Source organism: Pseudomonas sp. FP1742, from assembly GCF_030687145.1.
Taxonomy (GTDB): Bacteria; Pseudomonadota; Gammaproteobacteria; order Pseudomonadales; family Pseudomonadaceae; genus Aquipseudomonas; species Aquipseudomonas frederiksbergensis_D.
This window is the reverse complement of the sequence record NZ_CP117460.1, coordinates 4,078,492-4,133,226: the sequence shown is the minus strand read 5'-3', so window position 1 is coordinate 4,133,226 and position 54,735 is coordinate 4,078,492. Positions and strand designations below refer to the sequence as shown.

The window sequence follows — 54,735 nt, the reverse complement described above, 5'->3', positions numbered from 1 at the left end:
AGCGTTTCCAGCGGCTGCGGAAGCACGGGGGTCCGAAAACGCAGGGCGATCTGAGTCAGGACAACCAGAAACACCAACAGCCCAAAGGATTTGTGCCACGGGTAATAGAGCTCGTACTTGCTCGCCACTTCGTCATTCAGACCGGTCATATGCCAGCCTGCCCAGAGGAGGCCTGCGATGAGTGCGGCGCGCACCCAGTGCAAGATTCGCAGGGACGTCGGATACCGATCGGTTGTTTGTTGATCTATCGGGTTCATCGCAGTCTCTCCATTGATTATCAACGGCATCAGGGATGCACTTTTGAACGGTAACCCTCGCGGCACAGGGGCCGGAGGGTTATTCGGTCAGGACAGGGATCGTGCTCAGGAAGGTAGCAGCACGGTGATGACTTTCTCCTCGGTGTAGGCCACCGCGCCGGCAAACCCGCCTTCACGGCCGATACCGCTGGTCTTTACGCCGCCCCAAGGCAGGTTGGCGTCCAGCGGGCTCCAGCAGTTGATACCCACGGCACCGGCCTTCACCGCAGCGGCTACGCGGTGCGCTCGCACCAGGTCGGTCGTCCAGACCGTGGCCGCCAGGCCGTAGGAGGAGTCGTTGGCCAGTGCGATAGCTTCCTCTTCGCTGTCGAACGTGATCAGCGTGCCGACGGGCCCGAAGATTTCGTCTTGGGCGATCGCCATGGCGTTGTTCGCGTTGGTGAAGATCGTCGGCCGGACAAACCAGCCCCGTTCAGGCGTCGATACCCCGCCGGCCAGTAGCGAGGCGCCTTGGTCGATACCCAGTTGGATGTATCGGTTAACGCGATCGAATTGTGCTTTCTTGGCCACCGGTCCCATCTGTACACCGGGCTGGCGAGGGTCGCCCACGTTGACTGCCTCTGCGGCATCGGCCAGCGCTGCGCCGAAGCGATCCGCAATGCTGCGGTGCACCAGGATGCGCGAGCCGGCCGCACAGACCTGGCCCTGGTTGGCGAACAGGCCGAGCGCACACCCGCGCAGCGCGTCTTCGAAAGAGGCATCGTCGAAGACAATCTGGGGGCTCTTGCCGCCCAACTCCAATGCCACGCGCTTGAACAGCACACCGGCGGTGCGCTGGATTTCGCGTCCGGCCTCGGGGCTGCCGGTGAAGCTGATCTTGGCAACGAGCGGGTGTTCGCACAAGGCGCGACCCACCTCATTGCCGTAGCCGGTGACCACGTTGATCACGCCGTCAGGAAAGCCCGCTTCCTGAGCCAGCACCGCCAGGTGCAGGGCAGACTGCGGCGTCTCTTCCGAAGGTTTGATGACCACGGTGCAGCCTGCCGCCAGCAAAGCGGCGAGCTTCCAGACGGTGATCATCAACGGCGAATTCCAGGGAACGATGGCGCCGACCACACCCACTGGCTCACGCACCGTGTACGAAAGGGTCTTGGTGCCGAAGTAGCCACCGGTGGGAATGGTGCGCCCCTCAAGCTGGTTGGCCCAGCCGGCGGCGGCACGCAGGTTGGCGATCGCGTTGGGCAAGTCCATCCGGCGCGGTTCGATGGGTGAGCGACCGATGGCGTTGGCATCCATGTCGGCCAGCAGTTCGGTGTCGCGCTCAACCAGGTCAGCGAGTTTCGATAGCAATTGACCGCGCTGGGCGCCGTCGAGCTGGCTCCAGGCGCCACCCTCAAGTTGGCGATGCGCGGCCGCCACTGCGCGGTCCACGTCCTCAGTCGTGCCCTGTGCGGAGCTGCCGTAAACCTGTTCTGTCACGGGGTTGACGAGGTTTATACGACGGCCGTCGGAGGCTTCGAAGGACGCACCTCCGATGAAGTGATTCAAGTGCTCAGTCATTTTGGGATCCATGAGTGATGTGGAGTGGTCGGGTCACGCCTCAAGGGAGGCCAAGGCATCGCCGAAGATGTCCAGTGCCTTGAAGAACAGCGAGCGCGAGATCGTCAGCGACGGCATGACTCGCATCACGTTGCTGTAGCGACCGCAGGGAATCATCAGCACGCCGTGGTTCAGCAGGTAGCCCATGAGCTGGCCGATTTTTTCGGGCGCCAGGGGAGCCTTGGTGGCAGGGTCTTCAACCAGTTCGATACCGATCATCAGGCCGCGGCCGCGGACTTCAGCGACGAACGGGCTGTTGAAGCCACGGATACGTTCCTGCGCCTCCAACCCCAGCGTGTGCGCACGGTTGAGCAGATCGAGCTCCGGGTCCTGCAGGATGCTGATGTTGGTCAGCGCCACTGCCGCGGACAACGAGTTGGCGGCAAAGGTGTTGGGCATCGATCCGTCAGGAATCGCGGCCGCCAGGTCCGAACGCATGATCAGGCCCGCCATTGGCAGGTCGCTGCCGATGCCTTTGCCGAATGTGAGCATGTCCGGCTTCACGCCCGAGTGCTCGACCGCCCACATCTTGCCGGTGCGCCCTGCGCCGGATTGCACTTCATCGACGATCAGCAGCGTGCCGCTACGGTCGCATGCTTTGCGCAACAGCTGCAGGAATTCTGGTGAAGGAGGCACGTAGCCGCCTTCGCCCTGCACCGGCTCCACGATAACGGCAGCCACGTCATCGGCGGCGGTGTAGGGGGTGTTCAACAGGTAGTCCACGTACTCGCCGGCGATCTGCTCGGCGCTTTTGTGAGTGGTGTCGAAAGGGAAACGGTAGGCGTAAGGGTAGGGGGCGTGAATCACCCCGCCCATCTGGGCTCCGTAACCCTTGCGGTAGGCCGTACCTGTCGTCAGGGAACCCGAGGCGTTCCACACGCCGTGGTAGCCTCCATGAAAGGCGATGATCTGGTGCCGCCCGGTAATGCGCTTGGCGAACTTGATGGCTGCTTCAAGCGCATCGCTGCCGCTTTGCGTGAAGAAGGTGATGCAGTCGCCACGCAAGCCGTCGGGCGCGATCTCGGAGAGCTTGGCCGCCAGTTCGGTGCGCCGGGTGCTGTTGACTTCCAGGGCATGCATCAGCACTTCGGACTGTTCGCGGATCGCCTGCACCACCTTCGGGTGGCAGCGGCCTACGCTGCTGACGCCCACGCCGGCGGACAGGTCGATGTAAATGTTGCCATCGGGGTCCTTGAAGGTAGCGCCGAAGGCACGGTCCATCGCCACGGGCATGCGTCCGCCGCCGCGCGCCATCGACTCGGTACGCGCCGACAACGCCAGGGCCTCGCTGGTTTTGGGGCCGGGAAGTGCGCTGGAGGTAATTCGCGGGGCATCCGCGAAGTGGAGGGATTCAAGTTTGGCTTCACTCATGACGTTCTCTCTGGATATCGATTTAAGTGTGCTGATCATCTCCGTGGCGTGTCTGTGGCCGGTAGCCCGAATTGGCATATGAGTGGACCGTCCTGAGCGCACTGTCCAATGAATTTAAAATTCCATAAAGAATTGTGCAAAATTCTCACTATGTGCGAATATCGCATAGGAAGGCGATCTAAAAACAAGAATATTGCTGAGGCTTTCGACATCATGAAAAATCAGACTATCAGCCGTTTCAGAGACGTCCATGTCCATGCGGCCACCGTCCAGGAGTGGAGCCAGGACTACAGTCAGCTAACGGCAGGCTCGACTGAGAGTTCGCTGATGCAGTTGTCGACGGCGGGTGTCCACGTCTTTCTCGAGCAGATCAACCAGCGTGTCGTGCAGCACGGCGTGGCTCCCCGAGGCAAGATGTGCTTTGCCGTGCCGATCACCACCCCGGGTTCGATACGGATGCAGGGACGGGAGGCGGACGATAGCAGCCTGTTCTTTCTTCACGGTGGCGAGGAGTTCATGTTCCATATGCCGATGGGCATGGAGCTGCTGTCCATCACCTTCGAACGTGAATTGTTCGAGCAGGCGTTGGCGCAAACGGCTTCGGCGAAGGAGGTCAGCCTGTTGCTGCGTCAGCCGGTGATCAGGGTTTCCACGCCGCGCTTTGCAGACGCTCGTCGCCGATTGCTGGCGATGTTCTCCCAGGCCCTGGTGTACGAAGAACTCGACAGCACGCGAGATCGGGAGCGGGAGCTGGCGCTGGAACAGGCGATGCTCGGCGAATTGCTGCAACTCATGACCGACCCGGCTTGCGACAAGCAACAACGCTCCGCAAGCTCCACGCGTAGCTTCATTGTCGAGAAATGCCACCGTCTGGCGACCGCGGAGATGATCGACGTGCCCAGCGTGATCGAGTTGTGCCAGCGACTTCAGGTCAGTCGGCGTACCGTGCAGAACAGCTTTCGCTCGGTTGCCGAGACGACGCCGCTGAATTACTTGCGCTCTGTGAGGCTCAACGGTGTACGCCGGACCTTGATGTCCACCCGCGCGTCGCATCTCTCGATCGGCGACGCCGCTGCCCAATGGGGCTTCTTTCACCTCAGCCATTTTGCGGCGGAGTACCAGGAGCTGTTCGCAGAGTTGCCGTCCCATACCCCCCGCGCTGCCATCACCGGTTGCGCTCATGCCTGAACACCCGCCCGCTGAAAGCAGTGTGGGGGTGACCGTTGGCTTCACAAGGATGTAGAGAAAGATGAATAGCCTGCGCCGTCTGCTCATGGTCTTCGACCTGTTTCGCCCGGAACAACCGGTCATCGATGTGGACATCATTTGCCGGGAGCTCGGCTACACGTCCGCCACCGCCTATCGTTATCTGCGCGAACTTGGCGACGCGGGCTTTTTGAAGCGATTGCCGCGCGGTTACGCGCTCGGCCCGCGAATCGTCACGCTGGAGCATCTGATGACGAACTACGATCCGTTGTTGGCATGCAGCCGGGACCTGGTCGACAACCTGGTCGTCGACACCGGCCTGGACGCGCTGGTCAGCGAGTGGCATGGCGACTCCGTGGTCAACGTGCTGATCCATCGTGGCTCCGATGCTGGACCGGTCGGTAGCGGCAGGGGGCGGTCGATCGATCTTTTCCACAGCGCGACCTCCCGGGTCGTACTGGCTTATCTGCTACCGCGCCAAATCCGACGTGTTTACGACACGCACGTGAACCCATCCGAATTGCAGCATCTGGGGCTGGAGTGGAAACCGTTCATCAAGAGCCTGCTCGCCATCCGCAAACAGGGCTACTGCATCAGCGAAAGCGAGCTGCACCCGGGACGCAGTGGCGTCGCGGCGCCGATCTTCGACGAAAAGCAGCGCGTCCTCGGGAGCATGACCCTGGTGGGGCGCAGTGAGCGGTTCGGTGCGTTTCAGCAAGGCTATCTGTGCGACCTGGTGACCGGCGCGGCGTCGGAACTGACGGCGCGTCTCGCTTCGCAGTGAGGTCAGGCTGGCGGATGGCGCTGTTCAGGTGATGGGGTAACAGGTTACCGATTTGGGATACCGGGACGTTCACGGTGAGGCATAGGATCGAATCCAGCGTGCGACAGCAACGACAAGCTATATCGGTGACGGTGAACGGCTTGCTGCACCGATCCTACAGCGACTGCCTCATACAATAAGGTCAAGAACATGAGCGTATCTATCCCGATCAACGGTTCGACGGAGTTGAAGCGTGGTGCCCTGGGTATTGGTTTCATCATCTTTTTCGTGGTGTCGGCGGCGAGCCCTTTAAGTGTGATCGCCGGTGGTTTCCCGATTGGCATCATGCTGGGTAACGGTGCCGGCACGCCGGCGTTGCTGATCCTGGCGTTGCTGGTGCTGCTCGCGTTCTCGGTGGGTTACACCACCATGTCCCGGCACCTGACCAATGCCGGCGGTTTTTATGCGTTCACCTCCCGTGGTTTGGGTGGCCTGGCAGGCGGGGCGGCCGGGGTGTTGGCGATGTTTGCCTATAACATTCTTCAGGTCGGGTTATATGGCATGTTCGGCGGGGTGGTCAGTGGCACCATGGAAAGCATGTTCGCACTGGTGCTGCCGTGGTGGTGTTACTCGCTGATGGCGATGGCAAGCATTGCGATTCTGGGGTATCGCAAGATCGACCTGTCGGCGCGGCTACTGTCGGTGATGGTGATCGCCGAGTACCTGGCGATCCTGATCCTGGATTTTTCCATCCTCAAATCCGGCGGCGACAGCGGCATCAACCTTGATGCGTTTGATCGCAGTCATGTGTTCAGCGGCACACCGTCAATCGGCTTGCTGTTCTGCTTCGCGGCATTTATCGGCTTCGAGGCGACGACTATTTACGGCGAAGAGGCCAAGAACCCGCAGCGTACTATCCCGATTGCCACCTACTGCTCGGTGTTGCTGATCGGCGGGTTCTACGCGCTGTCGGTATGGTCGATGGTGGTGGGCGTGGGGGCGGACAAGATCGTGCCGATGCTGCAGGCCTTGCAGGACCCGACGACGTTTATCTACGGCATGTCCGACCACTTTGTCGGCCCCTGGCTGACTCAGATTATCCGGGTGCTGTTCATGGTCAGTATCTATGCCGGCCTGCTGGCGTTTCATAACGCCGCGGCCCGTTACTTCTACGCGATTGGGCGTGACGGCCTGTTGCCGCACCGCTTGGGTACTACCCATCGCGTGCACCAGAGTCCTCATATGGGGTCGGCGTTGCAGAGCCTTATCTCGGCGGTGGTGGTACTGATTTTCGCCGCCATGGATGCCGATCCGATCCTGCAGCTGTTTGCCTGGCTGTCCAACTTGGCCACGCTGTGCGTGATTTTGTTGATGGCGCTCACTTCCGCAGCGGTAATCTTCTTTTTCCGGCGTCACCCCGAACTCAAGGTGGGGATCTGGCGTGGGCGGATTTTCCCCGGTTTCTCTTGCGTTGCCCTATTGGCGGTTCTGGTACTCGCGGTGGTGCATTTCGATGTACTGACGGGCGCCAGCCTGGCCTTGTCATACAGTCTCTGCGCGATCATTCCCGCGGCCCTGCTGGGTGGCGTGTTCCTGGCGGCTCGACTTCGCAAGGCGTCGCCGCAGCGGTACCAGGCATTGGGTAGCCACAGGCTTTAAGGCCCCACGCAGAACCGTTCAACCAAATCTGCGCGTTGCTTACCAAGGATGGTCTGCGACCTCGCGCGGTTGCGCCTGACTGCTCAACTTGACCAGCAGCGATGCGATCAACAGCAGGACTGCCGACGCTGCCAGCACGGCAACAAAGCCTGCATCGAACGCCGCACGGGCGAATGCGCTCAGCATCGCGCGGCCTTCGGGTGACAACGTCTCGGCGACGACCAGCGCGTCGTCGAGACTCTCGAAGGTCGCGGGGTTCAGGGTCAGCCATGACGGAATCATCAGGCCCGCCGAATACGCATAAATCGCCGACAACAGACTGCCCGCCAGCGTCACACCCACAGCACCGCCCAGTTCAAAGGACACTTCTTCGATGGAGGCGGCCATGCCGGCTTTATCGGCGGGCACGCTGAGCATGATGGTGCTGGACGAAACGGTCAGTGCAGCGCCAATCGTCAAGCCCAATAGGGCAAGGCTGGCGACTTGCAGGTAAACCGCAGCGTTGTACAGCAAGAGATAGCTCAGCATCGCGGCTGACGACAGCAGCAACGTCCAGAACAGTATCTGCCGGTTTCCCAGGCGCGGCAGGTAGTAACCGGCAAGCGGCCCTGCGACGAAGGAGCCCAGTGGCAGAGGAAGGATGAACAATGCCGCCTCCAGCGGCGACATGCCGAGCACCAGTTGCAGGCGCTGGCTGAACACCAGTTCCATGCCGATCAACGCAGCGGCCGACACGACTGCTGAAATGACGGCATTTCTGAAGCCCGGTGCAGTGAACAGCGCCAGATCGAGCATCGGCTGTGCGGCACGGCGTTGGCGTCGAATGAACAGTGTCAGAAATAGCGCACCCAGCACGACCGCCACCAGCATGCCGTCGAAGGAGGGCGCCCGTTTACCGAGTTCCTTGACGGCATACGCCAGGCTGATCAGCCCGATCATGACTTGCAGCGAACCCTGCCAGTCCCATCGCTTCTGAGCATCCCTCGGGTGATTCGGGATCAACACCGCGCCGAGGACCAGTGCTACCAGCACAATAGGCACGTTGATCAGAAACACCGAGCCCCACCAGAAATGCTCCAGCAGCAGGCCGCCTACTACCGGGCCGAACGCAGCGCCCCCTGAAGCAACCGATGCCCAGATGCCGAATGCCATGGCCTGCTCGCGCGGGTCGGTGAACGTCACCCGCACGATGGCCAGCGTAGCCGGCATCATCATCGCCGCGCCGACAGCCAGAAAGCCGCGGGCACCGATCAATACGCTGGCCGATGGCGAGAAGGCCGCGATCAGCGAGAACAGGCCAAACACACTCAGCCCGCCGATAAACAGGCGTTTGTGCCCGAGGCGGTCACCGAGTGTGCCCATGCCCAACAGCAGACCGGCAGCGATCAATGCATAGATGTTGATGATCCAGAGCTTTTGCGAGGCCGAGGCATCGAGCTCACGGGTCAGTGTCGGCAGGGCGGTGTACAACACCGTCATATCAATGACGATCAGCAGCAATGCGCTGGAAATAATGGCCAGGATCAGCCAACGACGTGGGGGAATCATGGGGGGGCTCGATGAACGATGGTCGAAAGCCGGCAACTGTAACTCAGTCAAGACGTCAGCACCGGCAGGTAGCCTGCCGTGCCCCTTTACACTCGAAAATGGCCGACAAGCTGCTGTTGATGGTTGGCCATTTCATGGAGTGAGTCACTGGCCGTTGAGGCATCGCTCATCCGTTTGGTCAGTGTTTCGCTGATGCTGCGAATGCCACTGACCCGATGGCTGATATCTTCCACGACCGTGCTTTGCTCCAGGGCTGCGCTGGCGATCTGCTGATTCATCTGCTCGATCACATCCACGGCCTGGGAAATATTCTCCAGCGCCGCACGGGTCTGTTGCACCTGGATTACGCTGTTGCCGGCTTGCTCGCGGCTCAGCTGGGTACTGTGCACCACTTCCTGGCTCAACTGCTGCAGCATCTCTATCACTGTGCGGACCTGTTCGACCGAGCTCTGGGTGTTGCTGGCCAGGTGCCTGACTTCATCGGCCACCACCGCGAAGCCGCGCCCCTGTTCGCCCGCTCTGGCCGCTTCGATGGCCGCATTCAACGCCAGCAAGTTGGTCTGCTGCGCGATGGTGCTGATGACGTCCAGCACCTGGCCGATCTGGGTGCTGCTATTGGCGAGGGCATGCACTTGCTTAAGGGTGGTGTCCAGACGCTGATCGAGGCTTTCGATGCTGCTCTCGGCGATGGAGAACACCGCTTGACCCGATCGGCTCGCGCTTTCGGCGGCTGTCGCTGCGTCGGCGGCACCGTGGGAATGGCGCGCCACTTCCTGGGCACTGGCACTCATTTCGTGCAGCGCGGTCGCGGCCAGCTCCACTTCGCGGTACTGGCGTTGCATCCCTGCGCTGACTTCCCGGGCAATCCCCGAGGAGGTATTGGCGCTGTTGCGGGTATCCAGGGAGGCGGTTTGAATGTCGCGAATAATCGGCTGCAACTTGTCCAGAAAACGGTTGAACCCATTGGCCAATTGGCCCAATTCGTCGCGCCGCCCGACGGGCAGGCGTTGGGTGAGGTCACCATCACCATCGACGATGGCATCAAGCAGACCCGCCACCTTCAGCAGCGGGCGTGTCACCCCGTAGGCGGCCAGCCAGATCAGCAACATGCCGAGGCAACTGGCCAATACCCCCAGGCAAAGGTTGAGCCAGTTGGCCTGGCGGCTTTTGTCGTCCAGTTCGCTTTGCATTTGCCGGGCGGGTGCCTGCACCAGGGCTTGGGGAACCTTGATCTCCAGTTGCCAGAGTGGATTGCCTGCCACGGGTTGCAGAGCCTGGCGTATATCAAGGGTGGACCCGGAGACTTCGCCGCTGCGTCCTGCCACCTGGCCGGTGGGCGACACGATGGCCACTTCGCTGTTGCCCTGATACAGGTCCTGGCCGAGGTCGGCAGCCAGCTTTTGCAGCGTGTCGAGGCCGATGTCCATGCCGACCACGCCGAGGATCTTGCCGTTGGCGATCAGAGGGACAGAAATGCTGCTCATCAGGACTTTCTGGCCTTCCACCTCACTGGTGTAGGGTTCCACCACGCACGTGCGCCTTTGCGCTTGAGGGCAGGTGTACCAGACGTTTGTCGGTTCGCTGCCGGGTGGCGCAGTGTCGGTGAAGATTTGCGCTTCGGTGAGCACATCCTGGACCAGTTGTCCCGGCTGGCTCTGCGACCAATACAGCGCAAAGCGGCCTTTTTCGTTGCTCGCCAGTGCACGTTGCCCGACGAAATTGGCGTCTGCGCCCGCCAACGCGTCAGGCAGAAGGATGACGTACAGGCCGAGCACTTTTTCGCGGTTGAGCAGTGTCTGACGGGTCACGCTGATCAGCGCTTCGCGCAATTGCCCAGCCGTGAGGCGTCCATTGAGCGTTTGATCGCGCAGTTGCAGAACCTGTTGCGCGAACCCTTCGCCATACAGCGCCGTTTCGTTGAAAAAGCGTTCGACCTGTTGGCCATGGGCAACGGCCTGGGCTTGCAAGCGCTCCACGGCGGCTTGCCCGAGCAGGTGACTGCTCTGCTCCTTCAGCAATTTTGCACTTTGTTGGTTCTGGTACACCGAGGCGCCTACCAGCGCGCCGACGACAGCCAGCAGGCACAGTCCGCTCAGGAGTGTGATCCGCCATTGAATGGTTAGGTGAGCTAAGCGCATGACTGAGATTTCCTGCAGAGGGCTTTGGCTGCGATGGGCTGAGGTCCAGGCCCTCGCTTTTTATTATCGGTGCCGACATCTGGGTATAGAGCGGGTGACGCTAGCATGCGGGAGGGAACGGCCAGCCGGTTATCCCGAATCGGCAAGGACTGCCGGATTGCGGGTGTCGCATTGACCTGTTTTGGGGCGGCGCCTCGGATGCTACCGATTTGGGATAGCGAGCGGTTCAGGGGCGGGCATAGGATCGAGTTCAGCGCGCAACTAAAACAAAACGCTAATTGGTGCCGATGGAATTCAATCGGGCCACCCCAACAGCGACTGCCTCATACAATAAGGTCAACAACATGAGTGTACCTATCTCGATCAACAGCTCCACGGAGCTTAAGCGTGGCGCCCTGGGCGTCGGGTTCATCATCTTCTTCGTGGTGTCGGCGGCGAGCCCGTTAAGTGTGATCGCCGGTGGCTTCCCGATTGGCATCATGCTGGGTAACGGTGCCGGTACGCCGGCATTGCTGATCCTGGCGTTGCTGGTGCTGCTCGCGTTCTCGGTGGGTTACACCACCATGTCCCGGCACCTGACCAATGCCGGCGGTTTTTATGCGTTCACCTCCCGTGGTTTGGGTGGCCTGGCAGGCGGGGCGGCCGGGGTGTTGGCGATGTTTGCCTATAACATTCTTCAGGTCGGGTTGTATGGCATGTTCGGTGGGGTGGTCAGTGGCACCATGGAAAGTGTCTTCGGCCTGGTGTTGCCGTGGTGGTCCTACTCGCTGATGGCGATGGCGAGCATTGCGATTCTGGGGTATCGCAAGATCGACCTGTCGGCGCGGGTGTTGTCGGTGGTGGTGATCGCCGAGTACCTGGCGATCCTGATCCTGGATTTTGCCATCCTCAAATCCGGCGGCGACAGCGGCATCAACCTTGATGCGTTCGACCGCACCCATGTGCTCGGCGGTACCCCGTCCATCGGCCTGCTGTTTTGCTTTGCGGCATTCATCGGCTTTGAGGCCACCACCATTTACGGTGAAGAAGCCATAAACCCTAAACGTACCATTCCGATTGCCACCTACAGTTCGGTGCTGCTGATCGGCGGGTTCTACGCGCTGTCGGTGTGGTCGATGGTGGTGGGCGTGGGCGCGGACAAGATCGTGCCGATGCTGCAGGCCTTGCAGGATCCCACGACGTTTATCTACGGCATGTCCGATCACTTTGTCGGCCCCTGGCTGACTCAGATTATCCGGGTGCTGTTCATGGTGAGTATCTATGCCGGCCTCCTGGCCTTTCATAACGCCGCGGCGCGTTATTTTTACGCGATCGGCCGTGACGGCCTGTTGCACAGTCTGTTGGGCACCACTCACCGCGTGCATCAGAGCCCCCATATGGGCTCAGTGTTGCAGAGCCTGATTGCCGCGGTGGTGGTACTGATTTTCGCTGCATTGGATGCGGACCCGATCCTGCAACTGTTCGCCTGGTTCTCCAACCTCGCCACCCTCTGCGTCATTTTACTGATGGCGCTGACGTCGGTAGCGGTCTGCGTCTACTTTCAGCGTCATCCCGAGCTTAACGTCGGGATATGGCGCGGGCGCATCCTGCCGGTTTTCTCCTCCCTGGCATTGGTGCTCGTGCTGGGACTGGCGGTGGTGCATTTCGACGTGCTGACCGGGGCCAGCCAGCTGTTGTCCTACGGACTCTGCGCCATCATTCCCGCGGCCCTGATCATCGGCGTCATGCTCGCCGCGCGCTTGCGAAAGATCTCCCCGCAACGGTTTCTCGCCTTGGGCAGCCACAAGCTTTAAGGCCGCACTCGTTACAGCTCGACTAACCAGACAATTCCAGCCTGCCGTTGCCCGGCATGGCTCGTCAGTGTGTGAAAGGAAGGTTTCAAATGCACAACTACAAGATGCTCATCAATGGCGTTCAGGTCGCCGGTGAACAGGGCCAGTTTGACGTGATCAACCCGGCTACCGGTGCTGCATTCGCCCAATGCCCCGCCGGCTCGCTGGCGCAACTCGACCAGGCGGTCGACGCCGCACAGGCAGCATTCAAAAGCTGGCGGCACAGCACCCACGCAGACCGTTGCGAGCGCCTGTTGGCGGTTGCGGCGGATATCGAGCGGGAGGCGGAGTCACTGGCCCGACTGATTGTGCTGGAACAAGGTAAACCACTGGAACTGGCGTTTTCCGAAGTCATGGGGTCCGCCGCCTGGACCCGCTATGCGGCCGGGCAGGAGATTGCCGTGGAGCTGGTGGAGGAAACCCCCACCCAGCGGATCGAGTTGCATCGCAAGCCTTTGGGTGTGGTGGCGTCGATTACACCGTGGAACTGGCCGTTCATGATCGCCGTCTGGCACATCATGCCGGCGCTGCGAGCCGGTAACTGTGTGATCAGCAAACCGTCGAGCCTGACCCCGCTGAGCACCTTGCGCCTGGTGGAGATCATCGCCCGCCATGTGCCTCACGGCGTGATCAATTGCCTGACGGGCGAGCAAGGTTTCGGCAGCGCAATCACTTCGCACGCTGGCATCCAGAAGATTGTGTTCACCGGCTCGACCGCCACCGGACAAAGCGTCATGCGCGGCGCCGCCAACAACCTCAAGCGCCTGACGCTGGAGCTGGGTGGTAATGACGCGGCAATCGTCCTGCCCGGTACGCCGGTTGAGGCGGTGGTCGAGGAGATTTTCCAGGCGGCGTTTCTCAACATGGGCCAGACCTGCGCGGCCCTCAAGCGCCTGTATATCCACGAATCGCAGTACCAGGCCTTCGCTGATGCGCTGACCCTGATTGCGACACGCCAAGTGGTGGGCGATGGCCTGGAAGCTGGCGTCACCTTTGGGCCGGTGCAAAACCTTGAGCAATTGGAGCTTGTCGACGCGCTGGTCGCTGACGCGCGAGCACAAGGCGCGCGCGTGCTGTGTGGCGGCGCGCGTCTGGATCGCCCCGGTTTCTTTTATCCGCCGACCCTGGTCGCGGACGTGACAGATGGCCAGCGCCTGGTCGACGAAGAACAGTTCGGTCCCGTGTTGCCTTTGATCGCGTACCGGGATGTCGAGGATGTACTGCGGCGCGCCAATGCCGGCGACATGGGGCTGGGCGGATCGGTCTGGGGGCCGGATGTCGAGCAGGCCCAGGCACTGGCCAGCCGCCTGGAAAGCGGCGTTGCCTGGGTCAATTGCCACGCGCAGATTCAGCCGAACACGCCGTTTGGCGGCAGCAAGATGTCCGGGTTTGGCGTCGAGTTCGGCCTTGAGGGGCTGCTGGAGTTCACTGGCCAGCAACTGCTGTTTGTCCGCCCCTTTAAAAGCGCACCACAAGGAGCTTGAGCCATGCGCAATCCGTCACGTCATCCCGTGTTTGGTAGCACGCTTGTGTGCACATTGGTTCTATGCGCCATCAATCAGGCCCAGGCCTATGAGTTGTACAGTGATGAGGGCCGTCACCTGAACGCAGACATGACCGCCGTGTTCGGCCAGTTCAACAGTCGCAAGAACTACGACGGCACACCCGGTGGATCTACCTGGCGCGAAGGCTTCATCAAATACGGCTTGAATGGCGACCAGTCCCTGGCGGGCAATGGCACTGCATATGGGGCGTTCGCCCTGGTCAGCTCCGCCACCTGGAGCGATGGCGATCCAGGCGGCAATTCCCTGGGGACCGAGCGCACAACAAAGATCGAAGACGCCTACCTGGGCTGGCGCTCCGGCGACCTATTCCCTGCATTAGGCAAGGACGGGGTTGATATTTCCGGCGGGCGCCAGGTGGTCAAGCTGGGCCGAGGGTTCCTGATCAACGATGACGGACTGAACCTGGGCAAGGGCCCGGCCGATGGCAAGATGAACCGTGGGGGCGCTTATTACCTGGCTGCACGGCATGCGTTCGATCAAACCGCGCTGTTGCGCCTGGGTGGGCAAGATGGCCTGCACGGCAGTCTGGTGTGGCTCAAATCCGACAACCGTGTCCAGGCCGAAACCGAACTGGCCGCCGGCACCCTGGATTACACCACCCAACCGGGTACGATCGGGTTGACCTGGGTACACGGCATCGACGTGAGCGATCAATGGGCCACCGACGTTCAACGCCAGCGCAAAGGCATGAACGTCTACAGCGTTCGCGGTGAAGGCGATGCGGGCATCGAGAACGTCAGCCTGGCGTTCGAATACGCCTGGCAGGACAAGGACGCCGGGCCTGAGAAAGCCTGGTACGGCGAAGCGGGCTACACCTTCGCCGATACCGCCTGGGCGCCCAAGGTGACCTATCGCTATACCCGCTATTCACAGAAGTGGGATCCGCTGTTCACTGGCTTGAGCATGGGCTACGGCACCTGGTTCCAGGGCGAAGTCGCCGGCAACTACGCCGGGCCGTTCAACAGCAATACCAGCATTCAGCACGTCGGACTGAAGGCAACGCCGCTGGAAAACCTGACCTTGGGCGCGTTGTACTTCGATTTCGACACGGTGCGTAAAAACAACGCGCTGAACCTCAATGCCCGTGAGCTGGATATCTACGCCGAATGGGCAGCCAACCCGCACTTGATCATTACCCCGCTGATTGGCCTCTACAAACCCGATCAGGACTCAACCACGGGTGGTAATCAAGTCGGCGGCAATGGCACCAACCTGTACAGCCAATTGACGGTGGCTGTTCCGTTCTGACCGCACATCCGCCGCGTCCACGGCAATGGACCGGCGGCTTATCCATAGGCTAGGGCGTGGTGGTGTTCGACTGATTGCGCATGTTTTCGGCGATGCGCCGAGTGGTATCCATGACCATTTCTATCACTGTTTCCTGGCGCAGCAGCTTGAAGCTCTGCGTGCTGCCGACGGCGGACAGGCTGCCAACTACTTCGTCGATGTCCGTCTGGATGATCGGCGCGGCGATGCCGGTCAAGCCCAGGTTGAGTTCATCATGGGTGAGGCAGTAACCGTCCTTGCGAATCTTTTTCGCGGCCTTGGAGAAGCTCGGCCAGTCATAAGGGCAGTCCGGGTCGTTGGCCATATGCTCGTCGAACAAGCGTTGCAAACGGCGACCTTTCTGAAAGGCGATCAACACCTTGGATTGCGCGCCGCGAAAGAACGGCAGCGGTTGCCCGCGCCCGAACGCGAAGTGGTAGGTGTCGGTGGGTTCGGCGATGTAGGTGTTGATGATGCGACCGTCATAAAAAACGCTCGCAAACACGGCCAGACCGGTTTGCGCGGACAGTTCGTGCATCAACTCGCGCCCGGCAACGAGGATAGGGTCGTACTGACGCATCATCCAGTCCAGTTCGATGACTCGCGGCCCCAAGCCATAACTGCCGGCGTCCACGCGGGTCAGCAGGCCGGCGTCGCACAAATCCTTGACGTAGCGGTACACGGTCGCGCGTGACAGGCCCATGCGCTCGGCAATGGTGTCGGGGTCAATCTTCAATGTCTGTGGACCGAACAGGTCCAGGACACTCAGCAATTTGCTCAGGCTGCTCATTTTGTTCCTAAAGACGGGGGGAGGGCGCGTGCTTCGTCCCGGCGTAGACCAGGCATCCCGCAGGAGCGCCAAGCGCTGGCGCAACACTACCTCAGTGAGAGAAAAACGCAATCTCGGAAGCCTTTCTTGTTTGATTTAAATCGCATTAATCTCATTAACTGAGAAAAATACAATTTAAATGCTTGTTAATTGAATTTTACCGTGCGATAAATCTCACCACTGCAAATGCTCAAGCAAGAGGGCTGAAAATGAATGGTGCGCAACTGATAGTGAATGCGGCAGCGGCAAGCGGTATCGAATACTGCTTCGCCAACCCCGGAACCACCGAAATTCCATTGGTGGCGGCCATGGCCAGCGCACCTGCACTGAAGCCGGTGTTGTCGTTGTTCGAAGGGGTGTGCACGGGGGCGGCGGATGGGTATGGCCGGATTGCCGGCAAGCCGGCGATGACCCTGACGCACCTGGGCCCCGGGTTTGCCAATGGCATCGCCAACCTGCACAACGCGCGTCGTGCCAATACCCCTATCGTCAATGTGATCGGTGATCACGCGTCATGGCATGTCAACTACGATCCGCCGCTGGCCAGTGACATCCAGGCCTTGGCCGGGACTGTCTCCGGTTGGGTGCGCACCTCGCGCACGGCGTCGGGTATCGGCGAAGATTTGCAGGAAGCGGTGCGGTCGGCCTGGCAGGCCAAAGGGCAGATCGCCAGCCTGATTTTGCCGATGGACCTGCAAGCCAGCGCGGTGACGCACAACGGTGTGTTCGCTCCGATGCGGGCGCCGGTTCGCCGGTTTGCCGGTGACCGGGTCGAGACGGTGGCACAGGCCCTGCGTGACGGGCAGCGCCTGGTGTTTATTGTCGGGGATGAGGGGCTGTCGGTCGCGGGCCTGGAAGCAGCGGGGCGCCTGGCCCAACTGCCTGGCGTGCGCCTGTTTGCCGAGACCTTTCCACGGCTCAGCTACCGTGGTGGTGGTTTGCCGGATCTGGATCGCCTGCCGTACTTCCCGGAAGTGGCCATTGAAATCCTCGAGCAGTACGACCAGGTCGTGTGTGCCGGGGTGCCGGAGCCCATCAGTTATTTCGGCTACGAAGGTATCCCGTCGCGCCTCGCCGAGCGTGAGCGTCTGCTGACGCTGGCCGATGTCGGTGACGATGTAGCCGGCGCGCTGACGGCGCTGGCCGATGCCCTCAATGCACCGGCCTACGTGCCGACACCGATGGGCATCGAACTGCCGCCAGGCCATGCCGAGCTCACACCTCAGTCCATCGGCCAGGTTTTAGCCGCATCGCTGCCGGACGACAGCATTGTCTCCGTGGAAGGCGGCACCTGCGGCTATCCGTTTTTCACCGCCTCCGCTGGTGCCGCTCGGCACCGGGTGTTGACCAATACCGGTGGCGCGATCGGCCAGGGCATTCCGGTGGGGTTCGGCGCCGCCTTGGCGGAGCGGGGCAATCGCGTGTTCTGCCTGCAATCCGACGGCAGTGCCCAGTACACCATCCAAACCCTGTGGAGCATCGCCCGTGAGCAGGTGCCGGTGGTGATCCTGATTGCCGCCAACCATCGCTACGCCATTTTGCAGAACGAACTGCGCCGCTTCGGCGTGACCGAAATGGGGCCGGAAGCGCTGCGCCTGACGGTGCTCGATAGCCCGCGGATTGACTGGAAAGCGCTGGCCAAGGGCTACGGCGTGCCGGCCTGCACGGTGCACACCAATGCCGAACTGCAACAGGCGCTGGCCAATGCCAATGCCGACGGTGGTCCTTGCCTGATCGAAATGGCGCTGTGAAGGAGTCGATGATGAAACAGTTCGAAGTGCTACCTGCTGTGCAACATTTTCTGTCCCAGCCTGGCCGCCTGTTTATCGGTGGCAGTTGGCAGGACGCCGCCGCTGGCCGACGGTTTGCCGTGGAAAACCCGGCGACTGAAGAAACCCTGACGGAAGTGGCCCAAGGCGACGCGCGCGATGTGGATGCGGCCGTAGCGGCAGCCCGCGCAGCGTTCAGCGGCGCCTGGGCGCTGCAGTCTCCCGCCCAGCGCGGTCTGCTGCTGTTTCGACTGGCGGACCTGCTGGATCAGCACCGCGAGGAGCTGGCGCAGTTGATCACGCTGGAGAACGGCAAACCCATCTCGGCCGCTCGAGGGGAAGCGGCCAACGCGGCGACCATTATTCGCTACTTCGCTGGCTGGCCGACCAAGATCGAAGGCAGCACGCTGCCTGTATCGCCGGCCAGCGGTGCGCCGATGCTCAACTACACCTTGCGTGAACCGGTGGGTGTGTGTGCGCTGATCGTGCCGTGGAACTTCCCGTTGAACATGTGCGTGTGGAAGCTTGGCCCAGCGTTGGCGACAGGCTGTGTCGCGGTGCTCAAGCCCGCCGAGCAAACGCCGCTGGTCGCGATTCGGCTGGTGCAGTTGATCGAGGCCGCCGGTTTTCCACCGGGGGTGGTCAACCTGATCACCGGCCTTGGCGCTGAAACGGGCGCGCCGTTGGCGCAACATCCCGACGTGGACAAGATCGCCTTCACCGGCTCGACCCAGGTCGGCCGGCTGATTGCTCAGGCGGCCACCAGCAACATGAAAAAGGTCTCGCTGGAACTGGGCGGCAAGTCGCCGAACATCATCTTGCCGGACGCCGATATCGTGCGCGCCGCCAAAGGTGCCGCCGACGGCATCTTCTACAACCAGGGCCAGGTGTGCACGGCTGCCTCACGTTTATACGTACACGCCAGTGTGCTCGATCAGGTGCTCGAAGAACTTGAGCGGCATGCCACCGCCCACGTGCTCGGTAATGGTTTGGACCCGGCCACCAGCATGGGCCCACTCGTGTCGGGCCGCCAATTGAGCACGGTCAAAGGCTACCTGCAACGTGGTCAGGAGGAGGGCGCCGAACTGATCTGCGGTGGCGGCCGTCCCGCCCACCTGGAGCGCGGCCACTTCATTGCGCCCAGCGTGTTCCTTGATCGCGCCGAACGTGCCTGTGTCGCCCGCGAAGAGATTTTCGGTCCGGTGCTGACCGTCATGAGCTGGACCGAAATCGACGACCTGGTACTGCGGGCCAACGATTCGCCTTATGGCCTCGCGGCAGGCCTGTGGACCCGCGACCTGCGCTCGGCGCACCGCGTGGCGGCCCAGCTCAAGGCGGGCTCGGTGTGGATCAACTGCTGGAACGTGGTCGACGCGGCTTCGCCGTTCGGCGGGTACAAGCAATCCGGCTGGGGCCGGGAAATGGGTAAAAACGTGATCGATGCCTACACCGAGACCAAGAGCGTCTTCGTCGATCTGGCCTGAACTGAATAATCACAAGAGGAAATGCTATGGATCTGGAATTGAAAGGCCGCGTGGCCATCGTCACCGGCGGCGGTATGGGTATCGGCAAGGAAGTCGCACGTTTTCTGTCCGAAGAGGGCTGCAAGGTAGTGATCTGCGCACGCCGCATGGAGTTTCTCCAACAGGCTGCCGAAGAGATCACGGCTCAGACCGGCAACGAAGTACTGCCGCTGTACTGTGACACCAATCAGATGTCGGCCGTGTCTGACATGGTCGAAGCCGCGCACAAACACTTCGGCCGCATCGACATCCTGGTCAACGGTGCCGCAGCGCCGTCCGGAGTGGTGCGCAATGACATCGAACATGCCGGCGACGACGAGTTGCTGTCGGATCTCAACACCAAGGTGATCGGCTACTTCCGTTGCGCCAAGGCCGTGACCCCGCACATGAAGGCCGGAGGCTTCGGTCGCATCATCAACATCGGCGGCCTCACCGGACGCAGCAGCAAAGTCCTCTCGGGGATGCGCAACCTGGCGGTCGCCCACATGACCAAAACCCTCTCCGACCAGTTGGGCCCTTCGGGCATCACGGTCAACCTGATTCACCCCGGCGTGGTCGACACCCCGCACATCCAGGAGCTGTACGAGCGCGAAGCGGTCAAGCAAGGCAAGACCTCGGAACAGGTTGAGCAGGCCTACATCGACGCGACGCCGATTCGCCGCACCCTGGCACCGATTGAAATGGGCTGGCTGATTGGTTTCCTGGCGTCGCCAAAGGCTGGCGCGGTGACTGGAGAATCCATCGGCATCGACGGCGGTTTGACCCGCGGTATCTACATCTGAGGAGTACCAACGATGAGTAACGGAACCCTGTTAGTGGCCACGGTAGGGCAGGCGGTGATCCGCAGCGCCGACGAGGGTCGGACCTGGCATCGCCTGGGCCTGGGCCAGGATCTGGAGTTCGACGCGATCACTCGATCCTTGAGCGTGCACCCCGGCGAGCCTGAGGTGATCTACGCCGGCACGGACGTAGGTTTGTGTGTCAGCCGCGACACCGGCGGCCATTGGCAGCGGGTCGATTCGCCGTTCAACGGGCAGACGGTCTGGAAAGTCGCCGTCGATCCGCAGGACGCGCAACGGATCTTCGTCGGCACCGGTGCACCTTCGCGCGCCGTACTGTGGCGGACCCTGGACGGTGGTCTCAGTTGGGACCGTGCGCCGGTGGAGATTCCGGAGTTCTGCGACGGAGTCAGCCGCCCACGGCTGCTGGCTTTCGCCTATGACCCGACCGACCGCAACCAGCTATGGTTCGGCCTTGAAGAGGGTGGGTTATTCCACTCCCGTGACGGTGGCGACAGCTGGACGCGCGTCGATGATCGGCTGCTGTGGGACTACAACTCGGATGTCCACAACATTCTGGTACTGCCCAATCATGGTCAGAAAGTCATCGTGGTGGTCTGCGTCAACGCCGTCTACCGCAGCCTGGATGAGGGGCTGACCTGGACCGGCATTATCGGTCGAGAAGCGTTCGGCCTGTACTACATGCGCGCCATGAACGCGCCGTTGGGCACGCAAAGCGACCTGTACCTGAGTATTTCCGATGGCACGCCAGGTACCACCAGCAAGATCCTGGTATCCCGTGATGCCGCGCTCAGCTGGGAAGTGCTGCCCCTGCCGCAACAACCCAATTCCTGCGTCTGGGCCATTGCCTTCAATCCGGAGAACCCGGGGCAGATTGTTGCGGGAACCAAGTATGGGCACTTGTTCACCTCCGGGAATGGCGGTGATGGCTGGCAGAAACAGTGGCGCGAATTCAGTGAGATAGCTGACGTGCTCTGGACTCCCGCAGTGGCGCAGATCAAGGCAGGGCATCAATCCGTGGTCAAAAAAAGCTGAGGTATCACGCGATGAAAGTCGAAATCCTTCGTACTCACTTATCGCTCTCGGTAAGTGATCCTGATGTGTCGGCACGCTGGTACGCCGACATCCTGGGCATGCATGAAAGTGCCCGGGGCGAAAGCTGGGTCATGATGGCGTTTGGCACCAAACATCACGACATCGCCTTGCTTCGTGCAGAGCCCGGCGCCCATCAGGGCGGGTTGGGGTTGCAACACTATGGATTGGAAATCGCCGGGGACATGACCACCTTGCGCCAGCTCTACGGCATGTTGCTGGGCAAGGGCGTCGAGGTGGTGAAGATCACCGATCACGAAATCGGCCATGGTGTGTATTTCAACGACCCTGACGGTAATCGCATGGAATTTTTCCTTGAGACCGAACACGACGATGCGCGCGGCAAGGCCCGGTTCAAGGCCGCTGGCGCGCCAAGCCGACATTTCAATCTAGACCCACTAGACCCACTTTGAGGCAACCCAGATGAAAACCGCGAATTTTGCTTCGTATCACATCCGCAAGTGGTACAGCTTTGTCGAAGAAACCCTGGCCAACGAAAGTGGCCAGTTGGCCGATGGCGAGCCGCTGTTCAAATATGCCGTTGCCGCCGTGATCGCCAACCCCTATGCCGGTCGCTACAGCGAGTCGCTGACAGAGCTGGTAGAACCGTCGCCGCTGTTGGGCGAAGAGTTCGGTCGTCGCATTCAGGCGCTGGCCGGCTCGCGGGATATTGTCAGCTACGGTAAAGCTTGCATGGTGGGCAGCCAGGGCGAATACGAACACGGCAATGCGTTCCTGACCAACCCGGCTGCCGATCCGGTGCGCCTGGCGCTGGGCGGGGGCAAATCCTGGGTGCCGTCCACCGGCAAGCGGGGCGGCCCGGGTTCAACCATTGATGTGCCGTTGGCCCACAAGGATGCACTGTATGTACGCTCCCATTACGACAGCATGTCCCTGATGTTTGGCGACGGCCCCGCGCCGGATGAGGTGATCGTGATCTGGGCCTTCGCCACGCGCGGGCGCTTGCATGCGCGGCTGGGCGGTCTGCAGGCGGCAGACGTCAAAGGTATTGATGGGCTGCACTGATTTCAGACGCATGGCTTTAGCGGCGTCGGATTAAAAACACAACAAGAAAGCGGTGAATAGCGATGAAGCAGGAGAAGACCCAAGTTGTCATTGTCGGCGGCGGCCCTAACGGGATCACGGCCGCGCACTATATGGGGATGTACGGTATCGACTGCGTCGTCCTTGAACTTGCCGATGGTGTACTGCCTTACCCGCGCGCAGTGGGCATGGATGATGAAGCACTGCGTGTGCTGCAGGGGATCGGCATCGCCGATCTCGCCGTGCGCGACATGATCTGCGATGTACCGCTGCGCTATTACAATGCTCGCGGTGTGTGTTTCGCCGAGGTCAAGCCGAGTACCGCCCATTACGGCTGGCCAATGCGTAATATTTTCATGCAGCAGTTGCTGGAAGGCACGTTGCGCGAAACCCTGGGACAGCGTGCCAGCGTTGTGTTGCGCCAAGGCCACGAAATGCTCGAGCTCGAGCAGGACGGGCAGGGCGTGACGTTGCAGGTGCGCGATGCTCAAGGCGAGATTTATCAGCTGCGGGCTGACTATGTCATCGGCGCCGATGGCGGACGCTCCACTGTGCGTAAAAAGCTCGGTATCGAGCTGTCGGGGCTGACACATGCGCGCAAATGGGTGGTGGTCGATACGGCCAATGACACCCTCGATGCACCCTACACTGCACTGCATGCCGACCCGGAACGGCCCTTCGTGTGCATCTATCTCCCATATCAGCAACGCCGCTGGGAGTTCATGCTCCTGGAGGGCGAAGATGAAGCGAGGATGTGTGAGGAAAGCACCATTCGCGACTTGATCCGTGGGCATATCGGCAACGCGGTCGATCAGTTGAACATCATCCGCATCCGCGCCTATACCCACCACTCCCGGGTCGCGGTGCGGTTTGTCGAAGGGCGTGTGGCGCTGGTGGGCGATGCCGCGCATATTTCTCCACCCTGGGCCGGGCAGGGACTCAATTCCGGGTTGAGGGACGTGGCCAACGTCGCCTGGAAACTGGCGGCGATCATCCAGGGCCGTGCCTCGCACTCGATCCTCGCCAGCTACGACCAGGAGCGCCGTGGGCATGCCACCGAGCTAGTGGCCCTGGCCGACAACATGGGCGCGGTACTGGGAATGACCAACCCGCTGATGGCCGGCGTTCGTGATTGGTTGTTCCAGGCGGTGAACAGTGTCGACAACCTGCGCTCGCACCTGCTGGAGTTCAAATTCAAACCCAAGGCCACCATCACCAAGGGCCTGGTCTATCACGAGCGTGCCGAGTTGCGCGAGGACGATCTGGTCGGCCAGCTGTTTGTTCAGCCGTACATCGAAGACGCCCAGGGCCAGCGTCGTCGCCTGGATGAGGTGCTTGGCAATTCCTATGCGGTGCTGGGTTATCGGGTGAATCCGCGCGAGCAACTCAGCGAGGAAATGGCCGCTTATTGGGCGTGCTGGGACACGCGTTTTATTCAGGTCAATCGCTCGCGCAGTGGCATCGGACGTGGCCAGCCGTTGACGGCCTCGGACGCCATCAGTGTGGAGGACGCGGATAATCGCCTGGGTGAATGGTTCTCCAAGGTGCGTGACTGCATCGTAGTGGTGCGTCCGGACCGGTTTGTCGCCGCCATTACCACACCAGAGAGGCTTGAAGGTGTGCTGCGCAAACTGGCGGAGCAACTGTCATGAACAGCGGCAACGCGCTACTTAACCGGCTACATCAGGCAACGCGCACGGTGCAAGCCATTGCGCCACTGGCCCCCGAGGCGATAGATCGGCTTGCGGGTTATGCGCTGCAACGCGAAGCCCTGGATCACCAACAAGCCGCGGGCGAGCGACTGAGCGGGTGGAAGGTCGCCTTCGCCGGCAGCGCCGCGCAAAAACGCTTTGGCCTTGACGAGCCGGTGTATGGCGGCCTGATGGATACCATGATCGTCGAGCCGGGTACGGCGGTGGCGTTCTCTCGGTTGATCCAGCCCAAGCTGGAGATCGAATTGGCGTTTGTACTGGGGCGTACCCTGGCGCCGGGGGACTACCGTGACGAGGATATTCTGGCCGCCATCGGCGACGTAGCGCCCGCGTTCGAGATCGCCGACTGCCGTTGGCAGGGCTGGGATTTCGGAGTGGGCGCCTTTCTTGCCGACAACGCGGCGGCGGGGCTTTATTGTCTCGGACCGCGCATCCCTTTCGATCCGGTACACCACGTCAACGTAGCGTATCGCCTGGAGTGTGACGGCGCGCTTTGCGGTAGTGGTGATACCCGCGATCGGGAGGACAGCCCGCTGGCCAATCTGTGCTGGCTGATTCGGCGTCTGTTGGCCGACGGTCAACGTGTGGAGGCTGGGCAGGTCGTGCTGTCCGGAGCGTTGTTGCCGCCGATGAATATCCAGCCCGCCACGTACTGCCTGCACATGCTTGGCATGGAACTGGCTTTGATTTTCACGGCGGACGCCGCCCCGGTGTGAACGATAGCTGCTGTCACGGATGACTGAGTCCCTTTCAGGCCGATAAACAAACGGGGCCACCGAGGAACGACGACCATGCTTGCTGAAGTTCGAACCTTCAATGACCCTCAACAACACGCTGGCTCCATCCAGGGCTGGCAGCAAGTGTATGACCAACTCGGCCGTGGCTGCCTGACCAGTGAGCTGCGGCAGTTGTCCTCTGACCGCTTTCAAATCTTCCAGGAAGTGCTGGACAAACGCGTGGTACAGCGCGGCTATGCGCCTAAAGGTCGGCTGTGCGCGGCCATGTCGTTAGGCTGCGCGCCGGTGGTGCAGGGGCAACAGGTGGGCACTCACAGCGTGGTACTGTTGCGTGACGGCGAGGAGTTTGTGTTGCACGCCCCTGAAGGCATGCACTTCTTCGCGCTCAATATCGACGCGGTACGCTTCGCCAAACTGGCGGCCTTCGAATTGTCTGACGATCAGCTCAAGCGCCTGAAGACCACGTCCCAACTCAGCGTGGATGACGCGTTACTGTTGCGAATACGTCAGCGTATCCACCCGCTGTTTCATCACCTTTTGGAACAGACGGACGCTATCAACTCAACCGCCGAGAAAATGCTGGAGGAAGAACTGCTCGGCGCGTTCCTCGATTTGTTCAGCCATGCCACCGATGAGGTACGTTGTCGTCGCGGTAACTTCGCCGTGAGTGCTTACCTGGTCAAGCGTTGCCAAGAGCTGATCGATGCCAGTGGTGATACACCACTGAGCATTCTCGACCTGTGCGAACACCTGCGGGTGAGTCGCCGGACCCTGCAGAACAGTTTTCAGGCAGTGACCGGAATGCGTCCGGTCGAATACCTGCGCAATCTACGCCTCAACGCGGTGCGTCGGCGCTTGATCACAACCTCTGCCTGCACTCACAACATCAGTGAGATCGCGATGGCGATGGGCTTTTTTCATCTGAGCCACTTTGCCGCGCATTACCGGCAATTGTTTGGCGAGTCACCGTCTGAAACGCTCAGGGCAATGCGCTAAAGACCTCATGTGCGGCTGACGCTTTCCTCCCACCCGATTTCCTTTTCCAGGCTGATATTCAAGCGCTCATGAATTGTTGGTTTCGCTGCGCGAAGCTGGCAACTCGGCTCGCTGGATATGCCTTGCCGTGTTCGAAACACAGGGAGTTACCCAGGTGGGATGAAGGCGCGCGTTTGTTTTTGAAAGGGAGGGTCAGGCGTAGTTGATCCGGTCGGTGTAGGCGTTCTGGGTCATTTTGCGTTGATAGTCGCAAGGCGTTGTACTGACCAGTTTCTTGAAGTCGCGCAGGAAGTGCGATTGATCGGAAAAGCCCAGGTCGAGGGCCAGCTCCGAAAACGATACATCGTGTTGGGTATTGAGGGTGTCCAGAGCTGCCTGGCAGCGGATGATTCGGCAAAAGGTCTTGGGTGACATGCCGGTGTCCTGGCTGAACTGTCGGTGCAGCGTGCGACTGGTGTACCCGCTGAGTTCCTCCAGTTGCTGAATACGAATATCACCGCGGTGGCGCAGCGCCTGCTGAATGACCATGGCCGTGAGTGCTGAGGTTCTACCCATCAGGCGTGGGGCGAGGTAGTCGTTGAACAGTCGCATCTGATCGCCCAGCAGCGGTGCTTGAACGATATTTTCGAAGATGCGCTGGGCGAACCCCGAGACCTCCAGCAGGTCGAGTTCCCGTTCGGTCAATTCTTCGGCCAGCACATTGATAAATCCGGGAATGACGCCCGGTGAAAAGCGCACGCCGAAGTAGTGATGGTTCTGGTGTAACTCGACCGCTTGGGCAGCCAGCGGCGTGCCACAGATCCGGGCGGTAGGGCGTGTTGCATCACAGTCGAAAACAATATCCACGCAACCGTCCGGCACGGCCAGCAGGTTGGCTGACTGAGCCACATCGAAGGCATAGAAATGCGAGATCGCCGGGTGTTCGGAGGGCATGACCGAATACCGTGAAGAGTTGAGCACGAACCAGGGCTGTTCGTTCGCAGTGTGGTGCCTGGGAGGCGGTGCGCACTGTTTGATCATGGTTGCACCTTCGATGAGCAGCGATACGGAAGTTTTCACGCATTAATCACGCCAACTATTGTGCGCCGGCCAATCGGGCATGTCCGAAATTTACAATACCGCCGAAAAACGCGCCCTGATACTCGAGGTCGACAGCGTGGAGCTGCGCCTACCGCAGCGATATCACCTTCAGCCCGAGAACAACTATGTCTACAACTACAAAAATCGACTTCATCTACCTCTCCGAGCAGGACATGATCCGCGCGGGCGTGACTGACATGCTGGCATGCGTGAACACCATGGAGGAGATGTTCGGCCTGCTCTATGCCGGTGACTATCGCATGGCCGGTCCGAACAATGACTCCCATGGCGCGATGGTGATCTTCCCGCAGGATTCACCCTTCCCGAACATGCCCAAGCCCACGGCTGACCGACGCATGATGGCCATGCCTGCCTACCTGGGCGGCAGCTTTTGCACCGCAGGCGTGAAGTGGTACGGCTCCAATATCGCCAACCGCGAAAAAGGCCTGCCGCGCTCGATTCTGATGTTTACCTTGAACGACCCCGACACCGGCGCGCCGCTGGCCCATATGTCGGCCAACCTGCTGTCCGCGTACCGCACCGGTGCGGTTCCCGGCGTGGGCGCGCGCCATTTGGCACGCAAGGACTCGAAAGTCGTCGGCCTGCTCGGCCCGGGTGTGATGGGCAAGACCACGCTGGCGGCATTCATCGCGGTATGCCCACATATCGACACACTGAAGATCAAAGGTCGTGGCCAGAAGAGCCTCGATAACTTTATCGCCTGGGTCAAGGAAACCTATCCGCAGATAACCACGATCGAAGTGGTCGACACCCTTGAAGCGGTGGTCCGCGACTCCGACCTTGTTACTTATTGTAGCTCCGGTGAGACGGGCGATCCCACGACCTACCCAATTGTGAAGCGCGAATGGGTCAAGCCAGGTGCCTTCCTGGCGATGCCTGCCTGCTGCTCCCTTGACGACGGGATGGAACAGCGTGACGTACGCAAGGTGCTGGACAACACCGGTCTCTACCAAGCCTGGTTTGAAGAACTGCCCAAGCCTGCGCATCACTGCGTGCCGGTGATTGGCGTGCGTTTCATGGACATGATTGCCGAAGGCAAGATGCGACTCGATGAAGTTGAGGACATCGGCAAGATCATTGCCGGGGCTGCGCAAGGCCGTAGGAACGATGAAGAAATCATCATCATGTCGGTGGGCGGCATGCCCGTGGAAGACGTGGCCTGGGGCACGGTGGTGTACCGCAACGCCATCGAAAAAGGCATCGGCGTCACCTTGAACCTTTGGGAAACCCCGGTTCTGCGTTAAGCCATCCATTCCTTATTCTGAAGAGGCATTCCACATGACAAACATCATCAAGCTCAAGACAGGTTCCCCGTTTGAAGACCAGGCCAGCTATTCGCGCCTGGTGGTCGTGGACAACTGGATCTACGTATCCAACACCGCAGGCCGCAACCCGCAGACCAAAGTGATTCCGGAAGATATCCTCGAGCAGACGCACCAGGTGTTTGCCAACATCGAGGCGGCCCTGGCGGCGGTCGATGCGAGCCTGGCGGACGTGGTGTGTTCGCGGGTGTTCATCCAGGACCCCAAGGATGTACCGGCCGTGATGGCCCTGATCGGCGAAAAGTTTCGCGGCGTTGACCCGGCCAGCACCGTCACCTGTCCGCCCTTGGGGTCGACGGTCTACAAGGTTGAGCTGGAAGTGACGGCGTATCGCAATGCGTCGAAGGCGCACGTTGAAGTTATTCGCCTGTCGCAGTAACCGTCACGCGGCCGTGCGCAGGTGCGGCCTACTTCATTCGCTTACCGAGTCTTGATCATGGCACCCACAATAGCGCCCGTGAAAACGTCTACCGTGTTTCCCTCCGCAACCTCTGTCGTCATCATTGGCGGCGGGATTATCGGTCTGACCGCTGCTTTGACATTGGCCGAACGCAATATCTCGGTGGTCGTGCTGGAAAAAGGCCATATCGCTGGTGAGCAGTCGTCACGCAACCTGGGCTGGGTACGCAAGACCAGCCGCCACGCGGCTGATATTCCCCTGGCCCTCGCCGCGGACCGTTTGTGGGCGAAGATGCCTGAGCGGGTAGGGGCGGATGTCGGGTATCGCCAGGAGGGCATCATGTTCGTGGGCCGAACCCCATCGCAGATGGCGATGCATGAGGGATGGCTCAAGTCGGTGGAGCATTTGTCACTGGACTCACGGCTGCTCAGCAAACGTGAAATTGGCGAGCTGGTGCCAGGCGGCGTGGGTGACTGGGCCGGCGGCATCTTCACGCCATCCGATGCGCGTGCCGAACCGACGCTGGCAAGCAGCGCCATCGCCAAGGCAGCCCTGGACATGGGGGTGGTGATTATCGAGCAGTGCGCGGTCCGGACGCTGCAGATGTCCGCCGGTGTGGTCAGTGGCGTGGTCACGGAGAGAGGTGAGATTCGCTGTGATCATGTGCTGCTCGCAGGGGGGATGTGGTCACGGCGCTTTCTGGGCAACCTCGGTGTGTCGTTGCCGACCTTGCCCTTGACCTGTTCGGTGCTACGTACTCGCTCAATGGAAGGGCCGACGGAAATTGCTGTCGGCGCACCTGACTTTTCGTTTCGCAAGCACAAGGACGGCGGCTTCATCATTACCCAGCGCGGCAAACTGGATGCCTTCCTGACACTCGATCACCTGTTGCTCGCCAAGCAATATATGCCGCAGTTCCGTGCGCAACGCAGCGTCTTGAACGTGTCGTTGGGCAAACCTTTTTTCAATGACCTGGCGCTTGCCCGGCGTTGGAAACCCGACAGCGTCAGCCCATTTGAACGCGTCAGGATGCAGGACCCGGCCGCCAACCCGCGGCTCAATAACGATGCAATGAACAACCTCATTGCGGCCTGGCCGGTGTTTGAACAGGCGCGGATCGCCCAGGCCTGGGCAGGCACTATTGATGTCACACCCGATTCGAATCCTGTCATTGGGCCGGTCGCGCAGATTCCGGGGCTGACCGTGGCCACCGGCTTCTCTGGGCACGGTTTCGGCACGTCGCCGGCGGCAGGTCACCTCGCAGCGGATCTTGTCAGCGGTCATGCGCCGATCATTGATCCAAGCCCCTATCGGTTTGATCGTTTCCAGATCGGTCGAAGCCACGCATAAAGGAACCCACCGATGCCTCCTGACAGCTGTTTCTTTACCAACCGTTCGGGCTTGCGCCTGCACTTTTTGCGCTGGGGTGAGTCGACCGGCGTGCCCTTGGTGCTATTGCATGGCTTGCGGGCCTACGCACAAACCTGGGAATCGCTGGTGCAATCTCTGGGAGCGGGCTACTGCATCTATGCCTTGGACCAGCGCGGTCGAGGACTGAGTGATTGGGCCTCGCCCGACAGTTACCACACGCAGTCGTATGTCGAGGACCTTGAAGACCTTGTAGCCCATGTTGGCTTGTCGCGTTTTGTATTGCTGGGGCACTCATTAGGGGGCGCCAACGCCCTTGAATTTGCGCGGCAAAATCCGCGACGGTTGATTGGCTTGATGATTGAGGACATCGGTCCCGGCTCTTCAAGCCAGGGCGATGGTGCCGCACGCATTCGTCGCGAGATGAGCCAGACGCCTTTGCAGTTCGAGAGTTGGGAGGCGGCCCGCGCATTCTGGCAGGCTTCGCGTTCGGGCTTGTCGGAGCAGGGCCTGGCGTCAAGGCTCGCTCATTCGATGAAAGAGAGCGAGGGCGTGATTACCTGGCGCCACGATCAACAGGGTATTGCCCAGGCGCGCCTGAGTATCGAGCCGACAGACCTGTGGCCTGCGGTGCGCGCGCTGGATTGCCCGACCCTGTTCATTCGCGGCGGCCGCTCGGACTTTCTGCCGCCCTCGACGCTGCAGGCGATGAGCGCCAGCAATCCGCACGTCCGGACGGCGGAGGTCGCAGGCGCCAGTCACTATGTACATGACGATCAAGGCGAAGTGTTCAACGCGCTGGTCGCAGGCTTTCTCAAAAGCCTTGAGCTCCCGGGTCAATGAAACCCACGGCACGTCTGATCGCACTGCTGGCATCGCTGACGGCCTTTGTACCGGTTTTCCATCGATACCCTGCCGCGGATCGGAATGCGGAGGGCGTTCGACTCAGTGGTTCTTCAGCATACTGCTAGGGCAACGTGTCGCGCTCGGCGAAGATGCTTGCCATTTCCGCCATGTTCTCGGTTCCCCAGGTGCACAGCGGGATGATCGCGTCAGCCAGGCTGCGACCGAGCGGGGTCAGCGCGTAATCCACGCGCGGCGGCACTTCCTTGTAGTCGTTCCGTGCCAGCACGCGGTCGGCTTCCAGATCCTTCAATTGCTGGATCAGTACCTTGTCGCTCACGCCCGGGATCAAACGTTTGAGTTCGCCGTAGCGCTTCGTGCCGTCGCGCAGGAAAAACAGGACCAGTGGTTTCCACTTGCCCGAGATGATGCGCAGCGTGGCGTTGAGCCCGCAGCCGGGGTCGCAGGTTTCAGAAGGTGTGGTCATATTGGGTACTTACCTAAAAGTGCATACTTGTCGTTAGGTTATTAGAACCGCATAGTCGTTCTCAAGCAAGCAGCTCCCTGCTTCCATACAACGCTTAGGAAGGATGCACGACATGACCAGACTGAATGGAAAGACCGCTGTGATCACCGGTGGCGCTACGGGCATCGGCCTCGCCGCGGCAAAACGCTTCATCGAGGAGGGCGCCTTCGTCTTCATCTTTGGCCGCCGGCAGGAAGCGCTTGACGCCGCTGTCGCCGAACTTGGGCCCAATGCCCGTGCGGTCAAGGGCTCGGTCTCCGATGAGGCCGACCTCGACCGACTCTACGCGGCGGTGAAGGCCGAGCGCGGAACCCTCGACATCGTTTTCGCCAATGCCGGGGCGGGAGGCCCGCTTCCGCTCGGCAAGCTCACTGCCGAGCACATTGACGAAACCTTCGAAACCAATGTGAAGGGCACGATCTTCACGGTCCAGAAGGCGTTGCCACTGATGGGCCAGGGCGGTTCGATCATCCTGACCGGATCGAGCGCCGGCACCACGGGCGCCCCGGCATTCAGCGTCTACAGCGCGAGCAAGGCGGCAGTGCGCAACCTCGCGCGGACCTGGGCGGAGGACCTGAAGGGCACCGGCATCCGGGTAAACGTACTGTCGCCCGGGCCGACGGCGACCGAACTCGCGAAGGCCGCGCTAGGCGAGGAGGGCATGAAGGTCTTCGCCTCGATGAATCCGCTCCAGCGCATGGCCGATCCGGCGGAGATCGGAGCGGTGGCTGCCTTTCTTGCGTCGCAGGACAGCAGCTTCATGACCGCCAGCGAGGTCGCCGTCGACGGCGGCCTGGCGCAAATCTGACTCGCCACGCCCGGCCCGCTATTTGGCGCCGCCGGGCGTGGTAAACCTGAGGAGAATATATGAGCTACGCAATTATCGGCTTCGGCAATATCGGCCAGGCCCTGGCCAAGGCGTTTGCCCGCAACGGCATCGAAGTAGCCGTTGCAACCACGCGCGCCCCGGAAAGCTTTGCATCCGTCGCAGCAGCGATCGGACCTCAGATCATTCCCAAAAACCTGGCGGACGCGGTCAAGGCGGACATCGTCTTTTTGGCTGTCCGTTTCGAGTCGCACCCGGATGTCGCTAAGGCGTTGCCGAGCTGGAAGGGGAAGACCATCATCGATGTGACCAATGCCTACGGCGTGTCCCCTGAAGAACTGGGAGGAGAGCCATCTTCCAGAGTCGTCGCGCAGGCCTTTACTGGTGGACGACTGGTCAAGGGCTTCAACCATTTGGGCGCTGCCGTCCTTGGCCAGGATCCGGCCGTACAGGGTGGCAGGAGAGTCGTGTTCCTGGCGAGCGACGATGACGGCGCCGCAGCGGATGTTGGTGCGCTTGCAGAAAATCTCGGTTTCTCGCCGATCAAACTGGGCGGGCTTTCGGAAGGTGGACTGCTTGTGCAAGCGCGCGGAAATACCTGGGGTCAACTGATCTTCAAGGACTTGGTCAAGTTCGGCTGATGAATCGCGATCGTAAATGTTGATGCGGTCCTGGCCACAACTTATACGAACTCCCACGGGCAAGAAGATAGATGTCCCGTCATGCGATGTTTTCCACCTTGAGGGCGGGAAGGTCAAATCTTTCCATTGCTACAACGAGGCTTCTGCGATGCAGCAACAACTCGGCCTCGTCCCCGGCTGAATGACGGACACTACGCGATCCTCTGTAAGAGCAATGGAGAAGTCTTTATGAGCAATCAAGAGAATATCCAGATTGTGAAGGACTTTTTTGCAGCAATGGGTGGCGGCGATAGGCAAGGTCTGCTGGCGTTGTCTGCCGAAGATATCGAGTGGATCATTCCGGGAGAGGGTTGGCCGCTGGCCGGCACGCACCGCGGGCACGCGGGATTGGCAAACGTGCTTCAGAAGGCTTGCGCAGAGATGGAAGTTTCCTCCCCGCAGCCCCCCGAGTTCGTAGCGCAGGGAAACCGGGTTCTGGTCGTCGGCTTTGCTACGGGGAAAGTCAAAGCCACGAACAGGACGTTTGAGGACCATTTTGTCTTCGCCATCACTGTTCGCAATGGCAAGCTGACGAACATCCGGGAGTATATCGATACGCAAGCACTGACCCGGGCCTGCGAAATGGACGCGGGCTCCAGGCCCTGACCCAAAGCAGACATCATGTGTCTAGCAAATCCGGAGCAATTCACTTGCAGCGGCCGAGCGAGATTATCGAGTTGCTGCCGCATAGATGGGCGTCCGTTTAATCACGCAAGGTCTTTGGGCGGACGCTTACTGTCTGGGACCTGGCCACAAGAGTTTAAAAAATGCGTAAGTGATGGGCGTGAAACTGGAAGCAGGCTGCAGCTTCCGTTTCCCGGATGCTGACAGTTCAGTTTGAAGAGTTGTTCAACTGCTGAAGCTCAAGTTGCTTGGCAGCACTGGCTTCGAGGTTGGCACGCTCTTCATCCAGATACCGATAAATGCTTTGGAGGTTGGCGATTTTCTGTTTGATTTCTGCCATCTTCTTTTCAATTAGCTTAGCGCCGTCAGCACAATCGATCAGCTTGTTCCGCTGCGCATCCAGAATCTCGCCTATTTCCCCCAGGGAAAAACCCATGCTTTGCGCGCGCTGGATAAAGTCCAGATCCTGCAGAGTTTGCGCTGTGTAAACGCGATAGTTGTTCGTTTGCCGCAGCGATGAGATCAGGCCGATTTGCTCGTAGTAACGCAGCGTATGGCGGCTGGCGCCGCTGCGGGCCTCGAGTTCGCCGATTTTCATGAAAACACCGCTTGACTATAGAGTTGGGTCGATAGTTTACGCTTGATTTCTCACCTTAAACAAGGAACAGGGAAATGAGCGTGGAGTGCTTTGTCACGGGGGGTACCGGCTTCGTCGGTCAACATTTGGTGGCGTACCTGAGCGCAAAAGGTCACACCATTCGGGTGTTGATGCGTCGCCCAGAGCGACTAGCTGCACTGCGGGAGCAAGTCGATAATTTGGGAGGGTGCGCAACCCGGGTATTTGCCGTAGCTGGCGATCTGGAACGGGACAACCTCGGGCTGAGTCTTGCTGATAGAGAAGTGCTAAGGCACGCCAGAGTCGTATTCCACCTGGGCGCCCACTTCGCATGGGGGCTTTCAGTGGAGCATTCTCGTGCGGTGAATGTGGAAGGGGCAAAGCGCGTGGCGCTGTTGGCGGCTGAGCAAAAAAGCCGGTTAGTGATGATCGGCGGCTACATGCTGAAAAATCATGAACATCTGCAACGCATCGGAATTGATCCTCGTTATCCGGAGCTGACGAATTGGCCTGCCGTCTACCAACAGGTCGGTGGTTACGAGGGGAGCAAGCTGGAGGCGCATTTTGCGACCCTGGAGGTCATGTCCGCCAAGGGCGGGGAGATTACCGTTGTCCACCCCGCGACGGTCTGTGGCCACAGCCGCACGGGGCATATCCTTGACGGTCAGCCGCTGGTGGAGCTGATATGCAACCTTGTGCAGGGAAAGCTGACTGCAGTGCCCGGTACCGCCGAGCACTGGCTGCCACTGGTCACCGTGGATTATCTGGTTGAGCTGGTGGCGGTTTGTGCTTTTGATCCTGCCATGGTGGGCCAGGAACTGCTGGCGCTTGATGACCAAACGCCTAACTTGCGAGAACTCCTGGTACAGGTGGCACAACCTTTGGGCTTAAAGTCTCCCAAGCATTACATTTCACTCCGACTGCTGAAGTTGCTACTGAGTATTCCTCCCGTCGCGCGGTTTTTGAATACAAAACCCGAAGCCTTGGACTTTATCCAGACCACTCGTTTTGATACTGCGGCGGTCGAGCAATTTGCCAACAGGCATGGAATAGCCAAACCGGATATACGTCAGTCTTTGCAGCACACTGCAACGTTCGTCAACTCATATTGCATAGCCAAAGGCTAGGCTCTCTGACTTCTCCCTTGGGGGCGACAAAGTCGTTATGCCACAATAAATACTGGGGTTGGCGGGATCTTCGTACCCTCAAACTTTGCGCCGTCGATGTAGGGCGGCATTCTATCGAACGACAATTCAGCGACAGGGATCGTCATCAATGCAATCTACTTTCAGCAAAGGCGTCATATTTGCACTCTCCGCTGCAGCACTGAACGCAACGATCGGTGTACTCAGCAAAGTACTCATGATTAATGGTTTCACCGCCAGCAGTGTCGCTGTCATCAAGACCGTACTGGGTTGCGTGCTTCTCTCGATCTTACTGTTTTTCCTCAAGCGCCCGGCGACGTCGACCAAATGGACTCAGGCGGCTATCTGCGCATTCCTTGGCATCTTTGTGCTGTTCCATTTCGAAACATCCTCCTACCGGCACTACGCTGCGGCAGGTGTGGTGGTGGTGCTGATGGCCAGTGCCTCAATTTCCTCGATCATTCTGGGGCGCATTTTCCTCAAGGATGCCATCACCGCGAACGCTACCGTTGGCGCCGCACTGGCTATCGCTGGGATCTCGGTGATCTTCGGCGGCGACTTGCAGCAGGGCTTTACCCTGCAAGGTGCCGCGCTCGCCTCCATGGCCGGCTGCGGCTATGGGGCCTTTTCGGTTGCCATGAAGCGGATGGGTGTGTCGGGGGGGCTGCACTTCACCCGGCAATTGTTGTTCTTTGGCAGCCTGTACCTGCTGATGCCAGCTGCGGCCGATGGTTTCGCGATCGGCGAGCTGTCGCCACTGGCGATCGCCGCACTGCTGGCGCTGGCCGCGCTGCCGACAATCCTGGGCTTCTTCTGCACCACCAAGGCCATCGAGTATCTCAAGCCATCCCAAGTGCAAGCGCTGGAGCTGACCGAGCCGTTGTTCGCCGCGCTGCTGGCGTTTGTGGCGCTCAATGAAGTACCGCGCGAAAGCCTGTACGCGGGAGCGGCACTGATCATCGCCGGCCTGTGTTTCTCCAATGAACTGATCCGCTTGGGCAGCAAAGCATCCGTCCCTTCGACCGAGTGAGCTATTTTCGGATCCCCGCAGAAGAGACCGAGTCGTCTTTGTTTGTTTTCAGCTACCCGTTACCACACAGCAATATGGGAATCGGCCCGCGGCTCGGTGCCGCCGCACAACACACCGGTGTCCGGTCATTATGGTGGTAGGCCTGACGATGAAAGAGCTCGGCTTCAGCATTGCCTGGTCATTCGCAACGGCTGGCTTCATTGGCGTGCTCGGTGTTGAGCAGGCCCGTCAGCTCGGCAAGCGCTGGGCTGAAGGAAAGGCAGGCGAGATCTAGTTCGCAACACATTTTGCTAGTAGCCAATTTGTGTCGCTATTGCACGGACACCATGCGAGAAAGTGGGCGGTTCCCCGGATGGGTGGTTGATCTGTCAGCTTGTTGATACAAATAGAAATATGTATCATTTAGTTTCATATCAAGGGTGCGAGGGAGTGCATTGCCCACATAAAAATAAGGTCTAGGTAATGCTCAAAATGCTACTCGTGTTTGGTCATCTGATTGCCACCTGTATTGCTCTGGGGAGGGTGTTACAGGCTGACCAAAAGCTATGGAGCTGGCGCAAGGACGTGCTGGGCCAGGTGCAGCGTGAATATCTCGAAGAAACTCAAAAAATCGTCACACTCGCTCTATTGGCTCTTTGGGGGAGTGGCTTGCTGCTGGTGCTCCAGGGTTACCTCTATGAGGGGAGCGCGTATCTGCTCAATCAAAAGCTCTGGGCCAAGGTAAGTGTTGTCGCGCTGCTTAGCCTTAACGGCGTTTTGTTGCATCGGATCGGTTTCCCGCTGCTGCAAAAGGCTCCCTTTGTCTTGTTACACAACTCCGCCCGCACTCGCCTTGCCCTATTGGGCGCGCTCTCTATGAGCGGCTGGTTATTTGCCGCTTTCCTGGGGGTAGCTCGAGCGTGGAATAACGTGCTGCCTTACTTGCATGTGATGGGTGCTTTTGTCGTGTTCTCGTTACTTGGTTGTGTTGTGGCGCTGATAGTCGCAAGCACAGCGGGTGCTATGAATGATGAATGGTCACGTACTGGCAGCAAGTGAATCTAGGCTGTCACTGTATGCGCTGTGACAAGGCCGCCTGGCGGCGGAGCAGGTAATCCGCACACGGTTTCAAGGGCGAAGAATCGTAGTGCGGATGGGTGAACTCTTAACGCATGGGTATTACCTATGTGACGACTGGCATACATCAAGCGATCAGTCAGCGCCCCCTTGAGCTTTCCCCACGCCAGGCCGTCGGTTCGCCCCGTACCACCTTGAGCGTGGGTCAGCGCTGTGGTGAGTCCTGACAGGGAAGTGCCCGACTTGACCCTGCGCATGCTCAACGAATTGTCGCCATCACCGACGACGGCGACCTAGGACTGATCGCACTGGCGGTTTGTCAGGCGTATGTGCGTGAAAACTCTCGCTGAAAGGGTATCTAAGTTAGTTGCTGTTTGTTCTATGTTTTACAGCCAAGGTGCCGGTAGGCACCTTGGCTGCTATTTACGAGAGAGGATAAATAGTCTCGCCCTGATCCGTGACTCCGTTATTGTCGACTTTAATATTGCTACTGGCCTGAACGTAATACGGGTTTTGGGCTCCATTTTTTTGTAAAGAGAGAACAAAGCCGCGACTGTCAGACCGATCCCAGCTTTCCTGATTGCCGCTAGCTATTGAAAAAAAACTCGTATCCCCATCTTTGCCCCAATGATTGATTGCAACTTCAATGGTGTGGGATGAGTTGTTTGTAACATTAATGCCCATATCTATATTCCTTTTTAGACTGAGAATTATCTGAACCGAAAACCTACTGCTTTCCAGGATTGCAATGCAGCAGGGGGTGATCAGAGAAGGTGTTGCGCGTTCGAGTCTAGTCACTCCTTAATTACTGATATGTGGTGCACATACATTTCTGACGATCGGTCGGATTCTTCGACCCAGTCGCGCCCAAAGCCGGGTACCAGTGAAGAGCGCCTGCCCGACTTGCCCCGGCGCATGCTCAACGAATTGTCGTCATCACCGACGACGGCGACCAAGGACTGATCGCGTTGGCTGCGTGCCAGGCAGGCTTACATCAGGGATGTTTCTCGTTGAGAGACTGACGGTAACGCTCGTTGCGCTCCCTGAGCAGGTTGTCCCGCTGAGCCTCAATCATTCGCAAGCTGTAGATCGTTCGATCTCTCTCTGATGTTTCGGTGTTCAGTCTGCCGACGTCTTCGAGTGCCTTTTTGAGTTCGCGGCTCAGATTCGCCTTTTCGCTGCTCAGCTGACTGTTCATTTGCACCAGGCCGAAGATGTCCTCTCGGGCTTTGCGTAGCTGCAAGGTCAATTCCTGGACTTCGTTTTCCAGCATGCGTGAATAGTGTTTGATGGTTTCCAGTTCGGTCGGGCATCCAAGCCAGTCGCTGGTGTCTTCGATGTCGAGGGGATCCACGGAGGGTGCCTTTGCTTTGTGCTGTTTGGATGTACAGTAATCGAGGCGTGAAGGTCGGGCGAGGGTAGAGCGATGAACTGTAGGATTTTGGGGGACATATGGTTGGCAGGACGCCATAGGAGGGGAGAAAAGCGGAAAGTTTTGTAACGGTTACCAAATAGTTTTGTAACACCTTCAAAAAACAGGGACGCCGCTCAAACCCCAGAAACGACAAAGCCCTGAATAATCAGGGCTTTGTCGTACATAAGATGGCGGAGGCGATGGGATTCGAACTCATGGACCTGGACTAGCTAGGAGTGCGTGATTTGATGACTCGATTGCAAACACTCAAGTTAATTCAGATAGCCATTGCCCTTCCAGCCTATGCCGTGCCTGCAAGCGTGACGGTATTCTTTACTCTTTGGTTTGTCATCACTTTGCCGATCAGTTTGATCACCTCACAGTCCACGACGAACTGGGAAAAGATTCTGTTATGGCTTGTACTGTCGTTGTTCTCCCAGTGGACATGCTGGAGCATTTTTGCTGACGCGCTGGAAGACATTCCCTCTGTGCGGCATCTGCCGCTGCTTTTGCTTGGGGTATTGTTGACATTGCTACTGGGCGTGAGTGCCTGGACGCTGTTCCACATAGGCCTCATCTGGCTTATCTGCGGGTCGCAAGGAATTGCGGCCTGTGTGCTGTTGACGATCAATTGGGTGAGAAAAAAACGTCACGCAGACTGCATGCGCTGTGACTGAGTTCACCATGATTTACGCCCTTTTCGGGGAACTTTGGAACAGACGTCCGCTATTGGCCGAGGGAGTGTAAAAACGTTGTTGAGCGCGACAGGTACTCAATACTGGACTGGAAATCGCGCTTCTACGCGAAATCCACATCTGCTGACGTGCCGATAAATTTCAGATTTAACGTAGACGCGCACACTTCAATTTTGGCAAAGCGTTTTTACACACTCTGGGCCGAAAGTAGTCTGTTGCGACAGTCCGCTTTGGGTCGATTGCTGCCTGTGACGAAAAGCTGCTTCGACCATGGACCGAAATAGCGGTATCACTTGTTCGCTAGATAGGCGCTTGAGCGGCGCGCGAAGTCCGGTCACGCAAGACCATCAATTCAAACTCGTCATTCAAGACAATTAGTGTTGGTAGTAAAGTTCTCGAGCCTCTTCTCTCAGACGCATCGATTTTTCGTGATTGGTTTCGCTACCCTTATTCTTGATCACCGTCACGCCAGGGATTTTCGGTTTCAGACTGTCGAGATACCCCTCCTGAGCCCTTAAGCGTCGCTTGATACGACCATCCCTTGTATCTTCATCGGCGGAATCTTGGACTACGGTCGGCGAGTTATGAGGCGAATCCGGATCCACGCTTTGGGTTTTCCGTTGCCCAGGAGATGGTTTGATGGGCTCCCCCATGTTGTTGATTTTCAGCTCTTGTAATTCTGCGCTCCCGTTCGCGGTTCCGCATCCGGAGTTCGAGAAAACCACACGACCATCCGGGGTCGTGCATTTGTACACATCCGCAGCTTGGACGATGGTGGTATAAAGGGCCGCGAGTGCCAAGTGCGAAGTCCATTTCATGATGCACCCCCAAGAAGGCTGGACGACACTGCAAACTGCTGTGACGCTTCCCATTTCTGAGCTTAATCGTAAAAAGTACAGTGACATTGATGATAGCCGCAATGGTCAAGGTTGCTGCCGGGCGCGCGCACTATTATCGGAAAGGGAGAGACGGGCTTTCGAAGACTGACCGCCCCTCGGCTGGTAGCTGCCCGTCAGGGAGGGTTGCAATATGGCCGATGGTTGCCCGTTGCAAAGGTCTGCAATCGATCCCGCTTTAGTAGTTCAGTTGAATCACCTTTTAGATCCCCGCCGCATCGTTGATAGCCGCCTCATATGCATGCTTCTCAAATGTGAAGGGGCCAACGCCTTCTATGATTAAAGGCTCTTCATAACCGTTCTCGTAAGCAAAGGAATCCCACGTAAAGCAGTCATCGTTTTGGCGAACATGTACTGAGTAGGAACCACACCCAATGTCGCCACACTCGGGGCAGATGTAGAGGAGGATACGACCACTTTCTGTTTCAGCGTGTTCGCATAAAAGCAGGCGAGAGTTAGACAGGTTGTTTGGCTCCGGAAAGCCTTTGACGAAACAGCCCATATAGTCTGAATGATCACCAGCAGCTGTGATGAGAGCATTGAGCAATGAACGTTCGTTAATTAGAAAATCGATGGAGCATCGTTCGGCCACGGTGCAGCCATTTGAGTAGCTCATTAGAGGGTTTTGCCGACGCCGGTTCGATCGGTTTACCATTGCTCGGGTTGCTTCGCAATCGTGGTGTGTGGGGCTTCTCCCAGGATGATTGGATCAGGCCGCTGCCCGATCCGGTTGGTAATCAGTGCCGTTGCGCAGCATTGCCCATGCCATGCGCGCAGTTTTGTTGGCTAGTGCAATAGCGGCCACGTTGGGATGTGAGCGCTCGGCTAAACGGACAGCCCACTGGCTGAGTCGATCGTCCTTGGACTTGGCTGTGCGCAATGCCGACCGCGCCCCGTGGACCATCAACGTTCGCAGATAAGCATCCCCACGCTTGCTGATGCCAGGCAGTCGATCCTTGCTACCAGAGCTGTGTTGCTTTGGCGTCAGCCCTAGCGAGGCGGCCAGTTGTCGGCCGTTGGCAAACTGACTGGCATCACCGATGGCAGCAACTAGCGCGGTGGCAATCATCGGACCGACGCCACGAAGCTGTTGCAAACGGACGGCCGTTGGCTCACTTGCCGCGATCGCAGATATCTCACTATCGAGTTCATTCACGCGCTCATCAAGTGTGCGCAAGTCGTCCCACAAGCCATTCAGCAGACGACGAAAGCGTGCCATCAAATCGTTCTCCGCATCTTCTAGCCAGCACTTGCCGTACTCGGCGACCAACCCACGAATCTGATTCGCTTTGGCCGCTCGCTGTTCGATTAAGCCGGCCCGGATGCGATGCGTCGCCTGGATATCCTGTTGCTCGATGGTCTTGACGGCGACGAAGCGCATGCTGGGGCGGCTCATCGCTTCACAGATTGCTTCGGCATCGTTGGCATCGTTCTTGTTGCTCTTGACGTACGGTTTGACGAACTGCGGCGCGATCAGCCTCACATGAAATCCGCGTGCCTGTAGCTGCCGCGCCCAATGATGGGCACCGCCACAACTTTCCATGCCAATCTCACAGCCGGGCTCGATCTTCTCCAGCACCGTTTGAAGCCAGCGATCGCGAGGTAAACGCTGCCGCCAGACTGGTTGCTCATGACGATCCACGCCGTGAATCTGAAACACGTTCTTGGCCAGATCGACCCCAATGCGCATAAGCTTCATGTGTGGACTCCTTCTCACGGTTGACTGTGGTTCGCACTTTCAGTCTGGCACTCAAGATGCCGAGGTGAGGAGGAGTCCATCCCATTGCTTCTGGCCGATTTCTGCCTGTCATGACTGGCAGAAATCGACCCCAAAGGGTCCAATACCGTGTCGACCGGCGACAAGGCCAAAACGGCTAAGTCTGCTAGCGTTGAGTGCTTTGGGAGCTATAGAAGGCGCTGATAATGCAGATGTTTAAAATCGAGGCGAACGGATTGAGTCAGCTCCGTGAGGCTCTGAGTCAAGCCGCATTGCCCTTTGATGATTTAAGCGAACCGGGTAGGCAGTTTTTCCGTTTGAGATGGACGGAAAATGGATTGCGTATGGCGGGCTGGAGGGTTCTGGTCAAGACATGCTGCTTCGCTCACTAGTCGTTAGTGATTCGCATCGTGGGAAAGGGCTTGGCAAAGCTGTGCTGTCAGAGCTGGAACAATATGCTGCCTTCCAGGGGGGGCTTCGGTTGCACTTGTTAACTCATAGCGCGACTGGATTTTTTACAGCCAACGGGTATGAAATTTTCGATAGGGGTGAAGCGCCGGTCGCTATCAGTCAAACCGCCCAGTTCAAACATTTGTGTCCTGCATCGGCAACCTATCTACGAAAGTCGTTAGGTGCCGCGATTGTTACGGAGCAGTTCGTCGGTTCGCGCTAATGCACGGAATCTGTCAGTCCGCACTTGGCCGTTTTCTGCCTGTCACGACTGACCGGCGTTCAGGCGAGCGTCCGTCGTGTCTGAGCAAGCATATGCCTACGCTGTCGTCCAAAGGGGCTCTCACAGCTGAAGCGGCAACAACACCTTTGGTGGGCGCCAGAACCCGGGGAAAGCGCGCTAGGACGACTCCTGCTCCGCCACATGTGCGAGCAAATGCGTAATAAAATGGGTGAGTTTTGGCAGCGGTCGCCGATCGTGTCGATGCACGATATGGATAGGGTGTGGCTCGGGCAAGTAGGCTTGCAGGACCGGCACCAACGTCCCGCTTGCCAGATCGTGGGCCACCAGAACTTCGGGCTGCAGCAACAATCCCGCACCGGCGATCGCTGCGATGCGCAATCCGTTGCCATCATTGCATGTGAAGACTGGGTCCATCGGCAACTGCATCCCATCCCAGCCTCTGAGTTTCCAGCCGTTGCGGCTGTTCCACACTGTGTGAGAAAGGCAGTGATGCGCGCTCAGGTCCTGTGGTGTCTCTGGGCGGCCATGTCGGGCGAGGTAGTCCGGCGACGCACAGATCACCATGCGATACATGGTCAGCGGCCTTGCTATCAGGTCGGCATCGCCCAGATCACCAATGCGGATAGCCAGATCAAAACCCTCGTCAATGAGGTCAACGACGCGATTGCTCAATTCCAGTTCAATGCGCACGAGCGGATATAGCTGCTGGAAAGTCGCAACCAGAGGAGCGATGACACACGAGCCAAAGGTGATTGGAGCGCTAATGCGCAACGTGCCGGATGGCGAAGCGCGCAACCGTTCGATCGAGGTTTCGGCCATACGTACGTGTTCAAGCGCACGCTTGGCGTCTTCGTAAAAAACGCGACCAGCATCAGTCAGGCTCTGGCGTCGTGTGGTGCGCTCAAGCAAGCGCGCACCGAGGCGTCCTTCCAGTTCGCGCACATACTTTCCAACCATTACCGCCGACATTTCAAGCCGCTGCGCCGCCTCGGTGAAGTTGCCACCCTCCACGACGGCAACGAAGGTTTCCATGGCTCGCAGTTTGTCCATATTGCTAACTGTAGGTTCGTAGAGTTTGAATTTAGAGCACATTTATCACCTTAATGGTTCGATACACAATAGCGGCGTTCCAACCTGAATTCGAAAAGGAGTGCTCTATGAAGATTGTGATAATTGGCGCCGGTGGTGATGTAGGTCGTTCCGTGGCAGATGAACTTGCGCGTGGCGGCAAACACGAAATCATCCGCGTCGGTCGCACCCAAGGTGACTATCAGGTTGACATCGCCAGTGATGACAGCGTGGGGGCGTTGTTCAAGAAGATCGGACAAATCGACGCCATCATTGCTACCGCAGGCAATGTAATCCTCGCTCCAATCGAAAAGATGACGGCGGCCGACTTCAACAAAGGCTTGCAGGACAAGCTGCTAAGTCAGGTGCGCGTCGCGCTGGTTGGCCAGCATTACCTGAACGACGGCGGGTCGATCACGCTGACCTCAGGCATCGCTGTCGATGATCCGATTGCGCAGGGCTCCAATGCCGCAGCGTCGAACGCTGGGATTGAAGGGTTCGTGCGTGCTGCTGCGTGCGATCTGTCACGAGGCATCCGTATCAACGCAGTTAGTCCGACAGTGCTGACGGAATCGATGGACCGGTTTGGTCCGTACTTTCCTGGCTACGAAAGCGTGCCGGCGACGCGTGTAGCAATGGCCTATCGACGCAGCGTTGAAGGCGTGCAGAGCGGTCGCGTATATCGGGTTGGACATTGAATTAGAGGGCTCGCCGCACTCTGCGTATGCCCCAACTACCGCGACCGATAACAGAACAACAGGACATTGACCATCTGCGCCTGAAGCGACTGTTAACGAAGATATTAGTGACCCTATAGGTCGTTTTCTGCCTCTCGCGATGGGCAGAAAACGGCCAAAAGCTGCCGGTCACCAAAGGCCTAAAACGGGCCTGAAGCGAGCATCTAGTGTCTGTCAAGTTGTGGGCGGTTCAGGGGCGGTCTTTAGCCCGTCCCAGTGAGCGAAGCGAGCGGTTTGAACCATTTGTTAGCCGGAGGTAATCGCAAATAGATTTTTGCACAAGTAAGCATCCTCTCTCGGGATGAAATCTTCAGGGCTTTCATTGCAGGAAAATGCTTCGAAAACGTGGTTGATAATTTTCTTTGCTTGTTCCGTAGTAAGGCCTTGCGTGTCTATCAGCTCAAGAAGAGCTTCGGCCATCTCGTTTAGACTAAAGCAGTATTCTTCAGCAGCAATCCTTAGCTCTGCTCGAATTACCCTATATTTATTATCTGATTTTCCGTTGTTGGTCAGAAATTCAAGTGGATCTTCTAGAATTTCAAAAGGATAAATCTCTTGATACCTGCCGCAGTACTCTATAAGGGTTCGCCTAGCCTTCACTCCATCAAAATTATGAGAGCCAGCCTCTAGCAGTGCATTAATTTTCGTATTAGCTATCCAGTTTTTCATGGCGAAGTCTAGCTTAGGCTAACGTTTGATTAAGGGGCGGGCTTTAGCCCGTCCCAGTGAGCGAAGCAAGCGATTTGAATCGCTGATTAGAGGGTGCGGATGGCTACGATAACTCTTTTTCATACTCTTGGATTTCAGTCCAGTTCATTAACTTAAGCGCTTGGCTAGATAGCTCTTGTGCTTTCAGCCAGCCGGGTAAGCTGAATATGGAGTTTGAGAAGCATGTGGTTTCCTCAAGTGATAAGTTTTCAAGCACACAAGACAAATCTTTAATTTTTTGAATTGGCTCGATATCTACTTCATCTGTGCATACTATTAAGAAACATGAATCTCTGCCGAAATACTGATTTGTCAGTTCACAGTAAGCGCAGTCAGGTATTGTTTCACTTTTCTCTTCGGGTGTCAGGGCTAGCTGCCTGAGTACATTCCCCAGTTCGAATGTGGATTCAATTTTTGACTTGTCGCCAGCACCGTACCATTCCCAAATCAGGGCTCTTATCGGCTTAATCACTTTAGCCTCTAACTATATGGTGCATATGGTGCATAGCTCCCCGGATGGGCGTGGTGTATAACATTCTTTGCTCCTCTCGCTATCCGTATCTAGGTTGAGGTTTTCAGGTTTCCAATGATCGTATAAGGGAGTTATACACCGTGGTGTGGACAGCCTCATTTGCTCGACCAAGTGCGCGAGCAGATTCGGCTGAGACACTACTCCATTCGCACGGAACGTGTCTAATGCAAGTGGGTTGAGCGCTCGTTTTCACAGCTATCTTCATGCGGCAGGAATGGGGCTATTGAGTTCGAGGCGTTTCTATCCGGTCTTGCGGTGTGTGGCTGCGTCTCTACCAGTACTCAGAACCAGGCGCTATCTGCACTGATGTCGACCGGCAGCTTCTGGCCGATTGTTGCCTGTCGCGACCGGCTGAAAACGGCCGATTCTGTTGAAAAAGTCTGCTTCGGTTTCCACGGCAAAAAGTACGCGCCTGAGATTGAATTCTGTGTTTTGGGCAGAAGGTTCAGGACTCGGATTTCACGTAGCAGCGTGCAAAAGAGGTGTTTTCACCCATCATTATTCGAGCGGTTTGGGCAAACCGACTTTTTCAACAGAATCGGCCAGAAGCAGACATCTAAATACCAAGCAGTGGATCATCCACTGGAAACACTGGAAACACTGGAGGAACAGGACGCGCTATTTGACTTGGCAATGGCGTTGCGTGCCGTCGGTGGCAAGCCGCGCGGGCGCAGGCGTCTGGATTACTGCGCAGCCGAGCGCGCTAGAGCGTTCATCCTGGAACATCTGCATTCATACATTACGCTGGAGATGCTGGAGCGTGCCAGTGGGCGCGAACGCTGGAGCCTGTCACGCGACTTCAGAACGCTTTATGGCGAAAGAACGGCCTTGAATGACGTCTGGATATAGTCCAACGCCACCCTGTGCAATGTCTGCGCTGAGTTGGAAATAGTTGACCTTGGCCGGCCAGCACCTAACTGCACAGGGAGATCGACCCTGGAACGAGAAGCTTTGGTTCCTTCAGCGCGAGGCTCAATGGCGGCACAGTGCGAATCTGATCCTCAAAAGAAATCAGCCCTGCACGCCAGATGCGTACAGGGCTTTTTTGTTTTACGCGATTGAGCGCTGGCGCGCGCCGAATCGCTTACGTTGCCTCAAGCACCACGGCCGGCTTGAGCGGCGTCGCTTGATAGACCAGCAGTTGCCATTGTTCATCGGTTTTCTGCCACGCTGTGAGCGTTCGGTTGTGCAGAAGTTTTCGCACGCCCCCGGAGGTGACGGTGGCGAACATCTCGCCAAACGTGATCGCCATTTCACCCACCCGGGTCACTTTGTCGATTTGATGGTTGAGGGTGTGATAGATGAACTCCCGGGAGCGGCATTTCTCAAGGTAGCTCTTGAGATCGTCGACCACACCGCTGGCGTGGATGTAGGTCAGGTCCGGGTGGAACAGGTAGCTGAAGATATCCAGATGACCGCCGAGCATCGCGGCACTGCGTTGTGCTTCGCAGGTGCGGATCACCAGGTCTATTTGATCGTTATGCGTCATCAGCCGTTCCTCGCGCCGCCGTAACGATGATTTCGATCAGCAGTTTGCCGCCCAGATCGACGCCGTAACAGGCGCGCTGGGGCCAGTGCTGCGGGTTGTCGCCGATCCACTTGGCCCAGATTTCATCGACCACGGGTTTGCTGCCCATGTCTGCCAGCAGCACCTGGGCCGACAGCATGCGCGAGGCGTGAGAGCCAAGGCCTTCGAGGCTGGTGCTCAACGCAGCCAGGGCGAGGTGAGTCTGGCCGGCGATGTCCAGTGAGGTGTCCGCAGAAGTTGCCACGGTATAAACGATGTTGGCGTAGGCGCAGGAACGGCTACGTCCTGCGTGGCCGCTCGGGACGCGTTCAATTGTGTGCATAGGGGGGACTTCATCCAGGTTGAAGTGAGGCAGAAGCCAGCATCGACCGGCTTCTGTCATCCGTGATTAAACCGGCTGCGTTGCCTCTTCCGCGGCAATGGCGGCTTGCACGCTGGGACGTGCTTCGATGCGCTGCATGAACGACGCCAGTTCCGGCCAGTCCTTGACATCGATATTGAAGAACGGCAGCCACTTCAGCACGGTGAACAGGTAGGCATCGGCCAGGCCGAAGGCGCCCAGCAGGTAGTCTTTGTTCACCAGGCCCTTGTTCAGGTAGTCCAGGCGCTTGAACAGTTTCTGCCGGAAAATTTCTTTGGTGGACTCAGGAATATCAGCATTGAACAAGGGCGCGCTGCCACCATGGATTTCCGAGGTGATGAAGTTCAGCAGTTCCTGCAGACGAGTGCGCTCCCAGGTGCCGTTGGCCGGTGCCAGGGAATTGCCCGGAACCTGATCGGCCAGGTACTGGACGATGGCTGGCCCTTCGGTCAGTACCTGGCCGTTATCCAGCACCAGTGCGGCGACGTATCCCTTTGGGTTGATGTCGCGGAAATCACGGCCGTCTGCCGTGGCTTTGGTCTTGTTGTTGACTCGGATCAGTTCGAAAGGCAGGCCTAGCTCACGCAACACGATGTGCGGCGACAGGGAGCAGGTCATGGGGGCAAAGTACAGTTTCATGGGTATCTCCTTATAAGCGGGCAACGCTTACCCGAACGTGTTGCCGTTCCTGGCCTGAAACGGCTGTGAACCTCGTTCCAGACATATTGGTGTCATGTCATCGAACGGTAAAATTACGATCTTATGTGCCCATCATTAGGTACTCTTATGTCCATTCAGGCGACTTTCGCTTCAGTACTGCGAACCGTCATCGGGATGTCGCTGCCGAGGGTCGACTTGCGGATTTCATTGAGAAACGCCTGGGCAGAAGGCGTGTGTTCGCCGGCGGGTGAGCAAACCAGGCCGAACTCACGATAGATCGGTTTGCTCAATTCGAAGATCCGCATTCCCCGGCGATCAACCGGCAGTGTCGAGGCCGGTACGATCGAAATGCCCATGCCTTCACTGATCAACGCAAACGCCGTGGTCCAGTCGCGCACGGTGATCTTGATGTCGTTGAGCTTGAGTCCTTCGCGCTCGACCAGTGACTGACCATTGAGGTAGCAGCCGCCGGTCGCGAGGATGAAAGGCTCTTCCACCAGATCCTTGAGCGCGACAGTGCTGGCCGAGGATTTGCGGGCCAGGTCATGGTTCGCGGGGACTGCCGCCACCCAGGAGTCGCGGCCCAGCAACAGCGCACCACGGGAAGGGCAGGGATTCATCACGACGCCCAGATCGATGCTGCTGTTGGTCAGCCATTGTTCGACTTCTTCATCGGTGCCTTCGAGCGAGACGATTTCGATACCGGGGTGCAGCCGGCTGAAGCTTTGCAGCAGCGGCGGCAGCAGGTTGGCGAACACGGATGGAAAACTTGCGAGTTTGATCCGCCCCAGATGGCATCCGCGCGATGCATCTACCAGGTTCTGGATTGATTCGAACTCGCTGAGCATGCGTCGTGCGCGGTCGATGATCTGCTGCCCGATCGCCGTCGCGGTAGTCTGGCGGCGGTCGCGCACGAATACTTTTACGCCCAGCGCTTCCTCCATCTGCGTTAGGGCCTGGCTTGCGCCCGACTGGGTAATGCCATAACGCTCGGCGGCGCGGGAAACATTTTCGGCGTCAGCCACGGCGACTAGCAGGCGCCAATGCATCAGGTTCATCATCTCAGTAGTTCCTCTTATGTTCGGCTAATCGAGATTTAATTTTACGAAGCACCTGCACAGCCTCAGGATCGCCTCTGAATACACAGTGAGGTGTTGGAAAGTGGGCAAAACCTTGTCAATGGATCTGGCGGCCAGACCCGTCTCGGCGGCTCCTGTTCTGGTGAGCGTGGCGTTGAGTTCGTTCATGGTTGCGCTGGATGTCACAGCGCTGAACGTGGCGCTGCCGAGCATCGGGCGTGACCTGGCAACGGGTATGGATCGGCTGCAATGGATCGCCGGCGCCTACACCCTGGTGTTTGCGAGCCTGCTGTTGTCGGCCGGTGCGTTGAGTGATCGTCTGGGGGCCAAGAAAGTGTTCCTGTTTGCCCTGTTGGTTTTTACGAGTTCATCGCTGGCCTGCGGATTGGCCCAAGGCGTTGTTGAACTAATTGCCGCGCGGGCCATTCAAGGCATCGGTGCGGCACTGATGCTGCCCAGTTCCATGGCACTGCTGGTCGAGGCGTATCCCGACCCCAAGGCGCGAGCCAAGGCTGTGGCCCTTTGGGGCGGGATCTCGGCACTCGCGCTGGTGAGCGGTCCGTTGTTGGGCGGCATGCTGGTGGAATTGGTCGACTGGCGTTCGATTTTTTATCTGAACGTACCGTTCTGCCTGATTGCCCTGGGCTGTTGCGTGATACGCAGCAGTCGCCTTGCCATCCAGCCGCGTTCGATTGACTGGGCGGGACAGATGCTTTCGGCGCTGGCGCTGGTGTCGTTGATCTTTGCCCTGATTGAAGGGCCGGGGTGGGGCTGGGACAACGCCTGGGTCATCGTTACGTTGCTGGTGGCGCTGGTTTCGGGCGCGGCGTTTATCTATTCGCAGCAGGCGCAGCGTGAACCGATGCTGCCGCTGAATCTGTTCGAGTCCAGAACCTTTTCCGCCGCCATTGGCGCCGGGTTTCTGCAAACCCTGGCGTATTACGGCAGCCTGTTCGTGCTGCCGTTCGCATTGCAGGGGCAGGGCCGGACGCCGGTGGAGATCGGTCTGGCAATGATCCCAATGACGATTGCGACCGGCGGCATGGCAACGCTCTCGGGGCGGTTGTCGAATGCCTTCGGTGCCCGTTCAGTCGGTGCTGCCGGTATGCTTTGTGGAGCACTCGGGGCGGCATTGTTGGCGCTGTACGGAATGGATCGCGTCAGTCTGGTACTCGGCGGGCTGTTGATCGGGCTGGGCGGTGCGACCTTGCCGGTCATCGTCGGCGCTTGTCTGGCGAGTGTGCCAAGCGGCAAGGTCGGCGTCGGTTCCGGGGTACTCAATGCCGCGCGCCAATGTGGAGGAGTGACCGGTATTGCCTTGCTCGGCGCCTCGCTCGGAGAGTCGGGGCGCGCCACCGGCGCCTTATCGATCATTGCCCTGTCGTTCTTTGCCGCCAGCCTGTTGACCGTGCTGCGGCTGTACACCGACGAAGTCGATGTCGTGAGGGAATGCTGACCGGCGCGCCGAAGCTAACCGGTGAGTGTTTCAATGAATAGATGTTGCGTTGCCTGCCCATGTGGAGCAGGCAGGCAGACACAACGTTGTTGCGTGGCTTCAGGTTGTGAAAGAGCGATTCGGCAAGGCGCCGAAGCACGCTTGCAGAAGATGCAGCCAACAGCGATGTTCAACCCCAGCGGCGTACCTTGCCGGTGTCCAGTCCCAATAGATCGAGCATGCGGCCAACCGTGTGATCGACCATGTCCTCGATGGATTGCGGCCGGGCGTAAAACGCCGGTACCGGCGGCATCACGATGCCGCCCATCTCACAGATCTGGGTCATGCTGCGCAGGTGTCCAAGATGCAACGGCGTTTCCCGCACCATCAGAACCAATGGTCGGCGCTCCTTGAGCGTCACGTCGGCGGCGCGACTGAGTAGGCTGCCGGTGATGCCGCTGGAAATTTCCGAAAGACTCTTGATCGAACAAGGGGTCACCACCATGCCCAGGGTCTTGAACGAGCCACTGGAAATCGATGCGCCGATGTCCGCCGGATCGTGCACGACGCTGGCAAGAGCTTTGACATCTGCCACTTTCATGTCGAGTTCATGGGCCAGCGTGACTTGAGCCGATTTGGTCATGATCAAGTGAGTGGCGAGCCCCAGCTCGCGCAGCAGCACCAGGGTGCGCACGCCGTAAATCACGCCACTGGCACCGCTGATGCCGACCACGATGCGGCGTTCAGGGCTGCTCATGGGAATCCACCGCGTTGTCGAATGCGCTGATCACCGGCGCTTCGCCCGGCAGACCCAAATCGTTCCAGCGCTCGCGCACGCGTTCATAGACTGATGGGCGCAACAGGGTGCGAGTCGGGAAGTTGCGAATGTTGCGGTAATCCTTGCAGGCGTTGATCAAGGCCTTGGAGCCGAAGAAACGCTTCTCCGGCGGATTCTGTGCCGGATCCAGCGGCGAGCCGCGGGTGTTACGCAGAATGTCGATGTCATCGCTGGGCGTGGCGCGCGTGGCCATGGCCCACAGCACCTGATTCATGTCGGTGGGATCGACGTCCTCATCCACCGCGACGATCCATTTGCTGATGTAGGCGCCGCCGGGCACCTGACTGGCGAGCGCCAGGGCTTGTGCGGCATGCCCGGCGTATTTCTGTTCAAGACTGATGACAATCATGCCGAAGGCCCCGGCAGCGGCGGGTGGGCAATACACCCCTTTAATGCCCTGGATTCCGAGCTTGTCGAGGTCGCTCCAGATCTTAGCCGAGCGGATGGTGGAAAAAAACGCGCTTTGCTCGTTCGAGGGAAAATCGGCCATCAGCGCGTTGGTCAGAATCGGTCGGGTGCGGTAGTGCAGGGCGGTGACTTCGATCAGCGGGCAATCGATGTCCTTGTAGCCGTAGTAGCCGGTGAATTCGCCGAAAGGCCCTTCTTCACGGGTCGAGCCCGGGCGAATGACGCCCTCAATGACAATCTCCGCTGCGGCAGGAATCAGTAGGTCGGAGTTTTTCGCGCGCACCACTTCAACGGGTTTGCCCTTGATGCCACCGGCAAAATCATACTCGCTGACGCCCGGCGGCAACGACTGCGACCCCACCACCATCATCAATGGATCGACGCCCCAGGCTGCCGCGACGGGCAGAGCCTCACCCCTGGCCCACGCCTGGTGGATATGGCGCAGGGCATCCTTGCCCGGTGCCAGCGACAGGCCGACCTCACGGGGACCCTGGATCATCATTCGATAAGTGCCGACGTTCAAGTAGCCGGATTCCAGATCCCGGGTAAACACCGCATCCGCCGTACCGGCGTAGGCGCCGCCATCCCTTGGCCAGTGTTTGGGGATTGGCAGGCGGGTGAGGTCGATGTCGTTGCCGGTGACGGTGTTCTGGTAGATCGGCGCGGCTTCAGCCGAGATTTCAAGCGGGGCGATGCTGTGTTTGAGCTTGTCTTTGGTGCGCCGGATCAGTTCCATGGTCGGCGTATCCGGTGCCTCTTCAAGCGTGATCGCGGTGCGCGCCACGCTCGGGCCGAAGATGTTCCACAAATGACGCAAGCCCAGCGGCGAGTCCGCTTGGTCGAAGAGCACCGCAGGCGAGGCGGTTTGGCGGGCCACCAGATAAGTGATGGCGCTCATTTCTTCAATCGGGTCGACGGCTTGCGAGACGGTCTGCAGTTCGCCGATCTTCTCGGCCCGCGCCAGCCAGTCTCGAAGGTCGGCAACTGGTTCAATCAATTCGTTCATCTTGGGTATCCGTGGGGACTGAATAGAAAAAACGGCGGACGCATTTCTGCACCCGCCGTCAGCAGATCAACGTTTGTCGATCGAGTACTTTCCAGGCCCCAACAGGCAGAGGAAAAGGAAACCGCCGGCGATGCTCACGTTCTTGAAGAAGTGCACGAACAGCGTGTGATGATCGGCCGGATTGGTGGTGTTCCAGAACGCATGACCGATGATCCCGGTGCCGATGGTGTACAGCACGAAAATCGCGGCGATGGGACGGGTCCAGAAGCCGAACAGCAGGGCCAGTCCGCCGAAGAATTCGACGAGGGTGGCGACGATTGCGGTGAACTCAGGGATCGGCGCGTTCACCGATTTGAGGTAGGTCACGAAGCTGCCGTGGTCGGTGACATAGGTAAAGCCGAAGTAGCCGTACAGGATCAGAATCATGATCCGTGCCATGAGGATCAGTGCGTCGCGTTGGTCATCGAACAGTTGATAGCGTAAGTACATTCCATTGCTCACAAGTCAAATTGGGTAAGGGATGGTGGCGACGGAGTCTGCGTCGGCCAGAAAAAACGATCGATCGAACACCTGTGGGTTCACCGCGTTTTCGTGGTTCGGTTGAGCATCGAAAACGTCGAGCACGTTGCCTGCGGCCAGTTTTGCCATGCGGCTCACTGCCTCGCGGGATACCCCGGCCAGGTGCGGCGAGCAGATAACGTTATCGAGGCTGGGCAGACCGCTGCCATGGGAAGGCGGTTCTGGCAGGAACACGTCCAGCGCGGCGCCGGCGATACGTTTTTCGACCAGTGCCCGATAGAGCGCCTGCTCGTCGACGATGCCGCCACGCGCGGTGTTGATCAGGTACGCCTGTGGTTTCATCAGGGCCAAACGCTCGGCGGACAGTAAGCCGATCGTTTCCGCGGTCTTCGGGCAGTGCAGGCTGACGTAATCGGCGCTCGCCAATCCGTTTTCCAGCACGGCAACCGGCTCCACGCCGTGGGGCAATTGTCGTGGGGCGAGGTACGGGTCGTACACCTTGACCCGCATCTCCAGCGCCACGAGGAGCGTGGCAACACGGGCGCCAATCCGCCCGCAACCGACGAGCAGCACTTCGCGGCCTTCCAGTTCACTGGGCAGGTAGTCGTAGCGCTGATGCCAATCGCCGTTGCGCACCAGATGGGTAAGCGCCTCGGTACGTTTCGCCAGGGACAGCATGAAGCCCAGGGTGTGCTCCGCAACCGCCCGGTGATTGGCATTGGCGCAGACCATCACTGGAATGGCGGCCTCGGTCATCGCCGGGATATCGACGGCGTCGAAGCCGACGCCGATCCGCGACACCACCTGCAAACCCGGTGCGCGTTGCAATTCGGCGGTGCCGAACCGGGACAGGCCGAGAACCACGCCGTGCACTTCATCGAAGCTCTCGAGCAAGGCCTGGAACTGGCCCTGCTCGATGGTGTTAGGAAACTCCACCACTTCGATGTCGTCACGCTCGCGCAGCATTTGCTTGCCTTCGGCGCCCAGGATATGGGCAATCAGTACGCGCTTCCTGTTCATGCGACGTGCTCCTGTAACGCGTCCCGGGCAAAGAACTCGCCGTCATTGACGCCGATGCGGAACATCACCCGCTGGGCATCCCGCGACAGCTCGGTAGCGCAGTGCAGCACCGAACGGTTATCCCAGATCAGCAGGTCGTTGGGCTCCCATTGGTAGTTGAAAATCCGCTCCGGCGTC

General features: G+C 59.0%; 56 protein-coding genes and 3 pseudogenes (2 of these 59 cut by a window edge). 32 read left to right on the top strand and 27 right to left on the bottom strand.

The window, feature by feature from the left end:
• From PSH64_RS18320 to PSH64_RS18310, 3 genes are all read right to left on the bottom strand, one after another.
• On the bottom strand, positions 1-257 hold the 5' end (the start) of the coding sequence (locus PSH64_RS18320; protein WP_305478098.1) for a cytochrome b. Its footprint begins 307 nt before the window's first position; the window shows 257 of its 564 coding nt (coding positions 1-257); its start codon is at positions 255-257; the stop codon falls past the left edge of the window.
• Positions 258-362: 105 nt separating this feature from the next.
• The gene (locus tag PSH64_RS18315) at positions 363-1,817 is read right to left on the bottom strand and encodes an aldehyde dehydrogenase (protein ID WP_305478097.1); all 1,455 of its coding nucleotides are present in this window, start codon (positions 1,815-1,817) and stop codon (positions 363-365) included.
• Positions 1,818-1,850: 33 nt separating this feature from the next.
• Positions 1,851-3,227, bottom strand: a complete 1,377-nt coding sequence (locus PSH64_RS18310; protein WP_305478096.1) for an aspartate aminotransferase family protein — start codon at positions 3,225-3,227, stop codon at positions 1,851-1,853.
• Positions 3,228-3,440: 213 nt separating this feature from the next.
• Between PSH64_RS18310 and PSH64_RS18305 the strand changes: the two genes are divergently transcribed.
• The 3 genes from PSH64_RS18305 (at position 3,441) to PSH64_RS18295 (ending at position 6,855) form a co-directional block, all read left to right on the top strand.
• Positions 3,441-4,415: a helix-turn-helix domain-containing protein gene (locus PSH64_RS18305; protein WP_105341567.1), complete on the top strand. Its 975-nt coding sequence runs from the start codon at positions 3,441-3,443 to the stop codon at positions 4,413-4,415.
• A 61-nt stretch (positions 4,416-4,476) separates the two neighbouring features.
• Complete coding sequence (locus PSH64_RS18300) at positions 4,477-5,217, top strand: IclR family transcriptional regulator (RefSeq protein WP_305478095.1); 741 nt, start codon at positions 4,477-4,479, stop codon at positions 5,215-5,217.
• 189 nt (positions 5,218-5,406) lie between these two features.
• Positions 5,407-6,855: an APC family permease gene (locus PSH64_RS18295; RefSeq protein WP_305478094.1), complete on the top strand. Its 1,449-nt coding sequence runs from the start codon at positions 5,407-5,409 to the stop codon at positions 6,853-6,855.
• 39 nt (positions 6,856-6,894) lie between these two features.
• On the opposite strand, the gene PSH64_RS18290 is transcribed toward PSH64_RS18295, so the two are convergent.
• The 3 genes and pseudogenes from PSH64_RS18290 to PSH64_RS30505 form a co-directional block, all read right to left on the bottom strand.
• The gene (locus tag PSH64_RS18290) at positions 6,895-8,403 is read right to left on the bottom strand and encodes an MFS transporter (protein WP_305478093.1); all 1,509 of its coding nucleotides are present in this window, start codon (positions 8,401-8,403) and stop codon (positions 6,895-6,897) included.
• An 86-nt stretch (positions 8,404-8,489) separates the two neighbouring features.
• Positions 8,490-9,194: a methyl-accepting chemotaxis protein gene (locus PSH64_RS30510; protein ID WP_370694481.1), complete on the bottom strand. Its 705-nt coding sequence runs from the start codon at positions 9,192-9,194 to the stop codon at positions 8,490-8,492.
• A gap of 201 nt (positions 9,195-9,395) precedes the next feature.
• Positions 9,396-9,512, bottom strand: a pseudogene (locus tag PSH64_RS30505) (hypothetical protein); the annotation flags it as partial.
• A gap of 1,373 nt (positions 9,513-10,885) precedes the next feature.
• Between PSH64_RS30505 and PSH64_RS18280 the strand changes: the two are divergent.
• The 3 genes from PSH64_RS18280 (at position 10,886) to PSH64_RS18270 (ending at position 15,186) form a co-directional block, all read left to right on the top strand.
• Entirely contained in the window at positions 10,886-12,334 is a 1,449-nt protein-coding gene (locus PSH64_RS18280) for an APC family permease (RefSeq protein ID WP_305478091.1), read from the top strand.
• 89 nt (positions 12,335-12,423) lie between these two features.
• The gene (locus tag PSH64_RS18275; RefSeq protein ID WP_305478090.1) at positions 12,424-13,857 is read left to right on the top strand and encodes an aldehyde dehydrogenase family protein; all 1,434 of its coding nucleotides are present in this window, start codon (positions 12,424-12,426) and stop codon (positions 13,855-13,857) included.
• A gap of 3 nt (positions 13,858-13,860) precedes the next feature.
• Positions 13,861-15,186: a hypothetical protein gene (locus PSH64_RS18270; RefSeq protein ID WP_305478089.1), complete on the top strand. Its 1,326-nt coding sequence runs from the start codon at positions 13,861-13,863 to the stop codon at positions 15,184-15,186.
• Between the two features lie 49 nt (positions 15,187-15,235).
• Here PSH64_RS18270 and PSH64_RS18265 read toward each other — a convergent pair whose 3' ends face one another.
• A complete protein-coding gene (locus PSH64_RS18265; protein ID WP_105341317.1) occupies positions 15,236-15,994 on the bottom strand; it encodes an IclR family transcriptional regulator in 759 nt (252 codons plus the stop codon).
• A 248-nt stretch (positions 15,995-16,242) separates the two neighbouring features.
• On the opposite strand from PSH64_RS18265, the gene PSH64_RS18260 reads away from it, so the two are divergent.
• The 9 genes from PSH64_RS18260 to PSH64_RS18220 all read left to right on the top strand — a co-directional run bounded on the left by PSH64_RS18260 (position 16,243) and on the right by PSH64_RS18220 (position 25,706).
• Positions 16,243-17,784, top strand: coding sequence for an acetolactate synthase large subunit (locus tag PSH64_RS18260; protein ID WP_305478088.1), 1,542 nt, complete (start codon positions 16,243-16,245; stop codon positions 17,782-17,784).
• Between the two features lie 11 nt (positions 17,785-17,795).
• Complete coding sequence (locus PSH64_RS18255; protein WP_105341312.1) at positions 17,796-19,286, top strand: aldehyde dehydrogenase family protein; 1,491 nt, start codon at positions 17,796-17,798, stop codon at positions 19,284-19,286.
• A gap of 26 nt (positions 19,287-19,312) precedes the next feature.
• Entirely contained in the window at positions 19,313-20,107 is a 795-nt protein-coding gene (locus tag PSH64_RS18250) for an SDR family NAD(P)-dependent oxidoreductase (protein WP_018927856.1), read from the top strand.
• A 12-nt stretch (positions 20,108-20,119) separates the two neighbouring features.
• Positions 20,120-21,160 (top strand): YCF48-related protein, encoded by a 1,041-nt coding sequence (locus PSH64_RS18245; protein WP_105341310.1) that lies wholly within the window; start codon positions 20,120-20,122, stop codon positions 21,158-21,160.
• Between the two features lie 11 nt (positions 21,161-21,171).
• Positions 21,172-21,630 (top strand): VOC family protein, encoded by a 459-nt coding sequence (locus tag PSH64_RS18240; protein WP_018927858.1) that lies wholly within the window; start codon positions 21,172-21,174, stop codon positions 21,628-21,630.
• A 10-nt stretch (positions 21,631-21,640) separates the two neighbouring features.
• Entirely contained in the window at positions 21,641-22,243 is a 603-nt protein-coding gene (locus PSH64_RS18235) for an amino acid synthesis family protein (RefSeq protein ID WP_305478087.1), read from the top strand.
• A gap of 62 nt (positions 22,244-22,305) precedes the next feature.
• Positions 22,306-23,913 carry a bifunctional 3-(3-hydroxy-phenyl)propionate/3-hydroxycinnamic acid hydroxylase gene (locus tag PSH64_RS18230; RefSeq protein WP_305478086.1) on the top strand — a complete coding sequence of 536 codons (1,608 nt, stop codon included), beginning with the start codon at positions 22,306-22,308 and terminating at the stop codon, positions 23,911-23,913.
• A complete protein-coding gene (locus PSH64_RS18225) occupies positions 23,910-24,689 on the top strand; it encodes a 2-keto-4-pentenoate hydratase (RefSeq protein ID WP_305478085.1) in 780 nt (259 codons plus the stop codon). The genes PSH64_RS18230 and PSH64_RS18225 overlap by 4 nt, the downstream gene beginning before the upstream one ends.
• 75 nt (positions 24,690-24,764) lie before the next feature.
• Complete coding sequence (locus tag PSH64_RS18220; protein WP_105341303.1) at positions 24,765-25,706, top strand: helix-turn-helix domain-containing protein; 942 nt, start codon at positions 24,765-24,767, stop codon at positions 25,704-25,706.
• Positions 25,707-25,898: 192 nt separating this feature from the next.
• Here the strand turns inward: PSH64_RS18220 and PSH64_RS18215 are convergent, their stop codons facing one another.
• Positions 25,899-26,726, bottom strand: a complete 828-nt coding sequence (locus tag PSH64_RS18215; RefSeq protein WP_305478084.1) for a helix-turn-helix domain-containing protein — start codon at positions 26,724-26,726, stop codon at positions 25,899-25,901.
• A 185-nt stretch (positions 26,727-26,911) separates the two neighbouring features.
• On the opposite strand from PSH64_RS18215, the gene PSH64_RS18210 reads away from it, so the two are divergent.
• The 4 genes from PSH64_RS18210 to PSH64_RS18195 are packed head-to-tail and all read left to right on the top strand — an operon-like array spanning position 26,912 to position 30,740.
• Complete coding sequence (locus PSH64_RS18210; protein WP_305478083.1) at positions 26,912-28,051, top strand: tyramine oxidase subunit B; 1,140 nt, start codon at positions 26,912-26,914, stop codon at positions 28,049-28,051.
• A gap of 34 nt (positions 28,052-28,085) precedes the next feature.
• Complete coding sequence (locus tag PSH64_RS18205; protein ID WP_105341296.1) at positions 28,086-28,508, top strand: RidA family protein; 423 nt, start codon at positions 28,086-28,088, stop codon at positions 28,506-28,508.
• Positions 28,509-28,565: 57 nt separating this feature from the next.
• The gene (locus PSH64_RS18200; RefSeq protein ID WP_305478082.1) at positions 28,566-29,879 is read left to right on the top strand and encodes an FAD-binding oxidoreductase; all 1,314 of its coding nucleotides are present in this window, start codon (positions 28,566-28,568) and stop codon (positions 29,877-29,879) included.
• Between the two features lie 12 nt (positions 29,880-29,891).
• Positions 29,892-30,740 carry an alpha/beta fold hydrolase gene (locus tag PSH64_RS18195; RefSeq protein ID WP_305478080.1) on the top strand — a complete coding sequence of 283 codons (849 nt, stop codon included), beginning with the start codon at positions 29,892-29,894 and terminating at the stop codon, positions 30,738-30,740.
• Between the two features lie 124 nt (positions 30,741-30,864).
• On the opposite strand, the gene PSH64_RS18190 is transcribed toward PSH64_RS18195, so the two are convergent.
• Complete coding sequence (locus PSH64_RS18190) at positions 30,865-31,227, bottom strand: helix-turn-helix domain-containing protein (RefSeq protein ID WP_105341290.1); 363 nt, start codon at positions 31,225-31,227, stop codon at positions 30,865-30,867.
• Between the two features lie 112 nt (positions 31,228-31,339).
• On the opposite strand from PSH64_RS18190, the gene PSH64_RS18185 reads away from it, so the two are divergent.
• The 3 genes from PSH64_RS18185 (at position 31,340) to PSH64_RS18175 (ending at position 33,378) form a co-directional block, all read left to right on the top strand.
• Positions 31,340-32,074, top strand: a complete 735-nt coding sequence (locus PSH64_RS18185; protein WP_018930253.1) for an SDR family NAD(P)-dependent oxidoreductase — start codon at positions 31,340-31,342, stop codon at positions 32,072-32,074.
• A 59-nt stretch (positions 32,075-32,133) separates the two neighbouring features.
• The gene (locus tag PSH64_RS18180) at positions 32,134-32,733 is read left to right on the top strand and encodes an NADPH-dependent F420 reductase (protein ID WP_305478078.1); all 600 of its coding nucleotides are present in this window, start codon (positions 32,134-32,136) and stop codon (positions 32,731-32,733) included.
• A 228-nt stretch (positions 32,734-32,961) separates the two neighbouring features.
• On the top strand, positions 32,962-33,378 hold the full coding sequence (locus PSH64_RS18175; protein ID WP_305478077.1) for a nuclear transport factor 2 family protein: 417 nt from the start codon (positions 32,962-32,964) through the stop codon (positions 33,376-33,378).
• 226 nt (positions 33,379-33,604) lie between these two features.
• On the opposite strand, the gene PSH64_RS18170 is transcribed toward PSH64_RS18175, so the two are convergent.
• Positions 33,605-33,994, bottom strand: a complete 390-nt coding sequence (locus tag PSH64_RS18170; RefSeq protein WP_019582817.1) for a MerR family transcriptional regulator — start codon at positions 33,992-33,994, stop codon at positions 33,605-33,607.
• A 74-nt stretch (positions 33,995-34,068) separates the two neighbouring features.
• Between PSH64_RS18170 and PSH64_RS18165 the strand changes: the two genes are divergently transcribed.
• The 5 genes and pseudogenes from PSH64_RS18165 to PSH64_RS18145 form a co-directional block, all read left to right on the top strand.
• Positions 34,069-35,139 carry an SDR family oxidoreductase gene (locus tag PSH64_RS18165; protein WP_305478076.1) on the top strand — a complete coding sequence of 357 codons (1,071 nt, stop codon included), beginning with the start codon at positions 34,069-34,071 and terminating at the stop codon, positions 35,137-35,139.
• Between the two features lie 148 nt (positions 35,140-35,287).
• Positions 35,288-36,187, top strand: coding sequence for a DMT family transporter (locus PSH64_RS18160; protein ID WP_305478074.1), 900 nt, complete (start codon positions 35,288-35,290; stop codon positions 36,185-36,187).
• 148 nt (positions 36,188-36,335) lie between these two features.
• Complete coding sequence (locus PSH64_RS18155; protein ID WP_305478073.1) at positions 36,336-36,461, top strand: hypothetical protein; 126 nt, start codon at positions 36,336-36,338, stop codon at positions 36,459-36,461.
• A gap of 188 nt (positions 36,462-36,649) precedes the next feature.
• Entirely contained in the window at positions 36,650-37,225 is a 576-nt protein-coding gene (locus PSH64_RS18150; RefSeq protein WP_305478072.1) for a hypothetical protein, read from the top strand.
• 254 nt (positions 37,226-37,479) lie between these two features.
• Positions 37,480-37,593: pseudogene (locus PSH64_RS18145) on the top strand (lysis protein); the annotation flags it as partial.
• A 73-nt stretch (positions 37,594-37,666) separates the two neighbouring features.
• Here the strand turns inward: PSH64_RS18145 and PSH64_RS18140 are convergent.
• Positions 37,667-37,927 carry a hypothetical protein gene (locus PSH64_RS18140; protein ID WP_105341270.1) on the bottom strand — a complete coding sequence of 87 codons (261 nt, stop codon included), beginning with the start codon at positions 37,925-37,927 and terminating at the stop codon, positions 37,667-37,669.
• A gap of 310 nt (positions 37,928-38,237) precedes the next feature.
• A complete protein-coding gene (locus PSH64_RS18135; RefSeq protein ID WP_305478071.1) occupies positions 38,238-38,597 on the bottom strand; it encodes a hypothetical protein in 360 nt (119 codons plus the stop codon).
• Positions 38,598-38,905: 308 nt separating this feature from the next.
• Here PSH64_RS18135 and PSH64_RS18130 point away from each other — a divergent pair, with 308 nt between their 5' ends.
• Entirely contained in the window at positions 38,906-39,334 is a 429-nt protein-coding gene (locus tag PSH64_RS18130) for a hypothetical protein (protein ID WP_305478070.1), read from the top strand.
• Positions 39,335-39,726: 392 nt separating this feature from the next.
• Here PSH64_RS18130 and PSH64_RS18125 read toward each other — a convergent pair whose 3' ends face one another.
• From PSH64_RS18125 to PSH64_RS18115, 3 genes are all read right to left on the bottom strand, one after another.
• On the bottom strand, positions 39,727-40,170 hold the full coding sequence (locus PSH64_RS18125; protein ID WP_305478069.1) for a DUF4124 domain-containing protein: 444 nt from the start codon (positions 40,168-40,170) through the stop codon (positions 39,727-39,729).
• 280 nt (positions 40,171-40,450) lie between these two features.
• Complete coding sequence (locus PSH64_RS18120) at positions 40,451-40,864, bottom strand: hypothetical protein (protein WP_305478068.1); 414 nt, start codon at positions 40,862-40,864, stop codon at positions 40,451-40,453.
• Between the two features lie 93 nt (positions 40,865-40,957).
• The gene (locus tag PSH64_RS18115; protein ID WP_305478067.1) at positions 40,958-41,947 is read right to left on the bottom strand and encodes an IS110 family transposase; all 990 of its coding nucleotides are present in this window, start codon (positions 41,945-41,947) and stop codon (positions 40,958-40,960) included.
• Positions 41,948-42,287: 340 nt separating this feature from the next.
• On the opposite strand from PSH64_RS18115, the gene PSH64_RS18110 reads away from it, so the two are divergent.
• Positions 42,288-42,638: a GNAT family N-acetyltransferase gene (locus PSH64_RS18110; protein WP_370694451.1), complete on the top strand. Its 351-nt coding sequence runs from the start codon at positions 42,288-42,290 to the stop codon at positions 42,636-42,638.
• Between the two features lie 177 nt (positions 42,639-42,815).
• Here the strand turns inward: PSH64_RS18110 and PSH64_RS18105 are convergent, their stop codons facing one another.
• On the bottom strand, positions 42,816-43,691 hold the full coding sequence (locus PSH64_RS18105) for a LysR family transcriptional regulator (protein WP_305478065.1): 876 nt from the start codon (positions 43,689-43,691) through the stop codon (positions 42,816-42,818).
• A gap of 125 nt (positions 43,692-43,816) precedes the next feature.
• On the opposite strand from PSH64_RS18105, the gene PSH64_RS18100 reads away from it, so the two are divergent.
• On the top strand, positions 43,817-44,425 hold the full coding sequence (locus PSH64_RS18100) for a short chain dehydrogenase (RefSeq protein WP_305446030.1): 609 nt from the start codon (positions 43,817-43,819) through the stop codon (positions 44,423-44,425).
• A gap of 285 nt (positions 44,426-44,710) precedes the next feature.
• Here the strand turns inward: PSH64_RS18100 and PSH64_RS18095 are convergent, their stop codons facing one another.
• Positions 44,711-45,133, bottom strand: coding sequence for a hypothetical protein (locus PSH64_RS18095; RefSeq protein WP_305478064.1), 423 nt, complete (start codon positions 45,131-45,133; stop codon positions 44,711-44,713).
• A gap of 103 nt (positions 45,134-45,236) precedes the next feature.
• The gene (locus PSH64_RS18090) at positions 45,237-45,644 is read right to left on the bottom strand and encodes a hypothetical protein (RefSeq protein ID WP_305478063.1); all 408 of its coding nucleotides are present in this window, start codon (positions 45,642-45,644) and stop codon (positions 45,237-45,239) included.
• A 624-nt stretch (positions 45,645-46,268) separates the two neighbouring features.
• Between PSH64_RS18090 and PSH64_RS18085 the strand changes: the two are divergent.
• Positions 46,269-46,520: pseudogene (locus PSH64_RS18085) on the top strand (AraC family transcriptional regulator); the annotation flags it as partial.
• Between the two features lie 268 nt (positions 46,521-46,788).
• On the opposite strand, the gene PSH64_RS18080 reads toward PSH64_RS18085, so the two are convergent.
• From PSH64_RS18080 to PSH64_RS18065, 4 genes are all read right to left on the bottom strand, one after another.
• Positions 46,789-47,193 carry a nuclear transport factor 2 family protein gene (locus PSH64_RS18080; RefSeq protein WP_305478062.1) on the bottom strand — a complete coding sequence of 135 codons (405 nt, stop codon included), beginning with the start codon at positions 47,191-47,193 and terminating at the stop codon, positions 46,789-46,791.
• Positions 47,183-47,554 carry a Rid family hydrolase gene (locus tag PSH64_RS18075; protein WP_045157113.1) on the bottom strand — a complete coding sequence of 124 codons (372 nt, stop codon included), beginning with the start codon at positions 47,552-47,554 and terminating at the stop codon, positions 47,183-47,185. The genes PSH64_RS18080 and PSH64_RS18075 overlap by 11 nt, the downstream gene beginning before the upstream one ends.
• Before the next feature lie 66 nt (positions 47,555-47,620).
• The gene (gene gstA / locus PSH64_RS18070; protein WP_305478061.1) at positions 47,621-48,232 is read right to left on the bottom strand and encodes a glutathione transferase GstA; all 612 of its coding nucleotides are present in this window, start codon (positions 48,230-48,232) and stop codon (positions 47,621-47,623) included.
• A 155-nt stretch (positions 48,233-48,387) separates the two neighbouring features.
• The gene (locus PSH64_RS18065) at positions 48,388-49,314 is read right to left on the bottom strand and encodes a LysR family transcriptional regulator (RefSeq protein ID WP_183142464.1); all 927 of its coding nucleotides are present in this window, start codon (positions 49,312-49,314) and stop codon (positions 48,388-48,390) included.
• 100 nt (positions 49,315-49,414) lie between these two features.
• On the opposite strand from PSH64_RS18065, the gene PSH64_RS18060 reads away from it, so the two are divergent.
• Positions 49,415-50,788 carry a DHA2 family efflux MFS transporter permease subunit gene (locus PSH64_RS18060; RefSeq protein WP_155402023.1) on the top strand — a complete coding sequence of 458 codons (1,374 nt, stop codon included), beginning with the start codon at positions 49,415-49,417 and terminating at the stop codon, positions 50,786-50,788.
• Between the two features lie 169 nt (positions 50,789-50,957).
• Here PSH64_RS18060 and PSH64_RS18055 read toward each other — a convergent pair whose 3' ends face one another.
• From PSH64_RS18055 to PSH64_RS18035, 5 genes are all read right to left on the bottom strand, one after another.
• On the bottom strand, positions 50,958-51,524 hold the full coding sequence (locus PSH64_RS18055) for a UbiX family flavin prenyltransferase (protein ID WP_045157110.1): 567 nt from the start codon (positions 51,522-51,524) through the stop codon (positions 50,958-50,960).
• Positions 51,511-53,019 (bottom strand): UbiD family decarboxylase, encoded by a 1,509-nt coding sequence (locus PSH64_RS18050; RefSeq protein WP_305478060.1) that lies wholly within the window; start codon positions 53,017-53,019, stop codon positions 51,511-51,513. Before PSH64_RS18050 ends, PSH64_RS18055 begins: the two co-directional genes overlap by 14 nt.
• A 66-nt stretch (positions 53,020-53,085) precedes the next feature.
• Positions 53,086-53,508: a DoxX family protein gene (locus PSH64_RS18045; protein WP_305478059.1), complete on the bottom strand. Its 423-nt coding sequence runs from the start codon at positions 53,506-53,508 to the stop codon at positions 53,086-53,088.
• Positions 53,509-53,523: 15 nt separating this feature from the next.
• Entirely contained in the window at positions 53,524-54,558 is a 1,035-nt protein-coding gene (locus tag PSH64_RS18040) for a hydroxyacid dehydrogenase (RefSeq protein WP_305478058.1), read from the bottom strand.
• Positions 54,555-54,735, bottom strand: partial view of a TauD/TfdA family dioxygenase gene (locus PSH64_RS18035; protein WP_305478057.1) — the 3' end only. It continues 692 nt past the right edge of the window; only the last 181 of its 873 coding nucleotides appear in the window; the start codon falls outside the window, past its right edge — the gene reads right to left on this strand; the stop codon is at positions 54,555-54,557. Before PSH64_RS18035 ends, PSH64_RS18040 begins: the two co-directional genes overlap by 4 nt.

Bases quoted from the DNA above. Each gene is read 5' to 3' on its own strand.
- PSH64_RS18200 (WP_305478082.1), top strand. From the start codon at position 28,566: ATGGCACCCACAATAGCGCCCGTGAAAACGTCTACCGTGTTTCCCTCC.
- PSH64_RS18230 (WP_305478086.1), top strand. From the start codon at position 22,306: ATGAAGCAGGAGAAGACCCAAGTTGTCATTGTCGGCGGCGGCCCTAAC.
- PSH64_RS18300 (WP_305478095.1), top strand. From the start codon at position 4,477: ATGAATAGCCTGCGCCGTCTGCTCATGGTCTTCGACCTGTTTCGCCCG.
- PSH64_RS18115 (WP_305478067.1), bottom strand. From the start codon at position 41,947: ATGAAGCTTATGCGCATTGGGGTCGATCTGGCCAAGAACGTGTTTCAG.
- PSH64_RS18215 (WP_305478084.1), bottom strand. From the start codon at position 26,726: ATGATCAAACAGTGCGCACCGCCTCCCAGGCACCACACTGCGAACGAA.
- PSH64_RS18220 (WP_105341303.1), top strand. From the start codon at position 24,765: ATGCTTGCTGAAGTTCGAACCTTCAATGACCCTCAACAACACGCTGGC.
- PSH64_RS18195 (WP_305478080.1), top strand. From the start codon at position 29,892: ATGCCTCCTGACAGCTGTTTCTTTACCAACCGTTCGGGCTTGCGCCTG.
- gstA (WP_305478061.1), bottom strand. From the start codon at position 48,232: ATGAAACTGTACTTTGCCCCCATGACCTGCTCCCTGTCGCCGCACATC.
- PSH64_RS18155 (WP_305478073.1), top strand. From the start codon at position 36,336: ATGAAAGAGCTCGGCTTCAGCATTGCCTGGTCATTCGCAACGGCTGGC.
- PSH64_RS18185 (WP_018930253.1), top strand. From the start codon at position 31,340: ATGACCAGACTGAATGGAAAGACCGCTGTGATCACCGGTGGCGCTACG.
- PSH64_RS18170 (WP_019582817.1), bottom strand. From the start codon at position 33,994: ATGAAAATCGGCGAACTCGAGGCCCGCAGCGGCGCCAGCCGCCATACG.
- PSH64_RS30510 (WP_370694481.1), bottom strand. From the start codon at position 9,194: ATGAGTGCCAGTGCCCAGGAAGTGGCGCGCCATTCCCACGGTGCCGCC.
- PSH64_RS18210 (WP_305478083.1), top strand. From the start codon at position 26,912: ATGTCTACAACTACAAAAATCGACTTCATCTACCTCTCCGAGCAGGAC.
- PSH64_RS18290 (WP_305478093.1), bottom strand. From the start codon at position 8,403: ATGATTCCCCCACGTCGTTGGCTGATCCTGGCCATTATTTCCAGCGCA.
- PSH64_RS18045 (WP_305478059.1), bottom strand. From the start codon at position 53,508: ATGTACTTACGCTATCAACTGTTCGATGACCAACGCGACGCACTGATC.
- PSH64_RS18100 (WP_305446030.1), top strand. From the start codon at position 43,817: ATGAAGATTGTGATAATTGGCGCCGGTGGTGATGTAGGTCGTTCCGTG.
- PSH64_RS18165 (WP_305478076.1), top strand. From the start codon at position 34,069: ATGAGCGTGGAGTGCTTTGTCACGGGGGGTACCGGCTTCGTCGGTCAA.
- PSH64_RS18305 (WP_105341567.1), top strand. From the start codon at position 3,441: ATGAAAAATCAGACTATCAGCCGTTTCAGAGACGTCCATGTCCATGCG.
- PSH64_RS18260 (WP_305478088.1), top strand. From the start codon at position 16,243: ATGAATGGTGCGCAACTGATAGTGAATGCGGCAGCGGCAAGCGGTATC.
- PSH64_RS18315 (WP_305478097.1), bottom strand. From the start codon at position 1,817: ATGACTGAGCACTTGAATCACTTCATCGGAGGTGCGTCCTTCGAAGCC.
- PSH64_RS18225 (WP_305478085.1), top strand. From the start codon at position 23,910: ATGAACAGCGGCAACGCGCTACTTAACCGGCTACATCAGGCAACGCGC.
- PSH64_RS18175 (WP_305478077.1), top strand. From the start codon at position 32,962: ATGAGCAATCAAGAGAATATCCAGATTGTGAAGGACTTTTTTGCAGCA.
- PSH64_RS18055 (WP_045157110.1), bottom strand. From the start codon at position 51,524: ATGAGCAGCCCTGAACGCCGCATCGTGGTCGGCATCAGCGGTGCCAGT.
- PSH64_RS18240 (WP_018927858.1), top strand. From the start codon at position 21,172: ATGAAAGTCGAAATCCTTCGTACTCACTTATCGCTCTCGGTAAGTGAT.
- PSH64_RS18295 (WP_305478094.1), top strand. From the start codon at position 5,407: ATGAGCGTATCTATCCCGATCAACGGTTCGACGGAGTTGAAGCGTGGT.
- PSH64_RS18050 (WP_305478060.1), bottom strand. From the start codon at position 53,019: ATGAACGAATTGATTGAACCAGTTGCCGACCTTCGAGACTGGCTGGCG.
- PSH64_RS18120 (WP_305478068.1), bottom strand. From the start codon at position 40,864: ATGAGCTACTCAAATGGCTGCACCGTGGCCGAACGATGCTCCATCGAT.
- PSH64_RS18250 (WP_018927856.1), top strand. From the start codon at position 19,313: ATGGATCTGGAATTGAAAGGCCGCGTGGCCATCGTCACCGGCGGCGGT.
- PSH64_RS18110 (WP_370694451.1), top strand. From the start codon at position 42,288: ATGGACGGAAAATGGATTGCGTATGGCGGGCTGGAGGGTTCTGGTCAA.
- PSH64_RS18270 (WP_305478089.1), top strand. From the start codon at position 13,861: ATGCGCAATCCGTCACGTCATCCCGTGTTTGGTAGCACGCTTGTGTGC.
- PSH64_RS18310 (WP_305478096.1), bottom strand. From the start codon at position 3,227: ATGAGTGAAGCCAAACTTGAATCCCTCCACTTCGCGGATGCCCCGCGA.
- PSH64_RS18160 (WP_305478074.1), top strand. From the start codon at position 35,288: ATGCAATCTACTTTCAGCAAAGGCGTCATATTTGCACTCTCCGCTGCA.
- PSH64_RS18040 (WP_305478058.1), bottom strand. From the start codon at position 54,558: ATGAACAGGAAGCGCGTACTGATTGCCCATATCCTGGGCGCCGAAGGC.
- PSH64_RS18150 (WP_305478072.1), top strand. From the start codon at position 36,650: ATGCTCAAAATGCTACTCGTGTTTGGTCATCTGATTGCCACCTGTATT.
- PSH64_RS18275 (WP_305478090.1), top strand. From the start codon at position 12,424: ATGCACAACTACAAGATGCTCATCAATGGCGTTCAGGTCGCCGGTGAA.
- PSH64_RS18265 (WP_105341317.1), bottom strand. From the start codon at position 15,994: ATGAGCAGCCTGAGCAAATTGCTGAGTGTCCTGGACCTGTTCGGTCCA.
- PSH64_RS18280 (WP_305478091.1), top strand. From the start codon at position 10,886: ATGAGTGTACCTATCTCGATCAACAGCTCCACGGAGCTTAAGCGTGGC.
- PSH64_RS18095 (WP_305478064.1), bottom strand. From the start codon at position 45,133: ATGAAAAACTGGATAGCTAATACGAAAATTAATGCACTGCTAGAGGCT.
- PSH64_RS18065 (WP_183142464.1), bottom strand. From the start codon at position 49,314: ATGATGAACCTGATGCATTGGCGCCTGCTAGTCGCCGTGGCTGACGCC.
- PSH64_RS18180 (WP_305478078.1), top strand. From the start codon at position 32,134: ATGAGCTACGCAATTATCGGCTTCGGCAATATCGGCCAGGCCCTGGCC.
- PSH64_RS18080 (WP_305478062.1), bottom strand. From the start codon at position 47,193: ATGACGCATAACGATCAAATAGACCTGGTGATCCGCACCTGCGAAGCA.
- PSH64_RS18235 (WP_305478087.1), top strand. From the start codon at position 21,641: ATGAAAACCGCGAATTTTGCTTCGTATCACATCCGCAAGTGGTACAGC.
- PSH64_RS18125 (WP_305478069.1), bottom strand. From the start codon at position 40,170: ATGAAATGGACTTCGCACTTGGCACTCGCGGCCCTTTATACCACCATC.
- PSH64_RS18255 (WP_105341312.1), top strand. From the start codon at position 17,796: ATGAAACAGTTCGAAGTGCTACCTGCTGTGCAACATTTTCTGTCCCAG.
- PSH64_RS18105 (WP_305478065.1), bottom strand. From the start codon at position 43,691: ATGGAAACCTTCGTTGCCGTCGTGGAGGGTGGCAACTTCACCGAGGCG.
- PSH64_RS18075 (WP_045157113.1), bottom strand. From the start codon at position 47,554: ATGCACACAATTGAACGCGTCCCGAGCGGCCACGCAGGACGTAGCCGT.
- PSH64_RS18140 (WP_105341270.1), bottom strand. From the start codon at position 37,927: ATGGGCATTAATGTTACAAACAACTCATCCCACACCATTGAAGTTGCA.
- PSH64_RS18130 (WP_305478070.1), top strand. From the start codon at position 38,906: ATGACTCGATTGCAAACACTCAAGTTAATTCAGATAGCCATTGCCCTT.
- PSH64_RS18205 (WP_105341296.1), top strand. From the start codon at position 28,086: ATGACAAACATCATCAAGCTCAAGACAGGTTCCCCGTTTGAAGACCAG.
- PSH64_RS18245 (WP_105341310.1), top strand. From the start codon at position 20,120: ATGAGTAACGGAACCCTGTTAGTGGCCACGGTAGGGCAGGCGGTGATC.
- PSH64_RS18190 (WP_105341290.1), bottom strand. From the start codon at position 31,227: ATGACCACACCTTCTGAAACCTGCGACCCCGGCTGCGGGCTCAACGCC.